Source organism: Enterobacter sp. T1-1, assembly GCF_000710795.1.
GTDB classification, from domain to species: domain Bacteria; phylum Pseudomonadota; class Gammaproteobacteria; order Enterobacterales; family Enterobacteriaceae; genus Enterobacter; species Enterobacter cloacae.
Genome location: NZ_JALW01000063.1, coordinates 1 through 56,637, shown reverse-complemented (window position 1 = coordinate 56,637; position 56,637 = coordinate 1). Strand labels below are relative to the sequence as shown.

General features: G+C 53.1%; 59 protein-coding genes, 1 pseudogene and 1 other annotated feature (1 of these 61 only partly in view). Of the genes and pseudogenes, 25 read left to right on the top strand and 35 right to left on the bottom strand.

What is annotated here, in order from left to right; translation table 11 throughout:
- From AK59_RS0119565 to AK59_RS1000000124630, 4 genes are all read left to right on the top strand, one after another.
- Positions 1-803: part of a phage tail tape measure protein coding region (locus AK59_RS0119565; protein WP_032618686.1), annotated on the top strand (this coding region is incomplete at its 5' end). Its footprint begins 1,391 nt before the window's first position; the window shows 803 of its 2,194 annotated nt.
- A 10-nt stretch (positions 804-813) separates the two neighbouring features.
- Entirely contained in the window at positions 814-1,278 is a 465-nt protein-coding gene (locus AK59_RS0119560) for a phage tail protein (protein WP_029883582.1), read from the top strand.
- Positions 1,275-2,444, top strand: coding sequence for a phage late control D family protein (locus AK59_RS0119555; RefSeq protein WP_029883581.1), 1,170 nt, complete (start codon positions 1,275-1,277; stop codon positions 2,442-2,444). Before AK59_RS0119560 ends, AK59_RS0119555 begins: the two co-directional genes overlap by 4 nt.
- Before the next feature lie 76 nt (positions 2,445-2,520).
- Positions 2,521-2,742, top strand: a complete 222-nt coding sequence (locus tag AK59_RS1000000124630; protein ID WP_023323577.1) for a DNA-binding transcriptional regulator — start codon at positions 2,521-2,523, stop codon at positions 2,740-2,742.
- Between the two features lie 104 nt (positions 2,743-2,846).
- On the opposite strand, the gene AK59_RS0119550 is transcribed toward AK59_RS1000000124630, so the two are convergent.
- Complete coding sequence (locus AK59_RS0119550) at positions 2,847-3,635, bottom strand: hypothetical protein (protein ID WP_029883580.1); 789 nt, start codon at positions 3,633-3,635, stop codon at positions 2,847-2,849.
- Between the two features lie 305 nt (positions 3,636-3,940).
- On the opposite strand from AK59_RS0119550, the pseudogene AK59_RS1000000124625 reads away from it, so the two are divergent.
- Positions 3,941-4,151: pseudogene (locus AK59_RS1000000124625) on the top strand (ogr/Delta-like zinc finger family protein).
- 45 nt (positions 4,152-4,196) lie between these two features.
- On the opposite strand, the gene AK59_RS0119545 reads toward AK59_RS1000000124625, so the two are convergent.
- Positions 4,197-4,637, bottom strand: a complete 441-nt coding sequence (locus AK59_RS0119545; RefSeq protein ID WP_029883579.1) for a hypothetical protein — start codon at positions 4,635-4,637, stop codon at positions 4,197-4,199.
- Positions 4,638-5,196: 559 nt separating this feature from the next.
- Entirely contained in the window at positions 5,197-5,493 is a 297-nt protein-coding gene (locus tag AK59_RS0119535) for a YciI family protein (protein ID WP_008502794.1), read from the bottom strand.
- Positions 5,494-5,713: 220 nt separating this feature from the next.
- Between AK59_RS0119535 and tonB the strand changes: the two genes are divergently transcribed.
- Entirely contained in the window at positions 5,714-6,439 is a 726-nt protein-coding gene (tonB, locus tag AK59_RS0119530) for a TonB system transport protein TonB (protein WP_013096280.1), read from the top strand.
- Between the two features lie 38 nt (positions 6,440-6,477).
- On the opposite strand, the gene yciA is transcribed toward tonB, so the two are convergent.
- The 4 genes from yciA to AK59_RS0119510 form a co-directional block, all read right to left on the bottom strand.
- Entirely contained in the window at positions 6,478-6,873 is a 396-nt protein-coding gene (gene yciA, locus AK59_RS0119525; RefSeq protein ID WP_013096281.1) for an acyl-CoA thioester hydrolase YciA, read from the bottom strand.
- A gap of 105 nt (positions 6,874-6,978) precedes the next feature.
- Positions 6,979-7,518: a septation protein A gene (locus AK59_RS0119520; protein WP_013096282.1), complete on the bottom strand. Its 540-nt coding sequence runs from the start codon at positions 7,516-7,518 to the stop codon at positions 6,979-6,981.
- A 56-nt stretch (positions 7,519-7,574) separates the two neighbouring features.
- On the bottom strand, positions 7,575-8,318 hold the full coding sequence (locus tag AK59_RS0119515) for a YciC family protein (RefSeq protein ID WP_013096283.1): 744 nt from the start codon (positions 8,316-8,318) through the stop codon (positions 7,575-7,577).
- Between the two features lie 25 nt (positions 8,319-8,343).
- The gene (locus tag AK59_RS0119510) at positions 8,344-8,748 is read right to left on the bottom strand and encodes a YkgJ family cysteine cluster protein (RefSeq protein ID WP_013096284.1); all 405 of its coding nucleotides are present in this window, start codon (positions 8,746-8,748) and stop codon (positions 8,344-8,346) included.
- A gap of 281 nt (positions 8,749-9,029) precedes the next feature.
- Between AK59_RS0119510 and ompW the strand changes: the two genes are divergently transcribed.
- Positions 9,030-9,662, top strand: a complete 633-nt coding sequence (ompW, locus tag AK59_RS0119505; protein ID WP_013096285.1) for an outer membrane protein OmpW — start codon at positions 9,030-9,032, stop codon at positions 9,660-9,662.
- 53 nt (positions 9,663-9,715) lie between these two features.
- Here ompW and AK59_RS0119500 read toward each other — a convergent pair whose 3' ends face one another.
- The 10 genes from AK59_RS0119500 to trpL form a co-directional block, all read right to left on the bottom strand.
- A complete protein-coding gene (locus AK59_RS0119500) occupies positions 9,716-10,120 on the bottom strand; it encodes a cell envelope integrity TolA C-terminal domain-containing protein (protein WP_029883577.1) in 405 nt (134 codons plus the stop codon).
- Between the two features lie 88 nt (positions 10,121-10,208).
- A complete protein-coding gene (gene uspF / locus AK59_RS0119495) occupies positions 10,209-10,643 on the bottom strand; it encodes a universal stress protein UspF (protein ID WP_013096287.1) in 435 nt (144 codons plus the stop codon).
- 131 nt (positions 10,644-10,774) lie between these two features.
- Entirely contained in the window at positions 10,775-11,008 is a 234-nt protein-coding gene (yedF, locus tag AK59_RS0119490) for a sulfurtransferase-like selenium metabolism protein YedF (RefSeq protein ID WP_013096288.1), read from the bottom strand.
- Positions 11,005-12,216 carry a selenium metabolism membrane protein YedE/FdhT gene (gene yedE, locus AK59_RS0119485; RefSeq protein WP_029883576.1) on the bottom strand — a complete coding sequence of 404 codons (1,212 nt, stop codon included), beginning with the start codon at positions 12,214-12,216 and terminating at the stop codon, positions 11,005-11,007. Before yedE ends, yedF begins: the two co-directional genes overlap by 4 nt.
- A gap of 182 nt (positions 12,217-12,398) precedes the next feature.
- Entirely contained in the window at positions 12,399-13,208 is an 810-nt protein-coding gene (trpA, locus tag AK59_RS0119480; protein ID WP_020690931.1) for a tryptophan synthase subunit alpha, read from the bottom strand.
- On the bottom strand, positions 13,208-14,401 hold the full coding sequence (gene trpB, locus AK59_RS0119475) for a tryptophan synthase subunit beta (protein ID WP_013096356.1): 1,194 nt from the start codon (positions 14,399-14,401) through the stop codon (positions 13,208-13,210). Before trpB ends, trpA begins: the two co-directional genes overlap by 1 nt.
- A 10-nt stretch (positions 14,402-14,411) precedes the next feature.
- Positions 14,412-15,770, bottom strand: coding sequence for a bifunctional indole-3-glycerol-phosphate synthase TrpC/phosphoribosylanthranilate isomerase TrpF (gene trpCF / locus AK59_RS0119470; protein WP_029883575.1), 1,359 nt, complete (start codon positions 15,768-15,770; stop codon positions 14,412-14,414).
- 3 nt (positions 15,771-15,773) lie between these two features.
- Complete coding sequence (gene trpD / locus AK59_RS0119465; RefSeq protein ID WP_020690934.1) at positions 15,774-17,369, bottom strand: bifunctional anthranilate synthase glutamate amidotransferase component TrpG/anthranilate phosphoribosyltransferase TrpD; 1,596 nt, start codon at positions 17,367-17,369, stop codon at positions 15,774-15,776.
- Entirely contained in the window at positions 17,369-18,931 is a 1,563-nt protein-coding gene (locus AK59_RS0119460) for an anthranilate synthase component 1 (RefSeq protein ID WP_029883574.1), read from the bottom strand. The genes trpD and AK59_RS0119460 overlap by 1 nt, the downstream gene beginning before the upstream one ends.
- Before the next feature lie 25 nt (positions 18,932-18,956).
- Positions 18,957-19,050, bottom strand: a sequence feature (Trp leader region).
- The gene (trpL, locus tag AK59_RS1000000125505) at positions 19,027-19,071 is read right to left on the bottom strand and encodes a trp operon leader peptide (RefSeq protein ID WP_106993556.1); all 45 of its coding nucleotides are present in this window, start codon (positions 19,069-19,071) and stop codon (positions 19,027-19,029) included. It overlaps the preceding feature by 24 nt.
- 139 nt (positions 19,072-19,210) lie before the next feature.
- Between trpL and rnm the strand changes: the two genes are divergently transcribed.
- From rnm to rluB, 3 genes are all read left to right on the top strand, one after another.
- Positions 19,211-20,092: an RNase RNM gene (rnm, locus tag AK59_RS0119450; RefSeq protein ID WP_013096361.1), complete on the top strand. Its 882-nt coding sequence runs from the start codon at positions 19,211-19,213 to the stop codon at positions 20,090-20,092.
- Positions 20,089-20,709, top strand: a complete 621-nt coding sequence (locus AK59_RS0119445; RefSeq protein ID WP_013096362.1) for an L-threonylcarbamoyladenylate synthase — start codon at positions 20,089-20,091, stop codon at positions 20,707-20,709. The genes rnm and AK59_RS0119445 overlap by 4 nt, the downstream gene beginning before the upstream one ends.
- 96 nt (positions 20,710-20,805) lie before the next feature.
- Complete coding sequence (gene rluB, locus AK59_RS0119440) at positions 20,806-21,681, top strand: 23S rRNA pseudouridine(2605) synthase RluB (protein WP_013096363.1); 876 nt, start codon at positions 20,806-20,808, stop codon at positions 21,679-21,681.
- Between the two features lie 36 nt (positions 21,682-21,717).
- Here rluB and cobO read toward each other — a convergent pair whose 3' ends face one another.
- Both cobO and AK59_RS0119430 read right to left on the bottom strand, forming a co-directional pair.
- Positions 21,718-22,308 (bottom strand): cob(I)yrinic acid a,c-diamide adenosyltransferase, encoded by a 591-nt coding sequence (cobO, locus tag AK59_RS0119435; protein WP_013096364.1) that lies wholly within the window; start codon positions 22,306-22,308, stop codon positions 21,718-21,720.
- Complete coding sequence (locus tag AK59_RS0119430; protein ID WP_023620279.1) at positions 22,305-23,066, bottom strand: YciK family oxidoreductase; 762 nt, start codon at positions 23,064-23,066, stop codon at positions 22,305-22,307. The genes cobO and AK59_RS0119430 overlap by 4 nt, the downstream gene beginning before the upstream one ends.
- Before the next feature lie 251 nt (positions 23,067-23,317).
- On the opposite strand from AK59_RS0119430, the gene sohB reads away from it, so the two are divergent.
- The gene (gene sohB / locus AK59_RS0119425) at positions 23,318-24,364 is read left to right on the top strand and encodes a protease SohB (RefSeq protein ID WP_029883573.1); all 1,047 of its coding nucleotides are present in this window, start codon (positions 23,318-23,320) and stop codon (positions 24,362-24,364) included.
- A 34-nt stretch (positions 24,365-24,398) separates the two neighbouring features.
- Here sohB and AK59_RS0119420 read toward each other — a convergent pair whose 3' ends face one another.
- The gene (locus AK59_RS0119420; RefSeq protein ID WP_003856804.1) at positions 24,399-24,650 is read right to left on the bottom strand and encodes a YciN family protein; all 252 of its coding nucleotides are present in this window, start codon (positions 24,648-24,650) and stop codon (positions 24,399-24,401) included.
- 399 nt (positions 24,651-25,049) lie between these two features.
- On the opposite strand from AK59_RS0119420, the gene topA reads away from it, so the two are divergent.
- From topA to acnA, 6 genes are all read left to right on the top strand, one after another.
- Complete coding sequence (topA, locus tag AK59_RS0119415; protein WP_029883572.1) at positions 25,050-27,647, top strand: type I DNA topoisomerase; 2,598 nt, start codon at positions 25,050-25,052, stop codon at positions 27,645-27,647.
- A 187-nt stretch (positions 27,648-27,834) separates the two neighbouring features.
- The gene (cysB, locus tag AK59_RS0119410; RefSeq protein ID WP_006175683.1) at positions 27,835-28,809 is read left to right on the top strand and encodes an HTH-type transcriptional regulator CysB; all 975 of its coding nucleotides are present in this window, start codon (positions 27,835-27,837) and stop codon (positions 28,807-28,809) included.
- A gap of 337 nt (positions 28,810-29,146) precedes the next feature.
- Positions 29,147-29,287: a YmiA family putative membrane protein gene (locus AK59_RS01000000123880; RefSeq protein ID WP_213382645.1), complete on the top strand. Its 141-nt coding sequence runs from the start codon at positions 29,147-29,149 to the stop codon at positions 29,285-29,287.
- 2 nt (positions 29,288-29,289) lie between these two features.
- The gene (locus tag AK59_RS1000000125150) at positions 29,290-29,460 is read left to right on the top strand and encodes a hypothetical protein (RefSeq protein WP_023620287.1); all 171 of its coding nucleotides are present in this window, start codon (positions 29,290-29,292) and stop codon (positions 29,458-29,460) included.
- Between the two features lie 138 nt (positions 29,461-29,598).
- Complete coding sequence (gene ymiC, locus AK59_RS1000000125325) at positions 29,599-29,697, top strand: small membrane protein YmiC (RefSeq protein WP_044159376.1); 99 nt, start codon at positions 29,599-29,601, stop codon at positions 29,695-29,697.
- A 165-nt stretch (positions 29,698-29,862) separates the two neighbouring features.
- Complete coding sequence (gene acnA / locus AK59_RS0119395) at positions 29,863-32,538, top strand: aconitate hydratase AcnA (RefSeq protein WP_029883571.1); 2,676 nt, start codon at positions 29,863-29,865, stop codon at positions 32,536-32,538.
- 44 nt (positions 32,539-32,582) lie between these two features.
- Here acnA and ribA read toward each other — a convergent pair whose 3' ends face one another.
- The gene (gene ribA, locus AK59_RS0119390; protein WP_013096372.1) at positions 32,583-33,173 is read right to left on the bottom strand and encodes a GTP cyclohydrolase II; all 591 of its coding nucleotides are present in this window, start codon (positions 33,171-33,173) and stop codon (positions 32,583-32,585) included.
- A gap of 198 nt (positions 33,174-33,371) precedes the next feature.
- On the opposite strand from ribA, the gene pgpB reads away from it, so the two are divergent.
- The 5 genes from pgpB (at position 33,372) to yciH (ending at position 37,021) form a co-directional block, all read left to right on the top strand.
- Positions 33,372-34,139, top strand: coding sequence for a phosphatidylglycerophosphatase B (gene pgpB / locus AK59_RS0119385; protein WP_028027956.1), 768 nt, complete (start codon positions 33,372-33,374; stop codon positions 34,137-34,139).
- A 148-nt stretch (positions 34,140-34,287) separates the two neighbouring features.
- The gene (locus tag AK59_RS0119380; RefSeq protein WP_013096374.1) at positions 34,288-34,596 is read left to right on the top strand and encodes a LapA family protein; all 309 of its coding nucleotides are present in this window, start codon (positions 34,288-34,290) and stop codon (positions 34,594-34,596) included.
- A 6-nt stretch (positions 34,597-34,602) separates the two neighbouring features.
- Entirely contained in the window at positions 34,603-35,772 is a 1,170-nt protein-coding gene (lapB, locus tag AK59_RS0119375; protein ID WP_013096375.1) for a lipopolysaccharide assembly protein LapB, read from the top strand.
- A 185-nt stretch (positions 35,773-35,957) separates the two neighbouring features.
- Positions 35,958-36,695: an orotidine-5'-phosphate decarboxylase gene (pyrF, locus tag AK59_RS0119370; protein ID WP_029883570.1), complete on the top strand. Its 738-nt coding sequence runs from the start codon at positions 35,958-35,960 to the stop codon at positions 36,693-36,695.
- The gene (gene yciH / locus AK59_RS0119365) at positions 36,695-37,021 is read left to right on the top strand and encodes a stress response translation initiation inhibitor YciH (RefSeq protein WP_013096377.1); all 327 of its coding nucleotides are present in this window, start codon (positions 36,695-36,697) and stop codon (positions 37,019-37,021) included. Before pyrF ends, yciH begins: the two co-directional genes overlap by 1 nt.
- A gap of 102 nt (positions 37,022-37,123) precedes the next feature.
- Here yciH and osmB read toward each other — a convergent pair whose 3' ends face one another.
- The 3 genes from osmB to AK59_RS0119350 form a co-directional block, all read right to left on the bottom strand.
- Positions 37,124-37,342, bottom strand: coding sequence for an osmotically-inducible lipoprotein OsmB (gene osmB, locus AK59_RS0119360; RefSeq protein WP_008501216.1), 219 nt, complete (start codon positions 37,340-37,342; stop codon positions 37,124-37,126).
- A gap of 261 nt (positions 37,343-37,603) precedes the next feature.
- Complete coding sequence (gene yciT, locus AK59_RS0119355; protein ID WP_029883569.1) at positions 37,604-38,356, bottom strand: DNA-binding transcriptional regulator YciT; 753 nt, start codon at positions 38,354-38,356, stop codon at positions 37,604-37,606.
- Positions 38,357-38,399: 43 nt separating this feature from the next.
- Complete coding sequence (locus tag AK59_RS0119350; protein ID WP_020690946.1) at positions 38,400-38,582, bottom strand: YciZ family protein; 183 nt, start codon at positions 38,580-38,582, stop codon at positions 38,400-38,402.
- Positions 38,583-38,775: 193 nt separating this feature from the next.
- Here AK59_RS0119350 and AK59_RS0119345 point away from each other — a divergent pair, with 193 nt between their 5' ends.
- Positions 38,776-39,645, top strand: a complete 870-nt coding sequence (locus AK59_RS0119345) for a crotonase/enoyl-CoA hydratase family protein (RefSeq protein WP_013096380.1) — start codon at positions 38,776-38,778, stop codon at positions 39,643-39,645.
- On the opposite strand, the gene pdeR is transcribed toward AK59_RS0119345, so the two are convergent.
- From pdeR to crrC, 7 genes are all read right to left on the bottom strand, one after another.
- Positions 39,642-41,633 carry a cyclic di-GMP phosphodiesterase gene (pdeR, locus tag AK59_RS0119340; RefSeq protein ID WP_029883568.1) on the bottom strand — a complete coding sequence of 664 codons (1,992 nt, stop codon included), beginning with the start codon at positions 41,631-41,633 and terminating at the stop codon, positions 39,642-39,644. The genes AK59_RS0119345 and pdeR overlap by 4 nt on opposite strands.
- A gap of 325 nt (positions 41,634-41,958) precedes the next feature.
- Positions 41,959-43,893: an exoribonuclease II gene (locus tag AK59_RS0119335; protein WP_029883567.1), complete on the bottom strand. Its 1,935-nt coding sequence runs from the start codon at positions 43,891-43,893 to the stop codon at positions 41,959-41,961.
- An 88-nt stretch (positions 43,894-43,981) separates the two neighbouring features.
- Positions 43,982-44,968: a CMD domain-containing protein gene (locus AK59_RS0119330; RefSeq protein WP_029883566.1), complete on the bottom strand. Its 987-nt coding sequence runs from the start codon at positions 44,966-44,968 to the stop codon at positions 43,982-43,984.
- Positions 44,969-45,122: 154 nt separating this feature from the next.
- On the bottom strand, positions 45,123-45,911 hold the full coding sequence (fabI, locus tag AK59_RS0119325) for an enoyl-ACP reductase FabI (protein WP_013096384.1): 789 nt from the start codon (positions 45,909-45,911) through the stop codon (positions 45,123-45,125).
- Between the two features lie 271 nt (positions 45,912-46,182).
- Positions 46,183-49,278, bottom strand: a complete 3,096-nt coding sequence (locus AK59_RS0119320) for a multidrug efflux RND transporter permease subunit (protein ID WP_029883565.1) — start codon at positions 49,276-49,278, stop codon at positions 46,183-46,185.
- Positions 49,279-49,313: 35 nt separating this feature from the next.
- The gene (locus AK59_RS0119315; protein WP_029883564.1) at positions 49,314-50,216 is read right to left on the bottom strand and encodes an ABC transporter six-transmembrane domain-containing protein; all 903 of its coding nucleotides are present in this window, start codon (positions 50,214-50,216) and stop codon (positions 49,314-49,316) included.
- A gap of 127 nt (positions 50,217-50,343) precedes the next feature.
- Positions 50,344-50,730 (bottom strand): colistin resistant protein CrrC, encoded by a 387-nt coding sequence (gene crrC / locus AK59_RS0119310; protein WP_028027998.1) that lies wholly within the window; start codon positions 50,728-50,730, stop codon positions 50,344-50,346.
- Positions 50,731-51,045: 315 nt separating this feature from the next.
- On the opposite strand from crrC, the gene AK59_RS0119305 reads away from it, so the two are divergent.
- On the top strand, positions 51,046-51,750 hold the full coding sequence (locus AK59_RS0119305) for a response regulator (protein ID WP_020690953.1): 705 nt from the start codon (positions 51,046-51,048) through the stop codon (positions 51,748-51,750).
- Positions 51,747-52,814: an ATP-binding protein gene (locus tag AK59_RS0119300; RefSeq protein ID WP_029883563.1), complete on the top strand. Its 1,068-nt coding sequence runs from the start codon at positions 51,747-51,749 to the stop codon at positions 52,812-52,814. Before AK59_RS0119305 ends, AK59_RS0119300 begins: the two co-directional genes overlap by 4 nt.
- Before the next feature lie 12 nt (positions 52,815-52,826).
- Here AK59_RS0119300 and AK59_RS0119295 read toward each other — a convergent pair whose 3' ends face one another.
- The 4 genes from AK59_RS0119295 to sapC form a co-directional block, all read right to left on the bottom strand.
- Positions 52,827-53,741 (bottom strand): ATP-grasp fold amidoligase family protein, encoded by a 915-nt coding sequence (locus tag AK59_RS0119295; RefSeq protein ID WP_029883562.1) that lies wholly within the window; start codon positions 53,739-53,741, stop codon positions 52,827-52,829.
- Positions 53,742-53,937: 196 nt separating this feature from the next.
- Positions 53,938-54,744, bottom strand: coding sequence for a putrescine export ABC transporter ATP-binding protein SapF (gene sapF / locus AK59_RS0119290; RefSeq protein WP_013096393.1), 807 nt, complete (start codon positions 54,742-54,744; stop codon positions 53,938-53,940).
- A gap of 1 nt (position 54,745) precedes the next feature.
- Positions 54,746-55,738: a peptide ABC transporter ATP-binding protein SapD gene (gene sapD / locus AK59_RS0119285; protein ID WP_013096394.1), complete on the bottom strand. Its 993-nt coding sequence runs from the start codon at positions 55,736-55,738 to the stop codon at positions 54,746-54,748.
- Positions 55,738-56,628, bottom strand: a complete 891-nt coding sequence (gene sapC / locus AK59_RS0119280; protein WP_020690956.1) for a putrescine export ABC transporter permease SapC — start codon at positions 56,626-56,628, stop codon at positions 55,738-55,740. Before sapC ends, sapD begins: the two co-directional genes overlap by 1 nt.
- Between the last annotated feature and the right edge of the window lie 9 nt (positions 56,629-56,637).

The following is a 56,637-nucleotide window of genomic DNA, read 5'->3' as shown; positions in this document are numbered from 1 at the left end:
GGGTGCTCGGCGGGATTGGTCTGATTGCATGGCCTGTCATCGCAGGAATAAACGCGATTATCGCTGCTGCTGGCATGCTGAGCGTCGTTTTCACTACTGCCGGAAGTGCCATTGTCGCAGCATTAGGGGCAATCAGTCTGCCGGTGGTCGCGGTGGTCGCTGCCGTGGTGGCCGGTGCGCTGCTCATCCGTAAATACTGGGAGCCCATCAGCGCTTTCTTTTCGGGTGTGGTGGAGGGGCTTAAAGCGGCCTTCGCGCCGGTGGCGGAAATCTTTGCCCCTCTCGCGCCGGTGTTTGATTCATTTATGGATAAATTGCGCGGGGTCTGGCAGTGGTTCACTGACCTGATAGCGCCGGTGAAGGCAACGCAGGAGACGCTCGATAGCTGTAAAAATGCGGGGGTGTTATTCGGTAAGGCACTGGCCGACGCGCTGATGTTACCGCTCAATAGTTTCAACAAACTGCGCGGCGGCGTTAACTGGCTGCTGGAAAAACTCGGGGTTATCAATAAAGAGTCGAGCGACCTTGACCAGAAAGCCGCAAAAGCCAATGCCGCAACGGGTTCAGGTAAAGAGTCCAGTATCAGACCAACCCCGTTGTTTGGCGATTCTCAGTGGTATCACCCGGTGCCGGTTCCTGCCGGGAAGACCTTCGTAGACCAGAGCAAGCCAGAATATAACATCACCCTACATGGTGGCATCGCACCGGGTACAGACCTTGACCGGCAGCTCCGCGAAGCCGTCGAAAGACTCGACCAGCAAAACCGTGCGCGTCAGCGCTCAAGTATGCGTCACGATGGATGAGGGCTAAAGCATGTTAATGGTTTTAGGTTTATTTGTGTTTGAGCGCCGCACGCTGCCGCATCAGTCGATGCAGTATTCGAAGGACTACCGCTGGGCGTCTAACGACCGCATCGGCAAACCACCGGCCTATCAGTTTCTCGGGGAGGGGGAAACCTCGCGCACGCTCTCGGGCGTGCTCTACCCCGAAATCACCGGCGGTCGCCTCTCACTGACCGCCATCGAGCTGATGGCCGACGAAGGCAGGGCGTGGCCGCTGATTGACGGAACGGGCATGATCCACGGCATGTATGTCATCGATAAAGTGAGCCATACGCACACAGAATTGTTCAGCGACGGCGCGGCCAGAAAAATCGAGTTTAGCCTGTCGCTGAAACGCGTCGATGAGTCGCTCGCGGCGATTTACGGCGACCTGAAAACGCAGGCCGACAATCTGGTGACGTCTGCCGGTAACTGGCTGGGAGGGCTGGCGGGATGATTACGGGTATGAATATTCAGGCCGGGGCGCAGATTGCCCCAGCGTTTATGCTGACGCTCGATGGCGATGATATCACGCAGAATTTCAGCGACCGGCTAATCAGCCTGACCATGACGGACAACCGCGGATTCGAAGCCGACCAGCTCGACATCGAGCTTGATGACAGCGACGGGCTTGTCGAGTTGCCGCCGCGCGGTGCAAAGCTGACGTTGTGGTTAGGCTGGCAGGGATCCGCCTTGCTGAATAAAGGGAGTTTCACGGTCGATGAAATCGAGCACCGGGGCGCGCCTGATACGCTCACCATCCGGGGGCGCAGCGCTGATTTTCGCGGGTCGCTTAATTCACGCCGGGAACAGTCATGGCATGACACCACGCTCGGGGTCATTGTGGAGACCATCGCTGCACGCAACAAGCTGACGGTCAGCGTGGCGGATACGCTGAAAGTGATCCCCGTGCCTCACATTGACCAGACGCAGGAATCTGACGCGGCATTTCTGGCGAGGCTGGCGGAGCGCAACGGCGCATCTGTCGCGGTGAAGTTTGGGAAACTGTTATTCCTGAAAGCCGGTAGCGCACAGACGGCCAGTGGCAAGCCTATCCCGCAAATGACCGTCGAGCGCGGCGACGGCGACCGGCATCAGTTCGCCATCGCTGACCGGGAAGCCTACACCGGCGTAACGGCAAAATGGCTGCACACCAAAGACCCAAAGCCGCAAAAGCAAAAGGTGAAGCTCAAACGCAAACCAAAGGTACAGCACCTGCGCGCGCTGCAGCATCCGCAAGCAACCAAAACCACGGCAAAGGCAAAAGCCAAAAAAGAGCAGGAAGCGCGCGAGGGTGAGTATATGGCCGGTGAGTATGACAATGTGCTGGAGCTGACGACCATCTACGCCACGAAGTCGCAGGCCATGCGCGCTGCTCAGGCAAAGTGGGACAAACTGCAGCGCGGCGTCGCGGAGTTTTCAATCTCGCTGGCGTTTGGCCGTGCGGATTTATTTCCTGAAACGCCGGTGGCGGTCAAGGGCTTTAAGCGCGTCATAGACGAACAGGCGTGGATAATCAGCAGGGTGGTGCATAGCCTTAACGGGAACGGCTACACAACGAGCTTAGAGCTTGAGGTTAAGGTTTCTGATGTGGAGTATGAAAGCGAAGATGTGACACAATAAAGTTTATTTATGTGTTTGATATATAAGGGTTTAATGGTTAAAATTGATGCATCAAAAACGCTCTGAGGTGCTCGCCATGTTTCACTGTCCAAAATGCCATTACGCCGCCCACGCTCGCACAAGTCGCTATTTTTCCGACACGACAAAAGAGCGTTATCACCAGTGCACAAACATCAACTGCAGTTGCACGTTCGTCACCACTGAGACGGTCGAGCGTTTCATTGTATCGCCGGGTGAAGTCGTGCCAGCGCCTCCGCACCCGACCCAATCAGGCCAGCAACAAATCCACTGGATGTGACCAAAAGAAAGCCCCGCAAATGCGGGGCTTTTTGTTCGATATGTCGGTGCGACCATACAAAACATCTTATTTCAACGCGTCATTAGTTGATTACAACTTTGAGCTTATTTTAAAGCTGTTATGGAGCTATACATGTTCATTGGATAGTCAATCGGTTTACCATTCAACTCATCGGCTATCTGAATCTTGTCTGCAAACCAATCAGCAAAGACTTCTAAACGGTCGTTTAGAAGTGGATGGTTATCGCAGGATGCAGCGAGCAGGTATGCAACTGCCTGACCGACCTCTGTACACACAAGAAGCGCATAATTTACATGCCAGCTATTTTCCCCGTATACGCTTGTAAGTTCAAAACCGTGAAAGTTCGAATCCACTTCGCCGATATCTGATAAGTGATTGAGTATAGCTTTTTGGTTTGGATGGGCTCCGTAATCTATAGAAGCATCATAATGAGCCATTACATATTCAGCCATTTCAGGGCTGAAAGAAGAAAGTTTTTCACAAGCCCTCTTAACAGTAAGCTTTTTGCGACACCTCTGTAATGCACTCTCTGAATTATGTCTGTTTATCCAAACGACTCCTAACTCTTCATTTTTCGCTATTAAGAATGCGTAACAGGCTGACTCAAGGGCGGTTCTTAGTACAGGAAAAATTGCTACAGTGTGCCCTGATATGGCCTGTCCCACACCATTCAGTAGCAATGAGTACGAGTTCATTGCTAAGAGCTGAGCATAAGGATTTGACACAAGGTCATCCGCAAAGATCTCTTCATGGAAGACCTGATCCATTCTTAAAACCATACCCATAAGGTCAGGATGTGTTTCATAATGAAAAGAAGCATTTTCAGTAGTTGCTTTTAAATAGTCTTGGAGATTGCCTGCCTTCACGCGCATATTCTTGTCTCGACATTTAGGTTTTCTTTTTGCGATATGATACTGCAATTCAATTGCTACATTGATGAAGTAGTAGAAGGGGATAAACGTAGCAGATTGTATAGATTTCCTTCGAATACGGGTTTGAACGTAAATAACCCTCAAAATTAAAGCCCCGTAAACGAGGCTTTGTATAACGATGTAGTGAAAGTGTGGGTGTGATTTTAAATAAATCCTTTTATTTCAATGTGTTAAATATAAATAAGCCCGTGTAAGGGTTCAAGTGAGTAAAATTAGCGCGTCGAAAATTCAATGAGGTGCTCTCCGTGTTTCACTGTCCAAAATGCCATTTTGCCGCTCACGCCCGCACAAGTCGCTATTGTACAGAAGCGCTATCACCGGTGCACAAACATCAACTGTAGTGCCACGTTTATGACAGCTAAGACGGTCGAGCGCTTTATCGTATCACCGGGTGAAGTAGTGCCAGCATCACCACATCCGACAGCGTCAGGACAGCAACAAACTAACTGGATGTGAGTAACAATGCCCTCACCAACAAAAGCGGGTGAGGGCTCTGTACTGTTAATAACCAATCGTTATGGTGAGCATAAATTGTGTTAACTTCCAAAACCCAATAAAAGAAAAAATTATTTTACCGTAAAAAAATAATAATGCAGGAGCATTGATCCAATCGGAAGGTTCTTTGTTAATATGAGTTTCTTTATCTAAATTATGCTTGTTGAGGCGTTTTTCTGTGATGTGACCATATATACCCCATATAATTGTTGCGGAAAGATATTGCAAAAAATCTGAAATCAACGACAGAATAAGAAAAAAAAGCGACCAATATAAACCATTTGGAAAAATTAAAATTAACTCAGTTGAGTTTTTTAATGGGCTCTCACTGATGCTTCCTTTGAATAACCATATCAAAGCAATTCCACCGAGACATGATTGTCTGGTAATGCTTGATAAAGCACCACTTGAGTCGTAGTAAGATTGTCGTATTTTTTGTAATAGCATTACAGCACCTTCTTAATATTACGTTTGGGCCCTGTGCTGGTAGTCATCTTAGGAGCGTTGTCGGGTATGTCAATGTTTTTACCCGAGACTACGGCCCACTTTCCTTTTGATATTTGCCTTAAGTTTAATGATGCGCGACCATTTTCAACAGTAATGAACTTTGAATTTGCAGACACAACTTTTATTATTTCTGTGTTGTTTTTTTTTGATAGCTTGAGGTGGATTGTGGAAAATTTGGGATTGGAGGAAAATAACTTCCCACGATTTCTAAAAGATTTCTTCATGATTCACTCGTATCGCTATTTATAAAAAGAATAGTTAATTTACATTTATTAACATAAATTAATCAACTACTTTTTTTCGGTAGGAGTAACCACTGTTCTCCACCATAAGGCGATCTTAGGATAGAAGTGTTTACCGTTTCTTAAAAGTCAAAGCCCCGCATATGCGGAGCTTATCGTAACGATGTGGTCAATATGTGGACGTTACCTTGAACAAATCCTTTTATTTCAATTTTTTAAGCTGTTTCAAGAAGCTCCTGAGGGAGCCTTTTTTAGTATCAGAACACTTTTTTGTACGGTCGAACCGTCACTTTCGCATAAACACCCGCAGCAACGTACGGATCGGCATCGGCCCAGGCCTGAGCGGCCTCCTGGGATTCAAACTCGGCAATCACCGTGGAGCCAGAAAAACCGGCAGCACCCGGATCGTTGCTGTCGACGGCTGGCATAGGGCCCGCAGTCAGTAAACGCCCTTCATCCTGTAGCAACTGTAAGCGTGCGAGGTGAGCAGGGCGTACAGACTGGCGTTTTTCCAGGGAATCAGCGACATCTTCAGAGTAAATCACGTAAAACACGGTGAAGCTCCTTAACCATTAAAAGTGTCAGTTACGTTATGTGAAAGGACAACTGACTGCAATGTAAAATAAAAACAATGTTAATACCCTGATCTGAATGCCTCTTTTTTGGCCTCTCCCGCGCCTAAATTGCGCCAGAACAAAGTGTCTTATTGAATATGATTGCTATTTGCATTTAAAATCAGGATTCGGTTTTTTAACGTTGATGATTATGACTTCGATGACCCTTGATTTACCTCGCCGCTTTCCCTGGCCGACGCTGCTTTCTGTCGTGATTCACGGTGCTGTCGTGGCGGGTTTGCTCTATACCTCGGTTCATCAGGTTATTGAAATGCCAGCGCCTTCGCAGCCCATTTCAGTGACGATGGTCTCGCCTGCGGATCTTGAGCCGCCGCAGGTTGCACCACCGCCGCAGCCGGTTGCTGAGCCAGAACCAGAACCAGAACCTGAGCCGGTTCCGGAGCCACCAAAGGAAGCGCCGGTGGTGATCCATAAGCCAGAACCCAAACCGAAGCCTAAGCCGAAACCAAAACCGGTGAAAAAGGTGGAGGAGCGCCCTAAACGGGAAGAACGTCCGGTTGAACCACGCGCTACGCAGAGGGTAGAAAACACAGCGCCTTCGCGTCCGTTGATGAATAACACGCCCGCGACCGCAAAACCGACGCCAACCGCGCCCGCTGGCCCGCGCGCCGTGAGCCGCAACCAGCCGCAATATCCTCCTCGTGCTCAGGCGTTGCGCATTGAAGGTCGCGTGCGGGTCAAATTTGACGTCACCCCGGACGGGCGTGTTGATAACGTGGAAATCTTGTCTGCTCAGCCTTCAAATATGTTTGAGCGTGAGGTGAAATCGGCGATGCGCAGATGGCGTTATGAGCCAGGCAAACCAGGCAGTGGGTTGATCGTTAATATTGTTTTCCGCCTGAACGGCGGGGCGCAGATGGAATAAGAAAAGCCTCCGCAAGGAGGCTTTTTTATGCCTGAAGATCAGGCCTGAGGCAACTGCCGGGGTTTGCCCTCGCTATCGACTGCCACATAAATAAACAGCGCTTCTGTTGCTTTATAACGCTGTCCAATCGGTTCAGATGAGACCTTCTTCACCCAGACTTCAATGTTAATGGAAATGGAAGTATTACCGCGCTTGACGCAGCGTGCATAGCAGCAGACCACATCACCCACCGCGACCGGGCGCAGGAAGGTCATCCCATCCACCCGGACGGTCACAACGCGACCATGCGCGATCTCTTTTGCCAGAATTGCGCCGCCCATATCCATTTGCGACATCAGCCAGCCGCCAAAAATATCGCCATTGGCATTCGTGTCCGCAGGCATTGCCAGTGTGCGTAAAACCAGTTCGCCCTGAGGGGCGTCATTTGTTGTCATTGTTTTAAACTCGTAACTGAAGACTTCAGGCGGGATGCTACTATGATTTTTGGCAGGAGAGAATAGACCAGAACGCCTGTTGTGCACGTTCTGGTCGGGGATTCATCAGTGTTTATCATCCTGCGGCATGTGCCGGTAGATATAGACACCGCTTAACAGAGTGAAGATGAGCGTCAGCGCCGTCAGGCCAAAGACCTTGAAGTTGACCCAGATATTCTGCGGCAGCCAGAAGGCGATGTAGATATTCGCCAGGCCGCAAAGAATAAAGAACAGCGCCCAGGCGATATTCAGACGGGACCATACTTCCTGTGGCAGCGTCAGCTCTTTACCCAGCATGCGCTGGATCAGTGGCTTTTTCATTACCCACTGGCTGATCAGCAATGCACCGGCAAACAGCGCGTAAATCACGGTGACTTTCCATTTAATGAATTCATCGTTGTGAAAGAACAGCGTAAGCCCACCGAACACGGCCACCAGTGCGAACGTAATCAGAGCCATTTTTTCGACTTTACGATAGCGAACCCAGCTGTAGATCAGCACGATAGCGGTAGCAACGATCAGCGCCATCGTGGCTGCATAAATGTCATACAGCTTATAAAACGCGAAAAACACGACCAGCGGTAAAAAATCAAGAAACTGCTTCATTCTGTGATTCCATCTTCTGTGTGTGGCCGGGTGCTGCGATGCACCCGGCCACAGGATTACTGACGAATTAACATATACAGGCGGAACAGATAAACCAGCAGTATCGCTGAAATCAGATTACTCAGCGTGTTGGCTACCACCGCACCGACGTTCGGCGTTAAGACTGCAAAGTTTGGGGCAAACAGCAGCAGGAGCGTTTTGGCCAGCAGCCAGCTAATTACGGCCGGTGCCACCAGGCGCATATTGGCCCATGCCAGTTTGATGCTGCTGCGCATGGCGGTAAAGATCCCCATTTTGTCCTGCACCACCATCACCGGAGCGAACGCGAGGACGATAGCCAGCAGCACGCCTGGAACCACAACGAGCATGATCCCCATCTGCACCAGCAGGGTGGTTAAAAAGATGAGGATAAACAGCTTAGGCAATACCGGCGCGCTGGCACCGATCGCCCGTAAGGCGCTGACGCGGTGGCCTGCAGAAACCAGCTGGATCATCAGCAGAACACCGCCCGCGAGAATGGCATTGCCGATCAGTCCAGAGAAAGTCGATGCCGCAGAGGCCCGCAGCAGGATTTGCTGCTGCTCTGGCGTCATGTTTTGCACCAGCTCAAACAACCCCACGCTACCTGCAAGATGGTCGCCCTGGCTCAGGCTGGCGATCTGTTCGTCACTCGGAGAGAACGCGTGACCCAGCACCACCGTAATAAAGGCGCATAACAACGCGATCAGTAAAAAGGTTACGAACTGATTGCGGAAAAAGTTTCCCGTGTCACGGTAGACAGACTTCGCCGTGATAGACATGCACTCTCCTTGAGTATTGCAGGTGTTAATTAGCCGGCAATTGTACACCGGATAACGCGGTCGTGGCAGCATCAAGGCTTGTATGGAAAAGCATATCTTTGTAAAGCGGAGGTAATCCGAAGCGCGCGCGGGCGCGATTACAGGCTTCGTTGACCTGACCCTCTTCGCCAGACATCGTAAAGTCCCGACACGGGCTGGGGCGATCCTCATAGATGGAACAGCGGGTCGACACGCCTGGCTCGCCTTGTAACGCCACACAGCGGGCCTGCTTTTGATTCGTACCGCTCATGCAGCGCAGAAAAGGGGATAACGGTTCAGTGAGATGAACCGGAACGGTGCCGCCGCCATCGCTGGCTTCGGCCCAGTAGAAAGAGACTCGAAAATACGCACAACAGGCTCCGCACGTCATGCACGGGTTCATATCACTCATGGCACACCTGCAAAAAAGAACGCATCAAATCACATTGTGAGAGCGCTAAATTATCCAGCCGCCATTCGAAGAGCAAGAGGGGGGAAACAGAAAATTTTGTAACCGGGAAATGCCAAAAATTGACGTAAGAACAACTTTTGGCCTTACGGTGTGTCACCAAAAATTAACCCAGATCAATGAATGTTAAGTTACTGGTTTTAATGTGATCTGTGACAGATCACTTATTACTCATTTGTGAGTATATTCTCATCCGCAGCTAAAACCACAACGATGGAGCGGATATGAAAAAATTAGCGGTGGCAGCCCTTATCTTAAGCAGTCTCTCTGGCGGCGCGTATGCGCATGAAGCAGGTGAATTCTTTATTCGTGCCGGTTCGGCAACGGTACGTCCAACTGAAGGTTCTGATAACGTGCTGGGGATGGGTGGCTTTAACGTCAGCAACAATACCCAGTTAGGTTTAACATTCACGTATATGGCGACGGATAACATTGGCGTTGAGCTTCTGGCAGCGACGCCATTCCGTCATCGCGTTGGTTTAGGCCCAACCGGTGATATCGCCACGGTGCACCATCTGCCGCCAACGCTGATGGCGCAGTGGTACTTTGGTGACTCAAGCAGCAAACTGCGTCCCTATATTGGCGCAGGCGTGAACTACACCACCTTCTTTGATGAGAAATTCAACGATACCGGTAAAGAGGCCGGGCTGACCGATCTCAGCCTGAAAGATTCATGGGGCGTGGCAGGACAGGTGGGGATGGACTATCTCATTAACCGCGACTGGTTAATTAACGCCTCGGTCTGGTATATGGATATTGATACCGATGTCCGCTTCAAGGCAGGCGGACAGCAACAAAGCATCAGTACCCGTCTGGATCCATGGGTATTTATGTTCTCTGCGGGTTATCGTTTCTGATTCTACTTTCCGGGACTGGCCAGAACATGGCCAGTCTTTCTACCGACTTACCTCTACGGTTGCCCCTCCATGTTCCAGCGGGCAGAACCCATATCCTGAAATACACGCTCGTCTGTGAAGGGCGGGAAGGTGACCCGTGTTGCCGCGTCGGCTAAAGCCTGGCAATACGCTTTGTCTCCGCCTTTTATCTCCAGGTTCTGCAGTAGTCCGTCGACGGTAAAGTCGAGATGCATGTTGCATTGCTTACCATTCCAGGCGTGTGGATCGGCCAGCGCCGAGTCCAGCGCTTTCTTTATCGCGGCAGCCTGTTGACCATAGATATCCTTATCGGAGACTTTACCGGACTGCTTATAGGAGCACGAGTCGAGAGCGGTTTTCTTCTGACAACCTTCAGGCGCGAGAGGGGCACAGCCCGTTATTGCTGTGGCAAGGCATACCAGCATCACTACTTTTTTCATTGTTAAGTCCGTTTATCGAAATTATTTTATTGTACAACGATTTAAATAAGCCCCGGGATTCCGGGGCTTAAGTTTCTCACCAGCCTCGCTAGCGTACAACCAGCACCGGGCATTTTGCATGGCGTACCACAACCGCCGCGTTTGAACCTAAAAGGTAGGTTGTGATATCCGGTCGATGGGACGCAATGATAATGAGGTCAGCGTTGATACTGTCAGCCAGCTTCAGGATCTGATCTTTAGGCGCACCTGAAATGGCGTGTGTCTCCACACGATCGGCAGGTAAATTAAACTGCTTAACCATCTCTTTGAGCTTTGTAAGGGCTTCCTCCTGAATCTCCGCCAGCTTTGGCATTTCAACCGAATACGCCAGCCCAAGCGATGAATAGTAAGGGAAAGAAGGCACTACCGTCAGAAAATGGATTTTACCGTTACCGATTGCTGCGTTTGCCTGAACATAGGGAATCACCTGTTCGGTCAGACGACTTTCAGAGATATCGACAGGGACTAAAATTGAATTAAACATACCTCACCTCCTGTTTGTTTTTTATCCACTTTAAGTGTAGTGCTACCATTTTCAGTGGCGCTGTATTCGCCATCAAAATGGGAGGTGAGGCAGCTTTTTTGACGGGGGGACGCCCCCCGTCACCTGGCGGTTCACTTCTGGATAAGATAGCGAATGGTTGGGCCATCCTGCTGAATATCCAGTACGGTGTAACCGTGGTTTTTGGCATCCAGAGGAATGTTGTTGATGGACTGCGGGCAGTCGCTCACCACTTCCAGAATTTCCCCTTTTTGAAGCTGCGGGAGCGCTTCAAGCGTAGCGACAGCCGGGTAAGGACACGGTTCACCGACCATATCAAGGCGGTAGTCAGGCACAATCTCTTTCATGCTGCATTCTCCTGGGGTTCAGGTTTAACCGTGGCACGGCGGAAGAAACGTTTCTCTTGCGCGACAACCAGTAAAAAAGCGACCAGCAGCAGGGCGTAGGTCACCAGCAGCCCGCCGAGCGGGCCAAACGTGCTGAGCAGATTCACCTTGTCCCAGTTCGTGGCCAGCACCGGAGACAAATCGTCCCAGTACCAGGCCAGCAGGGTGGAGCCGATGACGTTCCCCAGACCTACCCACCAGTAATGCACCTGACCTTCAACCGCGCGGTACATCCAGCCGGTTTCACACCCGCCAGCCAGTACAATTCCGAAGCCAAACAGCAGACCGCCAATCACCGCGTTCGGACCAGCCCACATGATTTTCGGCTCAACACCCAGTTGCACATAGCTGAAGATGCCAATGGCGCTTACCGCCATACCCGCAATAATCGCTTTGGCCATCATTGTACGGCCGGTGATCCACATATCGCGAAACGCCGAGGTGAAGCAAATCTGCGCACGTTCTATCAGCAGGCCGAAACCGACACCGAACAGCATGGCCAGGCCCAGCTTAGGCTGGTTGAGCGCCGTACAGAGCGCCCAGGCGACCATGGCGAAAAAGACCAGCATGCCGAGACGAAAACGACGACGCGCCTGAGAAGGCTTTTGCGTCAGCGGCGAGGCAGCGCTGACCTTCACCATTTTGACCGGAATGCGGAACAGCGGCAGGAGGGTAAACTTCGCGCCAAAGTAAGAGCCAATCGCCGTGGCGACAGCAAAAAACCAGGCGTGCAGCGAAAACTGTGGAATGCCGGTAAAGAAAGCGGCCAGGTTACACCCCATCGCCAGACGGGCGCCGAATCCGGCAATCATGCCGCCGACAATCGCCTGCATAACGCGTATCCGGCTTTTAGGCATTCGCAACTTAACGTTGTTAGCCCACAGCGCGGCGGCAAAACAGCCCCCGAACATGCCGATAATCATCATACCGTCGATGCGGGTCAGCGGCGTGCCGTCCAGATGAATAAGCTTAAAGTAACCCCACTCCTCGGTATGTACGCCAGCGAGCTGCAGCAGTTGCCCACCCCAGCGGGTGAATTCGCCGGTCACGGCCCAGAAGGTGCCGGTAATGCCGAAATAGTAGGTGGAAAGGATCCCCGCCGCGATGACGGCCGGTACTGGTGACCAGAACTTAACCAGGTAAGTCTGTTTGAAGTATTGCCATGACATGAGTAAGCCTCTGAACTCAGAAGGTTTAAAGCCGAAAAGAGACCAAATCATACGCTTACGGCAAGGTTTGAAAAGCCATTCACGCCGAAAATATCGATGGGATCAATTTTGGCGTAACGCTTAAGTGATAGCGGGAATATAAGAGGAAGACCGTCTGGCTGAGTCGCCAGACGGTGGAAGGATCAGGCTTTACGCGTTGCGGCTTTCATCGCCGTAACAAATGCTTTGAGTTCAGCCAGCATCTGCTCGGGCTTGTCCACGTTCTTCTCAATGATTTTGACGATAGCAGAGCCGGAGATCGCGCCTGCCGCTTTTGCGTCAATTGCCGCCGTAACCTGATCCGGGGATGAAATCCCGAATCCCTGCAGCGGAGGTGCTGCGTGGTATTCAGCCAGTTTTTCTACCAGATGATGCAGCGGCAGCGCGGCTTTGTTTTCAGCACCCGTCACGCCCGCGCGGGAGAGCAGGTAGGTGTAACCACGGCCGTAAGAGGCAATCTGGCGCAGCAGTTCGTCATCGGCGTTTGGCGGGCAGATGAAAATCGGCGCCACGTTATGACGCATAGCCGCCTGGCGGAACGGTGCAGATTCTTCAACCGGGACGTCGGCCACCAGCACGGAGTCAACGCCGACCCGCGCGCACTCGGCATAAAATTCGTCGATTCCGCGGTTAAACACCAGGTTGGCATACATCAGCAGGCCAATCGGAATGGTCGGGTGCTTCTGACGGATCGCGGCCAGCATCTCAAAACACTGCGTTGGGGTGACGCCCGCGGCAAAGGCACGCAGAGTGGCGTTCTGAATGGTCGGGCCATCCGCCAGCGGGTCAGAGAACGGGATCCCCAGCTCCAGCGCATCGGCACCGGCTTCAATCAGGGCGTCGATAATTTTTAGCGACTGTTCCGGGCCCGGATCGCCCAGGGTTACGAAGGGAACGAACGCGCCTTCCTGGCGGGATTTCAGTTGTGCAAATGCGTTATCGTAGCGTTCCATCAGATTTCCCCTCGTGCTTTCAGAATATCGTGAACGGTGAAGATATCTTTATCACCGCGACCGGAAAGGTTAACGACCAGCAGTTGCTCTTTTTCCGGGTTTTCTTTCATCATTTTCAGCGCATGCGCCAGAGCATGCGAGGACTCCAGTGCCGGGATGATCCCTTCGCTGCGGCACAGCGTCTTAAACGCTTCCAGCGCTTCGTCATCGGTGATGGAGACGTAGTCCGCGCGTCCGGTGCTGTTCAGGAACGCATGCTGTGGCCCGACGGAAGGGAAATCCAGACCGGCAGAGATGGAGTACGACTCTTCAATCTGACCTTCATCGGTCTGCATCATCGGCGCTTTCATGCCGAAGTAGATCCCCACGCGGCCATGTTTCAGCGGAGCGCCGTGCTCACCGGTTTCAATCCCGTGACCCGCTGGCTCCACCCCGATCAGGCCAACACGGGTTTCGTCGATAAAATCAGCGAACATCCCGATGGCGTTTGATCCCCCGCCCACACAGGCAATCACCGCGTCCGGCAGACGGCCTTCTTTTTCAAGGATCTGCGCTTTGGTCTCTTCGCCAATCATGCGCTGGAATTCACGCACGATAGTCGGGAACGGGTGCGGGCCAGCGGCTGTGCCGAGCATGTAGTGCGCGGTTTCATAGCTACCAGACCAGTCGCGCAGCGCTTCGTTACAGGCATCTTTCAGCGTGGCAGAACCACTGTGAACCGGGATCACTTCTGCGCCCATCAGACGCATACGGAATACGTTCGGAGACTGACGCTCAACGTCTTTCGCCCCCATATAGATACGGCATTTCAGGCCAAGCAGGGCGCTGGCCAGTGCTGATGCCACGCCGTGCTGACCCGCGCCGGTTTCGGCGATGATCTCGGTTTTGCCCATCCGTTTTGCCAGCAGCGCCTGTCCTAACACCTGGTTGGTTTTATGCGCGCCGCCGTGCAGCAGGTCTTCACGCTTGAGGTACAGCGTGGTTTTGGTGCCGGCAGTCAGGTTACGGCATTTGGTCAGCGCTGTTGGACGGCCCGCGTAGTTTTTCAGCAGGTCGGTAAATTCAGCCTGAAACGCTGGATCTTTCTGTGCGCTCACAAACGCTTCTTCCAGCTGGCGCAGTGCGGGCATCAGGATCTGCGGAACGTACATCCCGCCGAACTCACCAAAATACGGGTTAAGTAATGTCGTCATTTTTTCTTCCTTAATATGCACGCAGAGTTTTAAATACCGAGGCCAGCTTACTGGCATCTTTGATGCCCGGTTGCGACTCTACGCCTGAATTGAAATCGAGGCCCGCGCAGCCGGTTTTGGCTGCTTCCACACAGTTATCCGGGCTAAGTCCACCCGCCAGCAGGACATTGTCCAGCGCTTCGCCGTTCAGCAGTGACCAGTCAAAACGCTGGCCTGTACCGCCCTGGCCGTTATCGAGCACGTATTTATCAACATGATTCAGGTTACGTGCTGGCAGGGTGCTGCCCACGCTCTGCGCTTTCCAGATCTGAACCTGAGGAGCCAGCCCGGCACGCAGGGCATCGATGTATGCCTGATCTTCATCACCGTGCAGTTGTACTGCACTAAGGGATAACGCTTCGGCTTTTGCCGTAACGTCCGCAATATCAGCGTTACGGAAGACGCCCACATAGCTGAGTGGGGCTGCCGCTATCACCTTGCGTGCCTGTTCATCGCTCACCGCACGCGGTGAGGAGCCCACAAAGATCAACCCGCCGTAAATAGCCCCCGCCTCATAGGCGGCCTGGGCATCCTGTTCGCGGGTTAAGCCGCACACTTTGTTTTCACCCAACAGCACCCGACGCACTGCGGCATTGAGATCGTCATGTGCCATCATCGCGGAGCCAATCAGGAAACCGTTGGCAAAGTGACTCAGCTCACGCACCTGGGCGTAGCTGTTGATCCCGGATTCACTGATAACAGTCACGCCAGAGCCCAGACGCGGTGCCAGCTGACGCGTACGATTCAGGTCAATTGACAGATCGCGCAGATCGCGGTTGTTAATCCCGACCACTTTCGCCTGCAGTGCAATGGCTCGCTCCAGCTCTTCTTCGTTGCTCACCTCGGTCAGCACGCCCATGTTGAGGCTGTGTGCCACCGCAGCCAGCTGGCGATACTGCTCGTCGTCGAGCACCGAGAGCATCAGCAGGCAGGCGTCAGCCTGGTAAAAACGCGCCAGCCAGATCTGATACGGGTCGATAATAAAGTCTTTGCACAGAATCGGTTGCGGCGCGATGCTGCTGACAACAGGCAGAAAAACGAAGCTGCCCTGGAAATATTTCTCATCCGTGAGCACGGAGATCGCCGACGCATGATGCTTATAAATACCGGCAATACGCGCCGGATCGAAATCCTCACGGATAACGCCTTTCGACGGGGAGGCTTTTTTGCACTCAAGAATAAATGCGGTGCGCGCGCCCTGCAGGGCATCATAGAAACGACGGCTGCTTGGGACGACGTCGTTCTGAAAACTGGCAAGCGGCTGCTGCGCTTTGCGGGCTTCCACCCAGATGGCCTTATCGGCAACGATTTTCGCTAAAACGGTCTGCATTCTTTACCCTCTTGCCGCAAGTGCGGTAACGCGATCGTAAGCTGCACCAGAGCGCAGTACGTCCAGAACTTTTTGTGCGTTGGCTTTGAGATCTTCTTCGCCGTGCAATCGCATCAGCATGGCGACGTTGGCTGCCACGGCTGCCTCATGGGCGACCTCTCCCTTACCTTGTAATAAGCGCGTGAGAATGTCACGGTTTTCTTCCGGCGTGCCGCCTGCCAGCGCCTCCTGATGATACGGCGTTAAACCAAAGTCGGCGGCTTCCAGCTGGTAGCTCAGGATTTCGCCATTGCGCAGTTCCGCGACGAGAGTTGGCGCGTGAAGGGACACTTCATCCATTCCCCCGCTGTGAACTACTGCCGCGCGCTGATAACCGAGCACGCGCAGGGTTTCGGCAATTGGCAGAACCAGTTCCGGGCTGTAAACACCAATCAGCGCCAGCGGCGGGTGCGCCGGGTTGATCAGCGGCCCCAGTACGTTAAACAGCGTGCGTGTTTTGAGCTGCTGACGAACCGGCATCGCATGGCGGAAACCGGTGTGATACTTCGGCGCAAACAGGAAGCAGACGCCCAGATCGTCCAGCGCTTCACGGGAGCGTTCGGCGTTCATATCCAGGTTAATGCCGAAGGCAGCCAGCAAATCGGACGAGCCCGAGCGGCTGGAGACGCTGCGGTTACCGTGTTTCGCCACCTTCAGGCCACACGCCGCGGCCACGAAGGCACTGGCGGTGGAGATATTGATGCTATTGCTGCCATCACCCCCGGTGCCGACGATATCCGCAAACTGATAATCCGGGCGCGGGAAGGGGGCGGCATTTTCCAGCAGGGCCGTGGCGGCACCGGCGATTTCTTGCGGGCTTTCGCCGCGCACTTTCATGCTTACCAGTGCGGCCGCCAGCTGTTCAGGTTTCAGCTCACCGCGAACCACGGCAGAAAAGAGCTGGTGGCTCTCCTGCTGGCTCAGGGTCTGCGCCTGATACAGCTTTTCCAGAATCGGTTGCAGCGTGTTGGTCTGCTCCAGTTTCTGCAACGCCCAGTCCAGCGTCTGCTCCAGCAGTCGCGCGCCATGGGTCGTGAGAATCGACTCCGGATGGAACTGCATGCCGCAGACGCGATCCGCATCGTGGCGCACGGCCATCACCATCCCTTCAAACGAGGCGTTAATGGTCAGCCCGGCCGGGATGTTGCTGCCCACCAGGGAGTGATAGCGCGCAACCGGCAGCGGATTTGGCAGGCCGGCAAACATCGCCTGGCCGTCATGTTCAATGCTGGAGGCTTTGCCATGCAGGATTTCACCTGCCTGACCCACGTAGCCGCCATAGGCTTCCACAATCGCCTGGTGACCCAGACAGATACCGATAATCGGCAGTTTACCGCGCATACGGGTCAGCAGCTCCGGCATACAGCCCGCTTCACTGGGGGCTCCTGGGCCAGGAGAGAGCATCAGCACCGGGTTTTGCATGGTTGCCAGACGGTCTATCAGCGTCTGTGCCGGAACATGGTTACGATAGATAACGACGTTGTGACCATTCGCACGCAGCTGATCTGCCAGGTTATAGGTAAAAGAGTCGATGTTATCGAGCAGCAGAATGTCAGCCATCAGAAAATCTCCTGTGCGTGATGTGCGGTAGCAATGGCGCGCAATACCGCGCGGGCTTTACTGCGGGTTTCGTCAGCTTCAGACTGCGGAACAGAATCCAGAACAATCCCTGCGCCTGCCTGCACGGTAGCGATACCGTCCTCAACGTAGGCGGAGCGGATCACAATGCAGGTATCCAGATCGCCATGGGCGGTGAAGTAGCCCACTGCACCACCGTAACTGCCGCGACGGCGCCCTTCAGCCGCCGCGATCAGCTGCATGGCGCGAACTTTCGGCGCGCCGCTCAGCGTGCCCATGTTCATACAGGCGCGGTAGGCGTGAAGCACGTCGAGGTCGCTACGCAGTTCGCCCACCACGCGGGATACCAGATGCATAACAAACGAGTAGCGGTCGACCTTGGTTAAGTCCGCCACGTAGCGGCTGCCAGGGGTACAAATGCGCGCCAGGTCGTTACGGGCCAGATCAACCAGCATCAGATGCTCGGAGAGCTCTTTATGGTCGGTACGCATTTCCAGCTCAATACGGCTGTCGAGATCGCGATCCAGCGAGCCATCGGCTCGACGGCCGCGTGGCCGGGTTCCGGCAATCGGGTAGATCTCAATCTGGCGGCTGGTGGCGTCATATTTCAGTGAACTTTCAGGGGATGCGCCAAACAGGGTGAAATCATTGTCCTGCATAAAGAACATGTACGGGCTTGGGTTGCTCTTTTTCAGCACGTCATAGGCCGCGAGCGGCGACGGGCAGGGCAGAGAGAAACGACGGGAAGGAACAACCTGGAAAATTTCTCCGGCGCGAATCGCTTTTTGCATCTGGCGAACCACGGCACCGTACTGATCGTCGCTCTGATTAACCTCACAGGTCATTTTCTCGACACGATGTACAGGGAGCGCAGGCGGCGCTTCGGTCATTTGTTGCTGCAACTGCTCAATACGCTGCTCAAGGCGTTTTTTCTCTGTCGCGGATGGCGTGAAGAGGCTTGCCTGAATACGGGTGTTTTTTTTCTGGTGGTCGATCACCAGTAAGGTTTCGGCCAGGTAGAAGCAGTAGTCGGGGCAGCGGTTACCCTGTTCAATGTCCGGTAAATCTTCGAACCCGGCCACCAGGTCGTAAGCAAACAGCCCGCCAAAGAACATTGCTTCGCGTTCATCTTCCGGCACGGTGACCAGATTTTGCAGCAGACGGAAGGCATCAAAAACGGAAAGAGAGCACAGGCGTGCGTCTTCGTCCAGCAGCTGGCTCACCGGCGGGAAGTGCAGAACGCGCATTTCAGGATGGTGTTCATTTTCGATACCAGCAGGCAGGCTCGCATCCAGTAACGGCAGCAGAGCCGCACCGTTATCCGATAACGCTTTGATAGTGACAGTGTCACCTAGCGCCGTAATGCGCAGCGCGCTGTCCACCAACAGCAGGCTCTTGAGATCGTCTTTGCTGTCAATATCGGCGGATTCCAGTAACAACGTGGCTGGACGCGCACCGCAGACCTGATGAAACAGCGCGGTTGGGTTGTGGCGATAGGCCGCCTCGCTGGTCAACAATTCGAGGTGTGGTTTGGCTGTTTGCATTATGTTGTTCTCATTTATTCTGTTCAAAAAAAAGCCCGCTGATGAGCGGGCGGGTATCTGTTTGCTGTACGCAGACGTGTGACACTGCCCGGAAATCAGGAAGTGCGCCACCAACCGTGCAGAGTGAAATGTGCAGTCATTTTCAGATACCTTTCTCGTGTGAACTTGCGTACTAGTTAACTAGTTCGATGGCGTATTGTCAACCCTTGATTTCAGAATTTCGTGGCAAGTCGGTATCATGGGCTTTTAAGATGTCTCTAACCTGTGACGGGAAGTGCTTTGAGCGATACCACCTACGCCGTAATTTATGATTTACACAGCCATACCCAGGCCTCCGATGGTCTGCTGACGCCCGAAGCGTTGGTGCATCGTGCCGTTGAAATGCGGGTTGGCACGCTGGCCATAACCGATCACGATACAACCGATGCCATTCCAGCCGCGCGCGCCGAGATTGCCCGCAGTGGTCTGGCACTCAAACTGGTTCCTGGCGTCGAGATATCGACCGTCTGGGAGAATCACGAAATCCATATTGTTGGCCTGAACATTGATATAGACCATCCGGTAATGTGTGCGTTTTTGCAAGAACAAAAAACGCGCCGCAACCAGCGCGCAGAAATGATCGCTGAACGTCTGGAAAAGGCGCATATTCCGGGCGCACTGGAGGGGGCACAAAGGCTGGCAAATGGGGGCGCGGTAACGCGCGGTCATTTTGCCCGTTTTCTGGTTGAGGCGGGCAAGGCCACAACGATAGCGGATGTCTTTAAACGCTATCTGGCTCGCGGGAAAACCGGATATGTTCCGCCACAGTGGTGTACAATAAAACAAGCTATTGATGTGATTCATCATTCTGGCGGTAAGGCCGTGCTGGCCCATCCGGGGCGGTATAATCTTTCTGCTAAATGGCTGAAAAGACTGCTGGCGCATTTTGCCGAATGCGGTGGCGAGGCGATGGAAGTCGCCCAGTGTCAGCAGGCGCCCAACGAGCGTTCGCAGCTTGCGACCTACGCCCGCCAGTTTGGTTTGCTGGCGTCGCAAGGCTCAGATTTTCATCAGCCCTGTGCGTGGATAGAACTGGGACGCAAGCTTTGGTTACCCGCAGGCGTTGAGCCTGTCTGGCAGCTCTGGGAACAGCCACAGCAACTTGAAGAGAGGGAAGTATGAGTCAGTTTTTCTATATTCATCCGGATAATCCGCAGCCGCGCCTGATCAATCAGGCCGTGGAGATCGTGCGTAAAGGGGGCGTTATCGTCTACCCGACGGATTCGGGTTATGCGCTGGGCTGTAAGATTGAAGATAAAGCGGCGATGGAGCGTATTTGCCGTATTCGCCAGTTGCCGGACGGTCACAACTTTACCCTGATGTGCCGGGATCTCTCTGAGCTATCGACCTATGCTTATGTCGATAACGTGGCATTTCGTCTGATTAAAAATAACACGCCGGGCAACTACACCTTCATCCTGAAAGGGACGAAAGAAGTTCCGCGCCGTCTGTTACAGGAAAAGCGCAAAACCATCGGGATGCGTGTGCCGTCTAACCCGATTGCCCAGGCCTTGCTGGAAACGCTGGGTGAGCCGATGCTCTCAACCTCGCTGATGCTGCCCGGCAGTGAATTCACCGAGTCCGATCCTGAAGAGATCAAAGACCGTCTGGAAAAGGTGGTTGAGCTGATTATTCATGGCGGTTACCTCGGTCAGCAGCCGACCACGGTTGTCGATTTAACGGAAGATGCACCGGAAGTGATTCGCGAAGGCGTGGGTGATGTTAAGCCTTTCTTGTAAAGGTGTAAGCAGCTATACTACGCGGCCATCAAATCAGGGCATAGCCCTGGTTTGACCTGATTCGACGCCTGTGAAGGCGACACCTGAGGAAGCTCAATGAGCGAGAAGTTACAGAAAGTGCTGGCGCGTGCCGGCCACGGCTCACGCCGTGAAATCGAAGCCATTATTGAAGCCGGACGCGTGAGTGTGGACGGTAAAATCGCCACGCTCGGTGACCGCGTAGAAATCGTGCCGGGGCTTAAAATCCGTATCGACGGTCATCTTATCTCGGTTAAAGAATCTGCTGAGCAGATCTGCCGCGTGCTGGCGTACTACAAGCCGGAAGGTGAACTGTGTACGCGCAACGACCCGGAAGGTCGCCCGACGGTATTTGACCGTCTGCCTAAACTGCGTGGCGCACGCTGGATTGCCGTGGGGCGTCTGGATGTGAACACCTGCGGTCTGCTGCTGTTCACAACGGATGGTGAGCTGGCAAACCGTCTGATGCACCCAAGTCGTGAAGTGGAACGCGAATACGCCGTACGCGTGTTCGGCCAGGTTGATGAGAACAAACTGCGCGATCTGTCGCGTGGCGTTCAGCTGGAAGACGGTCCTGCAGCGTTCAAAACCATCAAATTTACCGGTGGTGAAGGGATCAACCAGTGGTACAACGTTACCCTGACCGAAGGTCGTAACCGTGAGGTTCGTCGTCTGTGGGAAGCGGTGGGCGTGCAGGTTAGCCGTCTGATCCGTGTTCGTTACGGCGATATTCTGCTGCCAAAAGGTCTGCCACGTGGTGGCTATACCGAACTGGACCTGACGCAGACCAACTACCTGCGTGAACTGGTGGGACTGGCGCCAGAAACCACTTCCAAAGTGGCGGTGGAGAAAGATCGTCGTCGCATGAAGGCGAACCAGATCCGTCGTGCGGTGAAACGCCACAGCCAGGTGAACAATAATCGCCGCGCTGGCAGCCGTAATAACAACGGTTAAAAATAAAAGCCCGGTTAATATCACCGGGCTTTTTTATCAGTAATCAATGCCGATTTGCGCTTTGATACCGGCATCAAAAGCATGTTTAACCGGACGCAATTCGCTGACGGTATCCGCTAATTCCAGAATATCCCGATGACAGCCGCGGCCTGTGACGATCACCGTCTGATGTGCCGGGCGATTCCTGAGTGCCTCCAGTACGGCGTCCAGTGGCAGATAGTCGTAGGCGACCATGTAGGTGATCTCATCCAGTAACACCATGTTCAGGGCCGGGTCTGCCAGCATTCGTTTTGCATGCTCCCAGACCGCGAGGCAGGCCGCGGTGTCGGTTTCCCGGTTTTGGGTATCCCACGTAAAGCCTGTCGCCATCACCTGGAATTCAACCCCATGCGGCTCAAGTAAGTTACGTTCACCGTTGGGCCATTCCCCTTTAATAAACTGAATGACCCCCACTTTCTGCCCATGACCAACGGCGCGCGTGGCGGTACCAAAGGCAGCGGTGGTTTTGCCTTTGCCGTTGCCGGTAAACACGATGATGATCCCGCGTTCATCCTGCGCAGCGGCGACACGGGCATCAACCTGTTCTTTCAGGCGCTGCTGACGTTGCTGGTGACGTTCTTCACTCATTGCGAAATCCCGGGTTTACGGCCTGGCTGGGCATCAAAGGTCATCCCTGTTTTACGGCGGCTGTCATCGCCCATCAGCCAGAGATAGAGCGGCATAATATCTGCCGGGGTTTTAAGCTTCTGTGGATCTTCCGTCGGGAAGGCGCTGGCGCGCATTTTGGTGCGCGTTCCGCCTGGGTTAATGCAGTTCACGCGCAGATGACGGCTCTGATACTCCTCCGCCAGCACCTGCATCATCCCTTCGGTCGCGAATTTTGAGACCGCATACGCTCCCCAGTTTGCGCGGCCTTCGCGCCCTACGCTGGAGGAGGTGAACACCAGCGAACCGGAATCAGATTTGAGTAATAAAGGAAGCAGTGCCTGGGTCAGGAAAAAGGTGCCGTTGATATTGACCTGCATGACCTGCTGCCAGATCTCAGGATCCTGTTCATCCATCGGGCGAACCTCCCCAAGCAAGCCGGCATTGTGCAGTACGCCATCCAGCCGTGGGTAGTGGGTGCTGATGCGGTGGGCAAGCTCCTGGCACGTTTCAGGGGTACAGGTGAGCAGATCCAGCGTGTACCAGCGGGCAGGAATGCCACCGGCGGCGTCAATCTCCTGAGCCACTCCTTTGAGTTTTTCTTCGTTACGGCCAATGAGAATTACGCTCGCGCCATAGTCAGCGTAGGTCAGTGCCGCTTCGCGGCCAATGCCATCGCTGGCACCAGTGACCAGAATGATGCGGTTCTGCAGCAGATTTTTTTGCGGTTGATAATGCACGGTGACTCCTCGGCGCACAGTGATGCAAAGACGCCTTATTGTGTGACTTTTCGGCTTTATGCCCGAATTAGCATGAGAATTCAATCAGTCTACAGGACGCATCGCTGTAAAATTAACAATTTGCAAATATTTAAACCAGAATCGGGGGATTCCTGAAGACGGCTCGCAGAGGTAATGTCACGAGCGAGACGCATGGGCAGGGCTGTTGTACACTGCCGTGAAAGATTCGTGGTTAAATCAAGGTGGAACGCGTGGAATTACTTTCTCAATATGGGTTGTTTTTGGCAAAGATCGCGACGGTGGTGATTGCCATTGCGGTAGTGGCCGTTCTGATTGTTAACCTGACGCAGCGCAAACGTCAGCGTGGTGAGTTACGCATTACCCGCCTGAGCGAGCAGTATAAAGAGATGCAGGAAGAGATGTCGCTGGCCCTGCTTGACAGCCATCAACAGAAACTGTGGCACAAAGCGCAGAAGAAAAAGCATAAGCAGGACGCCAAAGCGGCAAAAGCCAAAGCGAAGCTTAACGCGCCGGAGGAAACGTCAACCCCGCGTGTCTATGTGCTCGATTTTAAAGGCAGCATGGATGCCCATGAAGTCTCTTCCCTGCGTGAAGAAGTCACCGCCGTGCTTGCCGTGGCTAAACCGCAGGATCAGGTGGTTGTCCGTCTTGAGAGTCCGGGTGGGGTCGTTCATGGTTATGGGCTGGCGGCTTCGCAGCTACAGCGTCTGCGTGAAAAACAGATCCCGCTGACGGTTGCCGTGGATAAAGTCGCGGCGAGCGGTGGCTATATGATGGCCTGCGTGGCGGATAAAATTGTTGCGGCGCCGTTTTCTATTATTGGCTCCATCGGGGTGGTTGCGCAAATCCCGAACTTTAACCGCTTCCTGAAAAGCAAAGAGATCGACATTGAATTGCACACGGCGGGTCAGTACAAACGTACCCTGACGCTGCTGGGGGAGAACACGGAAGAAGGACGTCAGAAATTCCGTGAAGATCTCAATGAAACCCATCACCTCTTTAAAGACTTTGTGCACCGTATGCGCCCGGCGCTTGATATTGATCAGGTGGCAACAGGGGAGCACTGGTACGGTACGCAGGCGCTGGAAAAAGGGCTGGTGGATGAAGTGGGCACCAGTGACGACCTGCTGTTGAATCTGATGGAAGGGCGCGAACTGGTTGGCGTGCGCTTTACTCAGCGTAAGCGACTGCTTGACCGCTTTACGAACAGCGCGGCCGAAAGCGCGGATCGCCTGCTACTCCGCTGGTTGCAACGCGGACAAAAACCGCTGCTGTAAACAAAAACGCGAGGCCAGTGCCTCGCGTTTTGCGTTAATCGACCAGGTGATATTTCTCTGAAAGCGTGTGCGCCAGGTATTTAAACATATTGAACACGGCGGTGCTTTTCGGGGTGGGTAACCCTTGTTCGTCAAGGAAGTATTCGCCGCTGAATACCAGCACGCCGTTACGTTGTTCCACGCCGGTCGCTTCAATGCCGGCCAGGGTGTCTTCATGGTCACGAATCAGCTTATTTGCTTCGATAAGCAGAGAGGCTCGATCAATGGGTTGGGTTGTATTCTGCATAATCCACTCCTTAAACAGTGACAATAGTCTACGCCGGGGGCGCTTTGGGGGCAAATTTTCCCTGTAATGTGAGGGGGTAAGGTGCCGTGACCTGGCTGGCAGGATTTGCTTTTGCATGCTAATAAAGTTGCGTAACGAATTTTATCAGGTAGAGTGTGCGCTTTCGTCATTCTGGCAACAGAATTGCTTGACATTCGACCGGGAATTCGTCACGAATTACATCCGATGTGAGAAAAATACCCGATAACTCAATCACCTGGGCGTTAACGCTTTGACGTTCAGTAAGACAAAGGGGTTGATATCCCCTGACGCAGTCGCAATATCAATGGCTCGTCGTCAGTGGAAGGGAAATCAACATGCGGCGTATTCCTGGAAGAATTAAATTAGGTAAAGGTGAATATGGGTAAAGCTCTCGTCATCGTTGAGTCCCCGGCAAAAGCCAAAACGATCAATAAGTATCTGGGTAATGACTACGTGGTTAAGTCCAGCGTCGGTCACATCCGCGATTTGCCGACCAGTGGCTCAGCCAGCAAAAAGAGCGCAGACTCTACCTCCACCAAAGGGGCTAAAAAGCCTAAAAAGGATGAACGTAGCGCGCTTGTCAACCGTATGGGTGTTAACCCATGGCATAACTGGGATGCACACTATGAAGTGCTGCCCGGCAAAGAAAAAGTCGTTAACGAGCTGAAACAGCTTGCTGAAAAAGCAGACCACATTTATCTCGCAACCGACCTTGACCGCGAAGGGGAAGCCATTGCCTGGCACCTGCGGGAAGTGATCGGGGGTGACGACAAACGCTACAGCCGTGTAGTGTTTAACGAAATTACGAAGAATGCGATTCGCCAGGCGTTTGAGAAGCCGGGTGAACTGAACATCGACCGCGTAAACGCGCAGCAGGCACGCCGTTTTATGGACCGTGTCGTGGGTTACATGGTCTCTCCACTGCTGTGGAAAAAGATTGCCCGCGGTCTGTCCGCAGGGCGTGTGCAGTCCGTTGCTGTGCGTCTGGTTGTTGAACGTGAGCGTGAGATCAAAGCCTTCGTCCCGGAAGAGTTCTGGGAAGTGGATGCCAATGTCACCACGCCGGGTGGAGATGCGCTGCCGCTGCAGGTGAGTCATCAGAATGACAAACCGTTCCGTCCTGAAAATCGTGAACAGACCATGGCTGCCGTGGCGCTGCTGGAAAAAGCGCGCTACCAGGTTCTGGAGCGTGAAGACAAACCGACCAGCAGCAAACCTGGCGCACCGTTTATTACGTCTACGCTGCAACAGGCTGCGAGCACGCGCCTGGGTTATGGCGTGAAGAAAACCATGATGATGGCCCAGCGTCTGTATGAAGCGGGTTATATCACCTATATGCGTACTGACTCGACAAACCTGAGCCAGGATGCCGTCAACATGGTGCGCGGTTACATCAGTGACAACTTCGGTAAGAAATACCTGCCAGCGAGTGAAAACCAGTACGCCAGCAAGGAGAACTCACAGGAAGCGCACGAAGCCATTCGTCCTTCTGACGTCTCCGTATTAGCCGAATCGCTGAAAGATATGGAAGCCGATGCCCAGAAGCTGTATCAGCTTATCTGGCGTCAGTTCGTGGCGTGTCAGATGACACCAGCACAGTATGACTCCACCACGCTGACCGTTGGCGCGGGTGATTTCCGCCTGAAAGCGCGTGGCCGTATCCTGCGCTTCGATGGCTGGACTAAAGTGATGCCTGCGCTGCGTAAGGGTGATGAAGACAGAACCCTGCCTGCGGTAAACAAAGGGGATGTGCTCTCTCTGGTTGATCTCGTGCCTGCCCAACACTTCACCAAGCCGCCAGCGCGTTTCAGCGAAGCGTCTCTGGTTAAAGAGCTGGAAAAACGCGGTATTGGCCGTCCATCCACCTATGCGTCGATTATTTCGACCATTCAGGACCGCGGTTACGTGCGTGTTGAAAACCGTCGTTTCTATGCGGAAAAAATGGGTGAGATCGTCACTGACCGCCTGGAAGCCAACTTCCGCGAACTGATGAACTACGACTTCACCGCGCAAATGGAAGACAGCCTCGATCAGGTTGCCAGCCATCAGGCCGAGTGGAAAAAGGTTCTCGATAGCTTCTTCAGCGACTTTACCAACCAGCTTGAAAAAGCGGAAAAAGATCCTGAAGAGGGCGGCATGCTGCCGAATCAGATGGTCCTGACCAGCATCGACTGCCCAACCTGCGGCCGTAAAATGGGGATCCGTACTGCCACCACCGGCGTTTTCCTCGGCTGTTCTGGCTACGCGCTGCCGCCGAAAGAACGCTGCAAAACCACCATTAACCTGGTACCTGAGAACGAAGTGCTCAACGTGCTGGAAGGTGATGATGCGGAAACCAACGCCCTGCGTGCAAAACGTCGCTGTAAGAAATGCGGCACCGCGATGGACAGCTACCTCATCGATCCAAAACGTAAATTGCACGTCTGCGGTAATAACCCGACCTGCGATGGATATGAGATCGAAGAGGGTGAGTTCCGCATTAAAGGTTACGACGGTCCTATCGTTGAGTGTGAGAAGTGTGGTTCTGAGATGCACCTGAAAATGGGGCGCTTCGGTAAATACATGGCATGCACCAACGACGAGTGTAAGAACACGCGTAAAATCCTGCGTAACGGTGAAGTCGCGCCGCCGAAGGAAGATCCGGTTCCGCTGCCAGAGTTGCCGTGCGAGAAGTCCGACGCTTACTTCGTGCTGCGTGATGGTGCTGCCGGCGTGTTCCTTGCGGCAAACACCTTCCCTAAATCGCGCGAAACCCGCGCGCCACTGGTGGAAGAGTTGTATCGTTTCCGCGACCGCCTGCCTGAGAAACTGCGCTACCTGGCCGATGCGCCACAGCAGGATCCGGAAGGCAATAAAACCGTTGTGCGTTTTAGCCGTAAAACGAAGCAGCAGTATGTTGCGGCAGAGAAAGACGGCAAGGCGACCGGCTGGTCAGCATTTTTTGTTGATGGCAAATGGGTTGAAGGCAAGAAATAATCTTTCCTTACCGTAACTTACCTGTAAAAGGGCCGGACTTCCGGCCCTTTTTTATTACCTTGTTATTATTTTTTGTTCCGTACTATACAGTCAGGCTATAAATGATATAGTGGTTATAGTTAACCCTTTTCTTATTATCAAATCGTCTTAAGCGATTGACCGCATGCGCTAAATCGGATGGTCTGGCATGAAATTACAGCAGCTTCGTTATATTGTTGAGGTGGTAAACCACAACCTTAACGTCTCTTCTACCGCTGAGGGGCTATATACCTCTCAGCCGGGTATCAGCAAGCAGGTCCGCATGCTGGAAGATGAGTTAGGTATTCAGATTTTTGCTCGTAGCGGTAAACACCTCACCCAGGTGACGCCAGCAGGGCAGGAGATTATCCGCATCGCGCGGGAGGTCCTCTCTAAAGTCGACGCCATTAAATCGGTGGCGGGTGAGCATACCTGGCCGGATAAAGGGTCGCTGTATATTGCCACCACCCATACCCAGGCACGCTATGCGCTGCCGGGCGTTATTAAGGGCTTTATTGAGCGCTATCCACGTGTTTCTCTCCATATGCATCAGGGCTCGCCGACGCAAATCGCTGAGGCGGTTTCGAAGGGTAATGCGGACTTTGCTATCGCAACCGAAGCGCTGCATCTGTATGACGATCTGGTTATGCTGCCGTGTTATCACTGGAACCGTTCTATTGTCGTCACGCCCGATCACCCGTTAGCCGGTAAAGGGTCGGTCACTATTGAAGAGCTGGCGCAATATCCCTTAGTGACGTATACCTTCGGCTTCACCGGGCGCTCCGAGCTTGATACTGCATTCAATCGTGCAGGATTAACGCCGCGTATCGTCTTCACCGCAACCGATGCTGACGTGATTAAGACCTACGTGCGGCTTGGACTGGGGGTGGGCGTGATTGCCAGCATGGCGGTTGATCCCGTATCTGACCCTGACCTCGTGCGTCTTGATGCGCATGATATTTTCAGCCATAGCACCACTAAGATTGGTTTCCGTCGCAGTACCTTCCTGCGTAGCTATATGTATGATTTCATTCAGCGCTTTGCCCCACATTTAACGCGCGACGTGGTCGATACGGCCGTAGCATTACGTTCAAATGAAGATATCGAAGAGATGTTTAAAGACATCAAACTTCCGGCAAAATAATCACTCCCGGTATCTTTCCGCCCAGGAAAGATACCGAAATAACCTCTCAAAGCTAAATTAGAATTATCATCATCTGCACTTAACTGCCGTATAATGTCATTAACCATTTATTTAGCGTGGTTATAATGTCGTGAATTGGCGACAAAAGTAGAACTAATTTTTGCCTTCGCAAATATTTCCTTTCAAATATTTATTTCTGGTCAAAAGAATGAATATTTCCCATCAATAGATACGTAAATTCACTGGCTTTTCGGCTAAAGTTTCTTTAGGATTTATCTCAACAGATGATTAATTGTACCAATTGTTTGGTCTCTAAATGATAAGCGATATCGATTGTATGAGGTTAGCAATGCCTTCAGGAAGTGAAGAACCGCAAAGGGATCCTGCGCTCAAGCGTAAAGCCTGGCTGGCGGTCTTTCTCGTCTCCGCCTTGTTTTGGGTGGTGGTTGCTTTCCTGGCCTGGAACTATTGGGGTTGAATATGGCAGTGACGGTACGTACAGAAACAGTTAAACAGATGTGTCAGCTTCGTGACAGGGGCCACAAAGTGCGCAAAGCACCTGCCACTGCCGTTCCCGCGTCCTGGAAACTGACGCCGCAACAGCAAGCGTTTATTGATGTGTTCGCAGAAGACGAACCCAAAAAACAATAATTTACTTAATTGCGTAATGATGCAAATAGTCTGAATAAAGGCTCAATGCATTTGTACTCTTTAATAAATACACATCAGCAATATTGAACTGAGGGCAGACCTCGGAACCTTTAATAAATAATGCCTGGTGTCCCTATGATGAATAACATGATGTCTATGAAATACTGGTCATGGCTCGGCGTTTTTTCCGCGTCGATTCTGTTCTGGTCACAGCTTATCTGGCTGGCCCTCCACTAAATCGTAAAACCTCGCTACGGCGGGGTTTTTTGTTTTCTCCCCCGCACTGGAACATTCCTGGATTTATCATTTCGGGTTGTTATCAAAACGTTACGACATCTTTGTGTTATCTTTAATTACAGCCCTGATGATTGTCAGGACATCTCTGTAATTAAGGAGGAGCTTATGTCGGTAACCCTACGCGAAGCCAGTAAGGACACATTACAGGCAGAAAATAAAACCTGGCACTACTACAGCCTGCCGCTGGCAGCCAGGACGCTTGGGGACATTTCGCGTTTACCCAAGTCCTTGAAAGTTTTACTGGAAAACCTCTTACGCTGGCAGGATGGTGATTCCGTCACCCTTGAAGATATCCAGGCGCTGGCAGGGTGGCTTAAGCATGCCCATGCTGACAGAGAAATTGCCTATCGACCGGCAAGGGTCCTGATGCAGGACTTTACCGGGGTACCTGCTGTGGTTGACCTTGCGGCAATGCGCGAAGCGGTGAAGCGCCTTGGCGGCGATACCGCTAAAGTAAATCCGCTCTCTCCCGTTGATCTCGTTATCGACCACTCTGTCACCGTGGACCACTTTGGTGACGACGATGCCTTTGGCGAAAACGTACGTCTGGAAATGGAGCGTAACCACGAACGTTACGTCTTTCTGAAGTGGGGGCAGCAGGCCTTTAGCCGCTTTAGCGTCGTTCCGCCCGGTACGGGTATCTGCCACCAGGTGAATCTTGAATACCTGGGCAAAGCGGTCTGGAGTGAATTGCAGGATAAAGAGTGGGTGGCCTATCCGGATACTCTGGTGGGCACCGATTCGCACACCACCATGATTAACGGCCTGGGCGTTCTGGGCTGGGGCGTTGGCGGGATCGAAGCAGAAGCGGCCATGCTTGGCCAGCCGGTATCGATGCTGATCCCTGATGTGGTGGGCTTTAAGCTTACCGGCAAACTGTCGGAAGGCATTACCGCCACCGACCTGGTACTTACCGTCACGCAGATGCTACGTAAGCATGGTGTGGTGGGTAAATTTGTCGAATTCTACGGTGACGGGCTGGATTCATTACCGCTTGCCGACCGTGCCACCATCGCCAACATGGCGCCGGAGTATGGCGCAACCTGCGGCTTTTTCCCCATCGATACTGTCACGCTGGAATATATGCGCCTGAGTGGCCGCAGCGAAGAGCAGGTGGCGCTGGTTGAAGCGTATACCAAAGCGCAGGGGATGTGGCGTAACCCGGGCGATGAACCGGTATTTACCAGCACACTTGAACTGGATATGGGAACCGTCGAGGCGAGCCTGGCGGGGCCAAAACGCCCGCAGGATCGGGTGGCGTTGAGTGACGTACCGAAAGCCTTTGCCGCCAGTAATGAACTGGAAGTTAACACGGCGAAAAAAGACCACCGCCCAATCGACTATGTCCTGAACGGACATCATTATCAGCTTCCGGATGGTGCGGTTGTCATTGCAGCCATAACCTCCTGTACAAATACGTCGAACCCCAGCGTGCTGATGGCAGCCGGTCTGCTGGCGAAGAAAGCGGTAGAGCTGGGGCTTAAGCCCCAGCCGTGGGTAAAAGCCTCTCTGGCACCGGGCTCCAAAGTGGTTTCAGATTACCTTGCACAGGCCAGATTAACGCCGTATCTGGATGAGCTGGGCTTTAACCTGGTGGGGTATGGTTGCACCACCTGTATCGGGAACTCGGGTCCGTTACCTGAACCGATTGAGATGGCGATCAAGCAGGGCGATCTCACCGTCGGGGCCGTTCTCTCCGGTAACCGAAACTTTGAAGGCCGTATTCATCCGCTGGTCAAGACCAACTGGCTGGCGTCTCCACCGCTGGTTGTGGCATACGCTCTGGCCGGGAATATGAATATCAACCTGGTCACCGATCCGATTGGCCACGATCGCAAGAATGATCCGGTCTATCTGAAGGATATCTGGCCATCTGCCCGGGAAATTGCATTGGCCGTAGAGAAAGTTTCTACCGAAATGTTCCGCAAAGAGTATGCGGAGGTGTTTGAAGGTACGCCGGAATGGAAGGCCATCGACGTCGTGGGTTCAGATACCTATGACTGGCAGGATGATTCGACCTATATCCGCCTGTCGCCGTTCTTCGATGAGATGCTGGCTGAACCTGCACCGCTTCAGGATATCCACGGCGCGCGCATTCTGGCGATGCTGGGAGACTCCGTCACCACGGACCACATTTCGCCGGCGGGAAGCATCAAAGCCGACAGTCCAGCAGGCCGTTACCTGCAGAGTCGGGGTGTGGAGCGCCGGGATTTCAACTCCTACGGCTCGCGTCGTGGTAACCATGAAGTGATGATGCGCGGCACGTTTGCCAATATCCGTATCCGCAACGAAATGGTGCCGGGCGTGGAAGGGGGCATGACGCGACATTTGCCGGGGAGCGACGTGATCTCAATTTATGACGCCGCCGTCAAATACCAGCAGGAAGGCACGCCGCTGGCGGTTATCGCCGGGAAAGAGTACGGCTCTGGCTCCAGCCGTGACTGGGCGGCCAAAGGCCCGCGTCTGCTTGGGGTTCGGGTGGTGATTGCCGAATCGTTTGAACGTATCCACCGTTCAAACCTGATAGGGATGGGGATCCTGCCACTCGAATTCCCGCAGGGCGTCACCCGTAAAACGCTGGGACTCACCGGGGAAGAGCTGATTGACATCAGCGGCCTGCAAAATCTGCAGCCGGGTAAAACGGTGCCGGTGAAATTAACGCGCGCAGACGGTAAAACAGAGGTGCTCGACTGCCGGTGTCGTATCGATACGGCAACAGAACTCACCTATTACCAGAACGACGGCATTCTACATTACGTGATTCGTAAGATGCTGGACTGATGGAGCCAGCCCGGCACGCGAGGGCGTTGCCGGGCACTTTGCGATCACTCGCTCAGCAGATGCCCCATTTTGGCGGCTTTGGTGTCGAGGTAGTGCGCGTTTTTTGGGTTACGTCCCACAATGAGCGGTACGCGCTCAACGATATTGATCCCCGCTTCGGTCAGAATTTCGACTTTTTTCGGGTTGTTAGTCAGCAGGCGTACTTCATCCACGCCCAGCAGCTTAAACATATCCGCACACAGCGTGAAATCGCGCTCATCGGCAGCGAAGCCGAGCTGGTGGTTTGCTTCTACCGTGTCGTACCCCTGGTCCTGCAGCGCGTAGGCGCGGATTTTATTCAGCAGGCCAATATTGCGCCCTTCCTGGCGGTGATAAAGCAGTACACCGCGACCCTCTTCGGCAATATGAGAGAGCGCTGCCTCCAGCTGGAAACCGCAATCACAGCGCAGGCTGAACAACGCATCGCCGGTCAGACACTCCGAATGAACGCGAGAAAGTACCGGGGTTTGTCCTGAAATGTCGCCGTACACCAGCGCGACGTGATCCTGTCCGGTCGCCAGTTCTTCAAATCCCACCATCAGGAAATCGCCCCATGGGGTTGGCAGTTTGGCTTCTGCCACACGTTTAAGCTGCATGTGATTCTCCAGAGTAGGCTGACACGTTTCGTGTCTTCCGCCTGTTTTTGCTTTCTGTATCCGTTCATTTTGCCACAAGCTCAGCAGGTTCGCCTAATGGCTGCCATGCTATACGAACGTTAAACGCACGATCCGACATATCCACCCGTCGGATGAATTTCAGTTATGATTGTGACGCTTAGCGAAAAAGGAGAAGACATGCTTTCAATCGCCAGACGAACGGCAGCAGGTGCAGCCATATTGTTGATTATGCCATTAGCCGTTTGGGTATCAGGCTGGATGTGGCAGCCCGGGCACAATACCCTGTGGCTGAAAACGTTATACTGGATAACAGAGACGGTCACCCAGCCATGGGGCATCATTACTCATGTAGTGCTTTGCGCCTGGTTTTTGTGGTGCCTGCGCTTTCGTCTCCGCGCAGCGCTGGTGCTCTTTGCTATCCTCGGTGGGGCGATTCTTGTTGGCCAGGGGGTAAAATCCTGGGTGAAAGGCCATGTGCAGGAGCCGCGGCCATTTGTGGTCTGGCTGGAAAAAACGCATCATGTTCCGGTGAATGAGTTCTACAATTTAAAACGTAAAGATCGCGGTGCGCTGGTAAAAGAACAGCTTGCGGAACAGCAGGATATCCCGACGTTTTTACGTAAACACTGGCAAAAAGAGACCGGCTTTGCGTTTCCATCCGGGCACACCATGTTTGCCGCCAGTTGGGCACTTCTTGCCGTCGGCCTTTTATGGCCGCGGCGTCGTACTGTCACTATCGCCATTTTACTGGTCTGGGCGACGGGGGTGATGGGGAGCCGTCTACTGCTGGGCATGCACTGGCCACGCGATTTAGTGGTGGCGACGCTCATTTCATGGCTGCTTGTTACCCTTGCCACCTGGCTGGCTGAACGGCTCTGCGGTCCGTTAACGCCGCCGCCGGAAGAGAAAGAAGAGATCGCCGAAAGGGAGCACAGTGGCGTCTGAAGGTTGATTTTGCGCATTTAGCCCATAAATCCATGACGGGCGCGTCACTTTTTCCGTTTCGCGCCCGTCGCTAAAATGGTAGTTTATAAGGCTGATTGCGGTAAGTTGAACACACTTTATTCGCTTGAACCACATAACGGGAAGTAATGTGAAATATTTACTCATTTTCTTACTGGTATTGGCGATTTTTGTCATTTCAGTCACATTGGGTGCACAAAACGATCAACAGGTGACGTTTAACTATCTGCTGGCGCAGGGCGAGTATCGGGTTTCGAGCCTGCTGGCGGTCTTGTTCGCAGCGGGTTTCGCCATCGGCTGGCTGGTTTGCGGTCTGTTCTGGTTAAAAGTACGTGTTTCGCTTGCGCGCGCTGAACGTAAAATTAAACGCCTCGAACATCAAATTGCGCCTGCGTCCGACATCCCGGAAAGCTCTGGTGTGCCGGTCGTCAAGGAATAATCGAATATGCTGGAGTTGTTGTTTCTGCTTTTGCCTGTAGCCGCTGCCTATGGCTGGTATATGGGCCGCAGAAGTGCGCAACAAACAAAACAGGATGAGGCGAACCGACTCTCCCGCGACTACGTTGCAGGGGTGAACTTCCTCCTGAGCAATCAACAGGATAAAGCGGTCGACCTGTTCCTCGACATGTTAAAAGAGGACACAGGAACCGTTGAAGCACACCTGACCCTAGGCAACCTGTTCCGCTCGCGCGGCGAGGTTGACCGTGCCATTCGTATTCACCAGACCCTCATGGAAAGCGCCTCGTTAACTTACGATCAGCGCCTGCTGGCAGTACAACAGCTGGGCCGCGATTACATGGCGGCGGGGTTGTATGACCGTGCGGAAGACATGTTCTCGCAACTGGTGGATGAAACAGATTTCCGCATAGGTGCGCTGCAGCAGCTGCTGCAGATTTACCAGGCCACCAGCGACTGGCAGAAAGCCATTGATACCGCTGAACGTCTGGTTAAGTTGGGTAAAGACAAACAGCGCGTCGAGATAGCCCATTTTTACTGCGAACTGGCCCTGCAGCAGATGGGGAACGACGACATGGACAAAGCCATGGCGTTGCTGAAAAAAGGGGCCGCCGCAGACCGCAATAGTGCGCGTATTTCCATCATGATGGGGCGCGTGTTTATGGCGAGTGGCGACTATGCCAAAGCCGTTGAAAGCCTGCTGCGCGTCATTGATCAGGACAAAGAGCTGGTCAGTGAAACCCTTGAAATGCTGCAGACCTGTTATCAACAGCTGGGTAAACAGGATGAGTGGGTAGCGTTCCTGCGCCGCTGCGTGGAAGAGAACACCGGAGCCACTGCGGAGCTGATGCTTTCCGACGTAGTGGAGCAGCATGAGGGCAGCGACACGGCGCAGGTTTATATTACGCGTCAGCTGCAGCGTCATCCTACCATGCGGGTTTTCCATAAGCTGATGGATTACCACCTGAACGACGCAGAAGAAGGGCGTGCTAAAGAAAGCCTGATGGTGCTGCGTGACATGGTGGGCGAACAGGTGCGTAGCAAGCCGCGCTACCGCTGTCAGAAGTGTGGTTTTACCGCGTATACGCTGTACTGGCACTGTCCTTCGTGCCGGGCCTGGTCAACCATCAAGCCCATTCGCGGTCTCGATGGACAGTAATTTTTTAAAACACCTCACTTTAGTTACAACATACTTATCACTTTTATAATCCCGTTCAGCATCGTGCGGTTTGCCAGCCTGGCAGGGAATAAAACGATCCTGTCAATTTGTGGCGCTGGCAGGTAGAATGCACGCCGTTTATCTGTTCCGCGCCGCTGCGCGCCCATAGACGAAAAGGGCTGGTCATGACGTCTGTTACTTCCTCCACATCCCGCGTAGTTACTGATTCTCCTGTTGTTGTTGCTCTTGATTATAATAAACGTGACGCTGCTCTGGCTTTTGTCGACGGTATTGACCCTCGCGACTGTCGCCTTAAAGTGGGCAAAGAGATGTTTACGTTATTTGGACCGCAAATCGTACGCGATCTGCAACAGCGCGGTTTTGACGTTTTCCTCGACCTCAAATTCCATGATATTCCAAACACCACGGCGCATGCCGTTGCCGCGGCTGCCGAGTTGGGTGTATGGATGGTTAACGTGCATGCATCGGGTGGGGCGAGAATGATGACAGCCGCGCGTGAAGCGATTCTGCCGTTTGGCAGCGACGCCCCCTTGTTGATTGCGGTAACGGTGCTGACCAGCATGGACGAAAATGACCTGCGTGACCTCGGTGTGACGTTGTCACCGGCTGAACATGCAGAGCGTCTTGCGCGGCTGACGCAGAATTGCGGCCTGGACGGTGTAGTCTGTTCCGCGCAGGAAGCGGTGCGTTTCAAAACGGAGCTGGGCCAGAATTTCAAACTGGTCACGCCGGGTATCCGCCCAGCGGGTAGCGAGGCTGGCGATCAGCGCCGTATTATGACCCCTGAGCAGGCGCTGGCGGCAGGCGTGGATTACATGGTCATCGGCCGTCCGGTGACACAATCTGCTAATCCGGCAGAGACGCTTAAGGCTATCAACGCATCACTGAAAAAGGGGGCGTAATGACCGATTCAAACAGCCGTTTGGTCTATTCAACCGAAACCGGGCGCATTGATGAACCGAAAGCGAAAGCAGAGCGCCCGAAAGGCGACGGTATTGTCCGTATCCAGCGCCAGACCAGCGGGCGTAAAGGTAAGGGTGTTTGCCTTATCACGGGTATCGATCTGGATGATGCAGAACTGGCGAAACTGGCGGCTGAACTGAAAAAGAAATGTGGCTGCGGCGGTGCCGTCAAAGACGGGATAATCGAAATCCAGGGTGATAAACGCGATGTCATTAAATCGCATCTCGAAGCCAAAGGGATGAAAGTAAAACTGGCGGGCGGCTAAAATAAATGAGCCACGGTATTTACCGTGGCTCTTGTTTTATACGTGCGTAAGTCAGACCTGAAATGCGATAAATATCGCGATGCCCATCAGGGCGTATAATAATTATTTGCCGACCTGGTGACCGATAATACCACCAACAGCAGCACCACCTAATGTACCCAGCGTACTACCGTCTGTTAATACTGCACCACCCAGTGCACCAGCACCGGCACCAATGGCGGTGTTACGGTCACGTTTAGACCAGTTAGAGCATGCGCTCAGGGACATTGCTACAGTGATTGCCAGAACAGCGGCGGCTAATTTTTTGCTGGTTAAGGTCATAATACTTTCTCCTGAATTATCGATTCACGGAAAGATGCACGCTTTAAGTATAGACTAAACGAATACTTAAATTCTGTTCTCCGTGAAAGCTGGTCGCGCAGGTGTTACGTCATCACGCAGGTGATAGTCACTTCCTGTTATATCGCTAACATTAATTTTACGTCTTCAGGGTCAGTTAAACAGGTAAAAACTCTTAAAGGGGGGTTAGGATTCCTCTCAGAGAGAGGTTAAGAGGCGCCTGAAATTCAGGCGCTCGCGGTATCAGGCGGGTTTTTTAATAATGTCGACGATAAGTCCGTCTTCCTGGAGTTTATTCCGATGCGCTTCGCTCAGACTGTCATCGGTAATTACGCGGCTGAACCGGGATATTGGCCCCATCATATAGGGATGGACCGCGCCAAATTTTGAGCTATCGGTCAGCACGATTGCCTCACACTCTTTTTCCAGTACCGCGTTCACAACGTCTGAACGCATCATATCCCGGCCGGTAAAGCCGGTTTCTGGCTGCCAGCCGTCAATACCGATGAAGGCCTTGCTGAAATGCACCTGCTGCACGTACTGACGCGTCAGCGGGCCGACCATGCTCTCACTTTTTTTCTGATAGATACCGCCCAGCAGGATGACCTCGCAGCGTGTCTCCTTCAACAAGTGAGCGATATAGCTACTGACGGTAATGATGGTGATGTCTTTTTGCTCGGCCAGGGTGCGGGCCAGCAGGGCGTTGCTACTGCCGTTCTCAATAAAGACCGTTTCGCCATTGTTCACTAAGGACGCGGCAAACTCAGCCAGCTCACGTTTGAGGGCATAGTTATTCATCATGCGGGTTTCTACGTCCTCGCTGTCCAGCGGGACCGCATACCCATGCGCACGACGCAGGTAGCTCTGTTTTTCGAGTAGATTCAGATCCTGACGGATGGTGACTTCGGAAACGCCTGTCGTTTTAGCGAGATCGACGACGCTCACGCGCCCCTGATCGATGACCATCTGCAAAATGATTTGTTGTCGGGAATTCATAGCATCCATTTAATAAAGCGAAACGAGGGCGGATAGGGCGTGGTTAAACTTCCCACGGGGCTTTTGGCTGTCTGTTTTCTGACGCGGTTTCGGCGCCATTCTGAGCCAGAAGTTCAGACTTCAGGATCTCAAGGTTACGGATCGCAGAGTGATAATCGCCCGCCACCAGTATATCCAGCACGGTATCAATTCGTTGGGCTACGGCCTGCGCATCAATGTTAGACATAATCTCATCCCGGGTACGAAAAGTTAATATTTTCAATGATGCAGAAAATGGATTCAAAAGAGAAGGGAAAAAATGCAATAACTAAATTACATAAATGAAAGTAATAAATTTATTCCCCCGCATGCAGCGTGATGAATGAGTGGATTAGTCTAAAACTGCGCGCAAGGCGCTTTTTTATATGAGGAATTAGACTATGACAGTTATCAATCAGGCTACCTGCACACTGTTTACCGATACTGAACGTTTCACTCAGTTGTCCGGGTATTATGAGGAGGAGCGCCGCACAGTCTGGATGATGTTGCGGGCGCAGCCACGACCTTGCTTCAACCATGCGTTAATCGAAGAGATCATGAACCTCTCCTGGCTTGTTCGCCAGTCCGGGTTTGCGGTCGATTTTTGGGTTACCGGTTCGCTGGTGCCCGAGATGTACAATGCGGGAGGTGATTTACAGTTCTTTGTCGAATGTATCCAAAACGGACGCCGCGAAGCGTTAAGAGCCTATGCCCGTGCCTGCGTGGACTGCGTTCATGCGGCGTCACGGGGGTTTGATACGGGGGCTATTACCCTGGCGATGGTCGAAGGCAGTGCGTTAGGGGGCGGATTCGAAGCCGCGCTGGCGCACCACTTTGTGCTGTCCCAGCGCGATGCCCGCTTAGGCTTCCCTGAGATCGCCTTCAACCTTTTCCCCGGCATGGGGGGGTACTCGCTGGTTGCTCGCCGCTCAGGCATGAAGCTGGCGGAGGAGCTCATCTACAAAGGGGAGTCTCATACGGCAGAATGGTATGAACAGCATGGGTTAGTGGATGTCCTGTTCGAACCCGGGCAAAGTTATGTCTCCGTCAGAACGTTCATTGACACGCTGCGGCCGAAGATGAACGGCGTAAAGGCGATGTTACGCGCCCGTACCCGCGTGTTGCAGCTGCCTCGCAGTGAGCTGATGGATATCACGGAAGATTGGGTTGACGCCGCGTTCTGCCTTGAACCAAAAGATATCGCTTATATGGAGCGTCTGGTCATGCTGCAAAACCGCCACCAGGCGGCGGGTTTGCGCAAAGCCAGTTAGTGCTGTTTACGCGCCTGATATCGCTTTAGCCATCGCTCGAATGCGGCAGCGGGCATGGGCTTAGCAAAGAGAAAACCCTGCCGTTCGTTGACGCCGTTCTTAGTCAGAAAGGCGTCTTCTTTTGCGTTCTCCACACCTTCGGCAATGACCTGCAAATTCAGTGCCTGTGCCACCGCGACGATGGCCCGCACCAGCGACTGGGAAATAGACTGTTTATGAATGTCCCGGACAAATGACTGATCGAGTTTTATCGCATCGATGGGGAAGCGTGCCAGCTGCGACAAAGACGAGTAGCCGGTACCAAAATCGTCCAGATGGATTTGCGCACCAAGCTGGCTGAACTGCTGGATCACCGACAGCGCCAGCTCTTCGTTTTCAATGAGGCAGCTTTCCGTTAACTCAACGTCGATAGGGCAGTATTCAAAATCCAGATCCTTCAGGGCCTGTTTCAAGTCGCTGAAAATGGTTTGATCTGCCAGCTGACGGGCAGAGACGTTCACCGCCACGCGCAGGTTAATGCCTTTGTCGCGCCATTTCGCCACCTGGCGAACCACATCAAGCATGACCCAGCGGCCAAGCGGCACAATCAGCCCTGACTCCTCAGCATACGAGATAAACTCCAGCGGAGGAATTAACCCGCGTTCTGGTGATTGCCAGCGCACCAGCGCTTCAAGGCTTCTGACTTCACCGCGCCAGGTGACTTTGGGCTGGTAGTGGATCAGCAGCTGATCGTTATCCAGCGCTTTGCGCAGGTTGGTATCCAGCCAGAGATACTCAAACACGCGCTGGTTCATTTCCGGCGAGAAGACGCAGAACTTACCCCGGCCGTTCTCTTTTGCGGTGTACATTGCGGTATCGGCATTGCGGATGACGCTTTCCCGATCGTTACCGTGCTGCGGGGCGAGGGCGATACCTAACGAGCAACCGGTATAAATTTCAATCAAACCAATTCTGAACGGCTGGCGCAGACGGGTCAGAATGCGTGATGCCATCGCTTCCAGAGAACCCTGAGAGGTATTGGTGGCCATGACAATAAATTCATCGCCGCCGAGTCGCGCCAGCACCTGGCCTTCTTCCAGACAGCTCAGAATGGCCAGCGCGACCGCCTGTAATAACTGATCGCCAAACATGTGCCCGTAGGCGTCGTTCACCTTTTTGAAGTTATCGAGATCGAGATACACCACGCCAACCTGCGTCTCACCGCGGCTGTCGATGGCGTCTGAAATCAGTTCGTGGATCGCGTTGCGGTTCGGCAACCCGGTGATGGTGTCGGTATTGGCCAGCACCCGCAGGCGCTCCTGGGCGCGGCGCTCCTCCGTAATATCTGTGCCGGAACAGATAAGAAAAATTTCATTTTTACCGCTACCGCTGTGGACAAATTTGTTTCTGAACAGAAACAATCGTTGTCCTTTTCGCGTTTTGATCCAGCGCTCGACTTCGTAAGAGCTGCCGTTGCGAAAGAAGCCGGTGATGTTGCGCTTAGAGGCTGCCGCTTCACTGCGGCTCATAAACAGCTTAAACACGTTCTGGCCGATAACTTCTTGTTCTTTCAGGCCGGTGTACTCCTCGCTCAGGCGGTTAAACCGCTGAATATTGCCGTTCTGATCGAGGATTACGATAACGGAGTTGGCTTCCGAAACCACTTGTTCCGCAAAGGACAGCCCCTGAGCCAGGTCCCGGGCTACGGAAGGCGTATCGTTCCACGCAGAGGCAGTTCCGGCCCACTCATTACGGGTTATTTTGCGTCCGACAAGGTGAACAGGAACATCTTCACCGTACAACGAGAGCGTCATAGAGATACTGGACGTAATGACGGTTAACTGGCGAATAAGTTCGGCCTGTTCATCGTCCAGCGCCACCACCTGAGTGACATCGGCATTTTCACTGGTGGAAAGGTGCAGAGCATTGCTGTCTGCTGTCAGTCGCCACCAGGGGCTGTGAGTTCCCATGTAACGAAACAGCAAATTCTGCTCCCGATCGTCCATCATGTTTTCTCCTGCAGCTGCCTGTTAGCGCACAATTTATTCCGTTGCAATCGGCTTTTTCGAGGTGAGACCACGGCCAGACCGATGTGAACTTATTGTTTTTTCCCGGGTTTCTTATAATAAAACGAGTCAGGTAAAAAAGGATACTTAGCAAATAAAAATTCACGTAACCGAATATAACGGCACTCTTTTACTGTAGATAATTCTGGCGAATTTGGGCGAGGGAAGTCTGAAAATAGTAAGAAAAAATGAAGAATTTGCAGCGTGGCGTAAAAGAAAAAATTGTCGGCCCGTCCGGCAAGGAAAGGGCCGACAATTGAACAGCTTATCAGGCGGCAGGGCGCGCGATGATGCTGCGGGTTTCCATGCGGACTTCGGCGATAGTTACGTCAATCACGTCGGTGACCTTGTAAACCGTTTCACCTTTGATTTGCACAGTCCCGTTTTCCTGGCTACAGACCAGTTCATCGCGAACGGTATGCAGGAACGGCGCAGGGATAAAGGCCACCGCCCCATTATCCACCAGACGTACGCGCATCCCCCCACGGCTGATATCAATGATTTCTGCAGCGAAGCGAGTGTCTGTGCCGGCTTTGTCCTGCAGGAAGCGGGCGTACAGCCAGTCACCTACGTCACGTTCCGCCATGCGGTTCAGGCGCCGACGATCTGCCATCTGCAGGGTCGTGTCATCCTGAGGACGCGCAATTGATTCGCCCTTAATGATCGCTTTCAGCAGGCGATGGTTAACCATATCGCCATACTTACGAATTGGAGATGTCCAGGTGGCGTAGGCTTCAAGACCGAGGCCGAAGTGTGGGCCAGGCTCAGTGCTGATCTCGGCAAAGGACTGGAAGCGACGAATACGGCTGTCGAGGAAACCAGAAGGCTGTGCGTCCAGCTCGCGGCGCAGCTTGCAGAAGCCCTGCAAGGTTAGCACTTCTTCCGGGTCAACATGCACATCATGGTTCTTCAGTAAGGCGGCCAGCGCTTCGGTGTTCGCCGGATCAAACCCGGTATGAACGTTATAAATGCCGAAGCCAAGCTTGTCGCGCAGCACACGTGCGGCACAAATATTGGCGGAAATCATCGCTTCTTCGACGATGCGGTTCGCAATGCGTCGTGGTTCGGCCACGATATCCAGCACTTCACCTTTTTCGCCCAGAACGAAGCGATAGTCCGGACGATCCTTGAACACCAGCGCATGGGTTTGACGCCACTCGCTGCGGCTCAGACAGATGCGGTGCAGCAGACGAATCTGTGCGGCAACGGCCTCAGAGGCCGGTTCCCAGCTGCCCGTGTTCTCCAGCCAGTCAGAGACGTCGTCGTAAGCCAGCTTGGCTTTAGATTCAATGGTGGCCGCGAAGAATTCGATATCGTCTTCAATTGTGCCGTCCGCAGCAATGGTCATGCGGCAGGCGAGCACCGGACGCACTTCGTTCGGCCGCAGCGAACAGAGATCGTCGGAGAGTTCACGAGGCAGCATCGGGATGTTAAAGCCCGGCAGATAGTTGGTGAACGCACGGATTTTCGCGATATCGTCCAGCTTGCTGCCTTCAGCAATCCAGGCGGTAGGATCGGCAATGGCAACGGTTAACAGCAGTTTGCCGTCAGCAATTTCTTCAGCATACAAGGCGTCATCCATATCTTGCGTACTGGCGCTGTCGATAGTAACAAACTCCAGGGCAGTCAGATCGCGACGCTCAATACCTTCGTCCTGCATCTCGGTGGCGACGCCGTTCGGGGCTTCTTTCTCAAGGTTATGGCGCGCAAGCGTAACCCACCACGGTACAAAATGGTCATCACCGAACGTGATGAACTGGGTCAGTTCCGCATAGAAACCGCGATCGCCTTTCAGTGGATGACGGCGCATTTCCGCAACGGCCCAGTCACCTTCTTTAAAATCATGCTCAACGCCGCGAGCGGCACGGCAGGGGATGGCGTCTTTCAGCAGAGGATGATCCGGCACGATGGAGAGACGATCGTCTTTTCTCTGCACCTTGCCCACAAAACGGGTCAGGAACGGCTCGATCAGTTCTTCCGGCTCGGCAGATTCACGCTCTTTTTCGGTATGAATAACCGCCATGACGCGGTCGCCGTGCATCACTTTCTTCATCTGCGGTGGCGGAATGAAGTAGCTTTTCTGCGCGTCGACTTCAAGGAAACCAAAGCCTTTTTCCGTGGCTTTTACGACCCCTTCTGCACGCGGCGTCTGGGAATGCAGTTGCTGTTTAAGCTGCGCTAGCAGCGGGTTGTCCTGAAACATAATGTTCTATTTTCGTAGCCATTGAGCGGCTGACAGTTTTACGCGATTCTCACTGCCACAGCAAGCGCTCTTTGGGTAAATAGTATGGTTATTCCGCTTTGCCAAGCGCCACTTTCAGGCGCTCCAGCCAGCCGTCTAACGCGCTTCGCGTAAGCACTGCAATCGCCCGGCCAGCGGGAAGACCTTCCTCCGTAAGCGGGTTAAACTGTGCTGCACTGAAACGGTCCGGTGAACGTGTCAACAACTCCACGGCCGCTAAGAGCGCTGGCGACGCGGCCCGGTCTTCTACGCGGCAATGGTTCAGGATTTCTCCCGTCAGATCGAGCAACGTGGGTTCGTGGCAGAGCACAGGCGTCAGCGCCTGAAGGGCGGGATCGGCTTGCCAGCGTGAAAGCGACTCAAGTTGATGCGCACTGGCACAGCGCAGTTCCACGACAGGCAGTAGAGCGATCCAGGCGCCGGGCCTGGCGGGCAGCGTGTGCGGTTGAATATGGTGTCCCGGCAACCAGCGTACGGGGTGGCCCAGCAGCGCCTGAAATACTGCTACCACGCGGGCCTGAAAACCGATGAAGCCAATAATCTGGCTGATGAGCACGATGTCATACGTTGTCAGACCCACCTCATCAAGCTGGTGCTGCGCTTTATCATCAATGACATCCGGTGAACTGGCAAGCTGGCGGGCATACTGCGTGATCTGGGCCAGACGGCGGTTACTTTCGCGAGAGGAGTCCGGGCCGGGAAGGGGGGCGAGAAGGGCGGCGTAGTGGTTACAGAGCCTTTGAACCCCGCAGGCCTGCGCCACCGTCAGCGCGGTGCTTAGCCTGTCGTAGGCACTCAGCGTATGCAGACGGTTGACGGCGATATCGAGTGGAAACAGCCGGTGACATAACGCCCGGGCAGGAGTAAGCCAGCCAGCACAGGCAGTAACAATCTCATCCGGTAAGGCTAAATCGAGCAAAAAACGATCGTCGACGTTAGCGGCTTCGGGCACCAGAGGCAGGACATCCGTCTGCGCGTGGTTTGACTGGGTTTCGTGGTACCAGTGGCCTTTGCCGGAAAAACGGCGTTGTTCCATGGGCGTTCCTTGATCTCAAAATGGCGATCAATATCCTGGCGTAAGGCGGATGAGGGGAAAAATATTGTTAGGTGATAACAAATAGCAGAACGGAATAACGAGAGAGGGCGGGCCGGGAAAAACTCTCTTCCCGGGCGGGAAGAGAGTCACAAACTTATTTTATTTCCAGCTCGTTCATTGCAGCGATGTTGAAGCCGCCGTCAACGTGAACCACTTCGCCGGAGATACCCGCGGAAAGGTCAGAGCACAGGAATGCTGCAGAGTTACCCACATCTTCAATGGTAACGGTACGACGAATCGGGGTAACCGCTTCGCAGTGTGCCAGCATTTTACGGAAATCTTTGATACCGGAAGCCGCCAGGGTGCGGATTGGACCTGCAGAGATGGCGTTAACGCGCACACCTTCAGGGCCCATTGCGTTCGCCATGTAGCGGACGTTTGCTTCCAGAGACGCTTTAGCCAGACCCATCACGTTGTAGTTAGGGATTGCGCGCTCTGCGCCCAGGTAGGACAGGGTCAGCAGGGCGGAGCCCGGGTTCAGCATGGCACGGCAAGATTTCGCCATCGCAACAAAGCTGTAAGAGCTGATGTCGTGAGCGATTTTAAAGCCATCGCGGGTTACCGCGTTCACGTAGTCACCGTCCAGCTGGTCGCCAGGTGCGAAGCCGATGGAGTGAACGAAACCGTCGAATTTGTCCCACGATTTTGCCAGTTCAGCAAACATGCCATCGATGCTTTCATCTTGTGCAACGTCACATTCCAGAACAATGCTGGAACCCAGCTGCGCGGCAAATTCTTCAACACGGCCTTTCAGCTTGTCGTTCTGGTAGGTGAACGCCAGCTCAGCGCCTTCGCGATGCATTGCCTGTGCGATGCCGTATGCGATGGACAGTTTGCTGGCAACGCCGGTTACCAGAATGCGCTTACCGGAAAGAAAACCCATAGCTTTAATCCTTATATTCATTGCTTATTTTGCCTTGTAATTCATAGCGTTACAGGCAGTATTTCAAAATTATTCGAAATCAGCTCGAAATTATAGCCCACTCACTGCCCCTTGTGTCACGCTATTTCTCGCGAATCTCCCGGGAATGAACGCGCGTAAGGGGCTGATATGGGAAACGCGGCTGTGAAAATTTCGGCATTCGTCCAGTATATCACCCGGCGTCAGGTTCACCTCATCCAACCAGCGTCGAAGCGTGATCCCGTAAAGCGTTTCACCTTTTCCTGGCGTGCTCGATGAAACGCGCGACGACAATAAAGAAAACCGGGACGAAGAAAATGGCGAGAAATGTACCGCTAATCATACCGCCGAAAACCCCGGTACCAATGGCATGCTGCGTGCTGTCACTTGCGCCACGGGCCAACATTAACGGGACAACCCCTAGCGTAAAGGCCAGTGAGGTCATCAGAACAGGGCGCAAGCGTTGCCGGGCAGCCTGTAGCGTTGCTGCCACGATTGTTTCCCCCTCCCGCTGCAGCTGCCTGGCAAACTCGACAATCAGAATGGCGTTTTTTGCAGACAGCCCGATCAGGGTGATCATCCCCACCTTGAAGAAAACATCATTTGTCATGCCGGCAATGTGTACGGCCGCTACCGCGCCAATAAGACCCAATGGCACGACCAGCATAACCGCGAAGGGTATAGACCAGCTCTCATAGAGCGCGGCAAGAACCATAAACACAACGAGGATCGACAGCACAATAAGGCCGGGAAGCTGTGACTCAGACGCTTTCTCCTGCAATGAACTCCCGGCCCATTCCCCTGCGATACCCGCAGGCATCTCTCTTGCCAGCGCTTCCATGATTTTCATTGCCGCACCGCTGGATTCACCCGAGGCGGCACTCCCCGTAATACGTATCGCAGGATAACCCTGATAGCGGTTCAACTGCTGGGGCGCAACGTTCCATGAAAGGGTGGCAAACGTAGAGACCGGCACCATTTGTCCCGTCCGATTTTTTACCGATAAGGCTAACAATTGTTCGGGCTGCATGCGGTAGGGCGCATCGGCCTGAACAATCACCTGTTGAACGCGGCCGTTATTGGTATAGTCATTAACGTAACTGGAGCCCGTGGTCACAGACAGGGTTTGATTAATTTCGTCAAACGAGACGCCCATGGACTCGGCTTTTTCCCGGTCGATCTGAATCGCCAGGCTGGTGCCATCCGGCAGGCCATCTATGTAGACATCATTCAGTTCAGGCCGTTGATTTGCCTGCTGAACAAGGTCATCCGCAGCCTTTTTTAGAGCCTGATATCCCAGTCCTGCTCGGTCCTGCAGATAGTAAGTAAATCCGGATGAGGTCCCCATATCCGAAATCGCCGGAGGAAGGAGGCTCATCGTCACGGCATCAGAAACGCTCTCCATGCGCGACTGGATAGCGTTTGCTTCATCCTGGGCGGTGATCCCTTGTCGGTTTTTCCAGTCCTTAAGCGTGGTAAAGGCCATGGCCGAGTTGGGGCCAGAACCTGAAAAGCCAAAGCCCAGGATCATAATGTTGCTCTCAATCGCCGGTCGCGATGCAATTTCCTCTTCAAATTTTTCAACCACTTTAAGGGTACGCTGCATGGTCGCATCAGACGGCAGTTGCAGGGATGACATAAAGTAGCCCTGATCTTCATCCGGCAGAAACGAGGAGGGCAAAGACGACAGGCCAGCAAACAGGGCAGCGCAAAGGGCAACATACAGCAGCAGCATGCGGCCCGTTCGTTTTAATACGGCGCCCAGGCTGGAGGCATATACCGCCGTGAGGGCGTGAAAATGCGCGTTAAACCAGGTCGCAAATTTCCCGGCCCCTCTCTTGTTCACCTCATGGGGCTTGAGTAACGTGGCACAAAGCGCGGGTGTCAGCGTCAGCGCCAGAAAGGCCGATAACAAAATGGAAATGGCCATTGAAATACAGAATTGTCGATAGATGATCCCCACCGATCCCTCAGCAAAGCCCATCGGGATAAACACCGCCGTGAGCACAAGCGTGATACCCGCGATGGCAGGGGTGATTTCTTGCATGGCCTGCCGCGTGGCTTCGCGCGGTGAAAGCGCTTTTTCTTCCATCAGTCTTTCGACGTTTTCAACCACGACGATGGCATCATCAACGATAATACCGATTGCCAGCACCATGCCGAACATGGTCAGGATATTGATGGAATAACCGCTGAGCAGCATGATCGTAAAGGTGCCCAGGAGCGCCACGGGGGCGACAATCGCCGGAATAAGCGTGCAGCGTATCTTGTGCAGAAAAAGCAGCATGACCAGGAACACCAGCACCATCGCTTCAACAAACGTCTGTACCACCTTCATAATTGAAAGCTTTACGAAGGGTGCCGTATCAAAAGGGACGGTGAAGGTCATTCCCTCCGGAAGCACGTGAGAGAGCTCATCAATGCGCGCCCGCACGCCTGAGGCGGTACTGATGGCATTCGCTCCCGGCGACAGCTGGATTGCGGCTGCCGTCGCCGGGACGCCGTTTTCGCGAATACCGTACGCATAGCTTTGCAGGCCGGATTCAATGCGGGCAACGTCCGACAACTGCAGGCGGGCCCCTGTGGTATCGGATTTAAGGGTAATATGGCGAAATGCCTCGACCGAAGAAAGTTGTCCTTTGACCGTAATCGGATAAGTCACTCCCTGGCCTTCTGTTGCCGGTTCATCGCCCGTTCTGCCGGGGGAAACAATGGTGTTCTGCTGGCTGACTGCCGTAAGTACATCGCTCACCGACAGCCCATAGCTGTGAAGCTTCATCGGATCGAGCCAGATACGTAGCGCTTTCTCACCACCAAAAAGCTGGACTTTGCCAACCCCCGGCACGCGGCGAAGCTCATCGCTAATATTTCTGGCAAAATAATCGCTCAAATCCGCTTCCTGAAATTTCCCGGAGGTGGATTTTAACCCCACCATCATCAGAAAACCGGCGTTCGCCGCCTCGACGTTAATGCCGTTTTGCCGGACCGACTGAGGTAGACGCGGTTCGACAATTTTTATCTGATTCTGGAGATCCATCTGCGCCAGTTTAATATCTGTGCCTGGCTTAAACGTCACCGTAATTGAGGCTGAACCGGTGGTGTCACTCGAGGATTCAAAATAGAGCAAATTATCCACGCCGGATATTTCACGTTCGATAAGAGAGACGACCGATGTATTCATCACATCAGGGCTGGCACCGGGATACGAGACAGTAATGATAATACCCGGCGGTGCAACGGCCGGATATTGCGCAACCGGCAGCCGGGGGATAGACAACACGCCCGTCAAAACAATAAAAAGTGCGACGACCCAGGCGAAAACAGGACGATCAATAAAAAATTGCGGCATGAGGATTACTTCCAGTCAACTAACAGTGAAACGCATTACGGGTGCAGTGCCTCGTCATCGGTCGATATCCGTTTACCGATGTCTCTGAGCTGTGAAAATTTCTCAAGGAGTTGCGGGGCGTCATCCAGGCTTGTCGCAAACATCCACATATAGGTCATCACGGAGTAGATATGACCCGCCGTAATACCCGTCGAGTGGGTCATCAGGATAATGGTCAGCGTAAAAAGCAGGGCAATCAGCGAACCAATCAGTAAATATCCCCACGCTTCGCGGTCAGAGAGCGCAATTCGCAAGTGTGCAAGCGTAGAATAATGACGTTTAAGGGTCGCAGAGCCCGCTTTATGTACATAATCCACCTCTTTCTCGAGGCGGTTATTGAGGCGTCGGAACAGCAATTCATTCTTATGGGTGAAACCGGAAACAAATCCCATCAGGATTAAGACGATGATGGCGCAGACGATGCCAGCCCAGAATTCAATGATCAGCAGCATAATGGCTGCACCAAAAAGCGAACTCATTGAGGTAATGAGCATGGGCAGATGCATTTCAAAGAAATCCACGAACTCACGCGACAAGGTAACTCTTGCCGCGATTGTCGAATGATTAAGCTGGTATTTTCGCTGAGCCAGCACCACAGAGACCGCAAGCCCGGCGTAAATCCGTGCGAAAGTGCGCGTGTCCACGCTGCGCCTGGCGGCACCAATGCACCAGATAAACAGGACCATTAGCCCATACAGTGCAGCGCTCACGGTATCCCCGGCGAGAATGGCATTTATCGCGATCCCCGCAAGTACGGGATAGAGTAAAAAGGTCACATTTTCGGCAATAACCAGAAAGAAGGTAATAAACAGCTTCTTGCGGTGCCGCACGGCAAGTGCCTTGAGCGAGCCAACAACCCCGGAAACGACCGGAGGACGATGAGTATTTTTAAGGATCATATTTTTCGAGTTATTAATGCCAGAGAGCAGGGGAATTCCGTCAGGAATTTATCCATTAACCGTTACTTTATACAGCGCATGTTTAGTACTGATGTGCGATTTGTGGAGGTTATATGGAGACAGTAAATTAAATCATCCTTAACATGAGATAAATGGGTGAGCCAACAAAGAATATAATGAGAAAACATTCGCAGTAAAACACCAGATCGGCGATATCAGGTGCGATATTTAACAAAATACTAAAAATGATGATCAGGTAGATAAAAATCAATGCCAGGCACAGGGCCATGACAAGGAGTTCCGTCAATCCGCCTCCTTTATGTTGAATCGCAAGAAAAAACGATGTCGCTGCGATACAACCATAAATAACAGGTGAGGAGATAATGGTTGCCGCCACTTTTTCATCGACTTCATGTATCAGGATCATCCAAAGATGCAATAATCCCCACGATACAATAAGAAACAAACATGACGTGCCAACGTTAGCAGGTGAGACATATCTATTAATATTCATGGTGAGTGTCTTCGGGTATTAATGAAAGCAATTGATAGACCGGGGTGCGTGTGAGAAGTTCAACGGTTTATTCTCTTTGGTCGTTTTTTTTCTGAATAAAAAAGATTACGTCTGTATATGGAGTATTTATTTCCGAAATGTGGAGGAAGTGTGGAGACAATAACCTAAGGGAGTTCGGTTGTGGCAGAAATGTTTATAAAAAATCGTCGCGCAACGGCACTTTTTTGTCGTGCGTGGGTCTTAGACTTTTATAAAATGACGTATAGCGTATTTTCTCAACATAATAGAGACGCTTTCAGTTCCTGTGGAGATAAAATGTACAAAAATAATCTAATCCTTGTCGCCGAAGATGAAGATGAAATCGCCGATATACTGATGAGCTACCTGCAGCGGGCTGGGATGAAAACGTTAAGGGCAACTGATGGTGAGCAGGCGATAAACCTGACGCGTCTGCATAAACCGGATCTCATTTTGCTGGATATCCAGTTGCCGGTATTTGATGGCTGGAGCGTTCTTACCACGCTGCGCCGGGAGAGTACGGTGCCTGTTATTATGGTCACCGCCCTCGATCAGGATGTTGATAAACTGATGGGATTGCGCCTGGGCGCTGACGACTACGTGATCAAGCCTTTCAATCCCTCTGAAGTTGTCGCGCGAGTCGAAGCCGTACTGCGCAGGACGAAGGCTCACGTTCAACAGGTGGCTGCAATGCCGCTCAGGACGCCCTTCATCACGGTCTACCCGGATGATTTCTATATAGAAGTTACGGTGGGGGAAGAGGTGGTTTGCCCGGTATTGACCACCACAGAATTTAAATTGCTGACTTACCTGGTCAGGAACCCAAGAAAGGTCTGCTCCCGTGAGGAATTACTTAACGCCTGCCTGCCGGAAGGCGATACCTTAGACAGAACGGTCGACAGCCACATGAGCAAGCTGCGTAAAAAACTGGAGCTTGCAGGTCTTCATGGCGTGCCAGAAAGCATTAGAGGAATGGGCTACCGGCTGGGAGAAAAGAAATGAGCAGAGAGTCTGTTCTGAGCCGCCAGATTCTGACCTACATGTTAACGCTGGCATTGATGATTATCGCCATCGCTATTCTGGGGTCCTGGCTGTTTTACAGCTTCGTACTCGATTACCTTCCGGGCGGCGTAGCGGCCGGTAACGATGAAAATATGACGATGTGGGACTGGGTGTGGATCGTGACGGTCTCTGCAATCAGTGTGATGATTTCCCTCTTTTTAACCGTAAAGCTGTCATCGCGCATCCTCACGCCATTAAACGCGGTAGCCACAAGCCTGAAACGCATCTCGCAGGGCGAGCTGGATGCCAGGGCCTGGTGCGCCAGCTCCCGGCTTGGCGAGATAAATCATCTCGTCAACGACTTCAACGAAATGGCTGAAAAATTACAGACGCTGGACAGTCAACGTAAATCCTGGAATGCGGCGATTGCGCATGAACTGAGAACACCCGTCACGATTTTACGCGGGCGGCTTCAGGGGCTCGTCGACGGTGTTTTTACGCCGGAACCCGTTCTGTTTAATAACCTGCTTAAACAAACCGAAGGGTTGGCGCGGCTAATAGAAGATCTCCGGGTTGTCAGCTCAGACGGCGGTGCCGGTTATACGTTATACAAGAGTGAAATCGATCTGAAGGAAACCCTCGAAACGGCGCTGGAAACCTTCAGACCCGAGTTTGAGCGTAAGCAATTTACTCTTCGTACCGAACTTAAAGCCCAGCGGTGTCTCTGCGATCCGCTACGTATTAATCAGTGCTTAACCGTGCTGTTCGACAATGCGCTGCATTATTCGACATCACGTAAACTCATCGTAAAAAATGGCGTGTTTGGCAGAGAAAATTACATTCTGATTCAGGACGAAGGGCCGGGCATTCCCCGCGAATTTCATGATTTTCTCTTCCAGCCCTTTCAGCGGGATAAAGGGGCCAGACAATTGAATCCTGAAGGGTGTGGTTTAGGGCTGTCGGTGGTCAAAGCCATCATGTCTGCGCACGGTGGCGATGTCACCTATGTGTTGACGAAGCAAAACCACTCCCTCTTCAAATTAACCTGGCCGAACGCGTCGTAACTGCGTACAGGCTCAAATGAGCCTGTTTGCGACGGGCGTCATTTGCCACATTTCACCTAACCTGGCATCCCATTCCGGCGGCGTGATAGTCAGTTTGCCCCGTTTCGGACTTAACGTTATCTCACTGAAGTAGATCTCGTCCCGGGTGAGCATGAGATCGACACGGCAATAGTCAATCCCCAGGGCCAGTTCTTGTGCCGCCAGCAGCGCTTCCTGATAAGAGGCGGGCTTGGGTATGTCCTGCGGAGAGTTGGGATATTCCATCTGGAAAGGCTGCAACTGCCAGTGGCGATCGTAAACGTTGATAAAACCATTGCCGCTTTCATCGGTGAAATCAGCTTCCACAAACTGCGCAACACCGTGGAAACAATGAATCCTCAACATTTCGGGTGTTGTGTTTTTGTCCGCGTCATTAAAGAGATCGATATACTTCTCGCACAGAATAACAGGAGGGATGTTTTTATATTGCCATTCCCGTGTGGTGTAATATAAATTTCTCTTTAATGCCAGCCGGAGTTTGTTTTTCGATTTTTTAAGGTCAAATTCAGCTTTGTTTGTGCATATGATCGCGCTTCCACTGTCATGGTTGCACTTTAACACAAATTTATGCGGCAGTTTCGTCATGTCGATGTGCTCAACACGACGGTATACGCCAATCAATGGAACGATTTTTAGACGTTGCGTTCTCGACAGGACATATTCCCGCACAGCCAGTTTATCCGCCAGCATCGTATAGTGCGCATTATGGTCATAGACCAGACGATGACAAATTTTTTCGTTCAGGGTAGCAGGTGATTTTATATCAAATGTGTCACCGTGAATTTCTTTGAGACGGGACAGATGAAAGTTAATGTCGGATATTAAATAAGACCGACACTTCCTGAGTAGATACTCAAGATGTTTTAAATAATATGTGGTTTTGTTCATTCTTTCCTCCGAAATATCTGCATATTCTGAAGGAGAAGGATTGATTCTTATTGCCTGGAATATGGAGGAAAAATGGAGAGCCGCTTATAAAGCGGATGGCGATGTGCAACGCAAAATAAAAGGATTAAACGTCTGTTTAATCCTTTGAAGTTCTGAGTCGAAATATTCGCTGTCGCGGGGGACGCCTGACGGGCGGTTACCGATCCTTTCTCCATGCATCAGCAGTTAGCGCTTCACCAAAATGTCCGGCAATCAGGCGTTTTGTTAAATCGTGGAGTGGGGAGGCCAGCACATCCGCCGTGCTGCCGCGCTCGACAACTTCACCCTGATGCATGACCATCACCTGGTCGCTGATGTGTTTCATCATGCCAAGATGTTGGGTGACGTAGATATAAGAGATCCCCTGTTTTTCCTGCAGTTCCAGCATCAGGTTAATTAACTGCGAACGCATCGACATATCCAGTGAGGCGAGGGCTTCGTCAGCAATAATCACCTTCGGGCGCAAAATCAGGGCGCGCGCCAGCCCCAGACGCTGCTTCTGTCCCGGAGCCAGCATATGCGGATAGTAACTTTCGTGATCGGGCAGCAGCCCGACCATACGCAGGGTTTCAAAGATACGTTTACGGCGAGCGTCAGGCTCCAGATCGGTATTCAGCCGCAGCGGGAAATCCAGGATCTGCGAAATACGCTGGCGCGGATTGAGCGAGGTGGAGGGATCCTGGAAGATCATACGGATACGCTGGCTGCGGAAGGAGTAATCGCCGAATGCCAGCGGATGATCGTCAATCAGCACTTCACCGCCGCTTGGCTCAACCATGCCCGCCAGCATCTTAGCCAGCGTGGATTTGCCGGAACCATTCTCGCCAATAATCGCCAGCGTCTGCTTTTCGCGCAGCGTAAAGCTCAGCGGTTTCACCGCTTCCACGGTCTGGCGATGGAACAGCCCGGTGCGGTAGCGAAAGGTCTTACTCAGGTTGCGTACTTCCAGTAAGGTTTCGACCATTTCACTCTCTCTCCATGTTCAGCGGGAAATGACAGGCGTAAAGATGGTTTTTCGCCCCCGTCAGACGCGGCGTTTCAATACACTTACGCTGAGCATACGGGCAACGTGGCCCAAGACGACAGCCTATCGGCAAAGATTCCAGAAGCGGGATCGCACCCGGCAGCGTGTTCAGACGGCTCTTGTGCGGCATGGCGCTGCCAAAATCCGGGATCGCACGAATCAGCGCCTGGGTGTAGGGGTGATGCGGCGTGGTGATCAGATCTTCACTGGGGGCGGTTTCCACCGTTTGCCCACAGTACATCACATCAATTTTATCCGCCCATTTGCTGAGCATTTGCAGGTCGTGACTGATTAGCAAAATGGTGGTGTTGTTATTCTGATTCAGCCGCGTCAGCAGACGAAATATCTGCGCCTGCGTGGTCGGCTCCATCGCGTTCGTTGGTTCATCCGCAATCAACAGACGCGGCTGATTGGCCAGCGCGATGGCGATCATCACTTTCTGGCATTCACCGTCGGTGAGTTCGTAGGGGAAACTGCGCATTGCGTCTTTATGATCTTTGATCCCGACGCGGTGCAGCAGCTCAATGGCGCGGCGTTTGCGCCAGCCGAAACGCTGCCACCAGCGGCCTTTATAGGTCCAGCCGGGGATATTCTGCATCAGCTGCTTACCTACGCGCTCGGACGGGTCAAGGCAGGATTGTGGCTCCTGGAAAATCATCGAGACGTTATGGCCCACCAGCTTGCGACGCTCGCGCGGAGAAAGGCGCAGCAGGTCGATATCATCAAACCGCATGCGGTCGGCGGTGACGCGCCAGTTGTCCTTCGCTACACCACAAATGGCTTTGGCGATGAGGCTTTTCCCGGAGCCGGATTCGCCCACCAGCCCGCGAATTTCACCTTCAGCAAGGGTAATGCTGATTCGATCGACAGCCTTAACCCAGCCCTCACCGGTTTTAAACTCGATGGTGAGGTTGCGGATATCAAGAAGCGGCATTATTGCACCCCCGCATTAATTGCGCGGCGAATACCGTCGCCCAGCAGGTTAATCAGCAACACGCTGACCATAATGGCCGCACCCGGTAACATAACTGTCCACGGGGCGACGTAGATAAGCTCCAGCGCATCGCCCAGCATCGCACCCCATTCCGGTGACGGCAGTTGGGCACCCAAATCGAGGAAACCCAGCGCAGCGATATCCAGTATCGCCATCGACAGGGCGCGGGTGATCTCGGTGACCAGCCCGGCTGCGATATTCGGCAGGACGGCAAACCAGAGAATATTCAGCGTGGTGGCACCGTCCAGACGGGCAGCAACAACATACTCTTTCTCCAGTTCGTCATGCACCATGCTGTACACAGAGCGAACGATACGGGGCAGGATTGCCAGCCACACGGCAAACATGGCATGCGTCAGGTGCGGCCCGGCAAAGGCCACCACAATGATCGCCAGCAGCAGCGATGGGATAGAGAGCAGGGTGTCCAGAATATGATTCAGCACCGCCGAGCGCAGACCGTGGGTGGAGCCAGCAAAAATGCCCAGCGCCAGACCGCAAACTGTGGCGGCAAGCGTCACCACAAACGCACCACCCACCGTTGGGGCGGCACCGCTCAGCAGGCGGCTCAGCACATCACGGCCCAGATCGTCGGTGCCCAGGAAGAAGGAAACCTCCCCATAGCGCGACCACGACGGGGGCAACAGTTGATAGCCGAGGAACTGCTGGTCGATACCGTACGGCGCAAACCACGATCCAAATACGCACAGCAAGACCAGACCGGCACAGCCGTACAGGCCGATCATTGCCGTGGTGTCACCATAGAATTTACGCCACACGGTACGTAGCGCACCGGGCGTGCGCTTTTCACTGTATACGCTATCGTAGGGCATATGAATCCG

Coding starts and splice junctions, on each gene's coding strand:
- AK59_RS0119545 (WP_029883579.1), bottom strand. CDS start 4,637: ATGCTATTACAAAAAATACGACAATCTTACTACGACTCAAGTGGTGCT.
- AK59_RS01000000123880 (WP_213382645.1), top strand. CDS start 29,147: ATGAGGTTAGCAATGCCTTCAGGAAGTGAAGAACCGCAAAGGGATCCT.
- AK59_RS1000000124630 (WP_023323577.1), top strand. CDS start 2,521: ATGTTTCACTGTCCAAAATGCCATTACGCCGCCCACGCTCGCACAAGT.
- sapF (WP_013096393.1), bottom strand. CDS start 54,744: ATGGTCGAAACCTTACTGGAAGTACGCAACCTGAGTAAGACCTTTCGC.
- AK59_RS0119515 (WP_013096283.1), bottom strand. CDS start 8,318: ATGTCTATCACGGCGAAGTCTGTCTACCGTGACACGGGAAACTTTTTC.
- pgpB (WP_028027956.1), top strand. CDS start 33,372: ATGCTTTCAATCGCCAGACGAACGGCAGCAGGTGCAGCCATATTGTTG.
- yciA (WP_013096281.1), bottom strand. CDS start 6,873: ATGACAACAAATGACGCCCCTCAGGGCGAACTGGTTTTACGCACACTG.
- rluB (WP_013096363.1), top strand. CDS start 20,806: ATGAGCGAGAAGTTACAGAAAGTGCTGGCGCGTGCCGGCCACGGCTCA.
- ymiC (WP_044159376.1), top strand. CDS start 29,599: ATGAATAACATGATGTCTATGAAATACTGGTCATGGCTCGGCGTTTTT.
- AK59_RS0119350 (WP_020690946.1), bottom strand. CDS start 38,582: ATGTCTAACATTGATGCGCAGGCCGTAGCCCAACGAATTGATACCGTG.
- AK59_RS0119320 (WP_029883565.1), bottom strand. CDS start 49,278: ATGCCGCAATTTTTTATTGATCGTCCTGTTTTCGCCTGGGTCGTCGCA.
- AK59_RS0119560 (WP_029883582.1), top strand. CDS start 814: ATGTTAATGGTTTTAGGTTTATTTGTGTTTGAGCGCCGCACGCTGCCG.
- AK59_RS0119315 (WP_029883564.1), bottom strand. CDS start 50,216: ATGATCCTTAAAAATACTCATCGTCCTCCGGTCGTTTCCGGGGTTGTT.
- AK59_RS0119305 (WP_020690953.1), top strand. CDS start 51,046: ATGTACAAAAATAATCTAATCCTTGTCGCCGAAGATGAAGATGAAATC.
- AK59_RS0119555 (WP_029883581.1), top strand. CDS start 1,275: ATGATTACGGGTATGAATATTCAGGCCGGGGCGCAGATTGCCCCAGCG.
- AK59_RS0119550 (WP_029883580.1), bottom strand. CDS start 3,635: ATGCGCGTGAAGGCAGGCAATCTCCAAGACTATTTAAAAGCAACTACT.
- lapB (WP_013096375.1), top strand. CDS start 34,603: ATGCTGGAGTTGTTGTTTCTGCTTTTGCCTGTAGCCGCTGCCTATGGC.
- ompW (WP_013096285.1), top strand. CDS start 9,030: ATGAAAAAATTAGCGGTGGCAGCCCTTATCTTAAGCAGTCTCTCTGGC.
- sapC (WP_020690956.1), bottom strand. CDS start 56,628: ATGCCCTACGATAGCGTATACAGTGAAAAGCGCACGCCCGGTGCGCTA.
- AK59_RS0119460 (WP_029883574.1), bottom strand. CDS start 18,931: ATGCAAACAGCCAAACCACACCTCGAATTGTTGACCAGCGAGGCGGCC.
- pyrF (WP_029883570.1), top strand. CDS start 35,958: ATGACGTCTGTTACTTCCTCCACATCCCGCGTAGTTACTGATTCTCCT.
- trpD (WP_020690934.1), bottom strand. CDS start 17,369: ATGGCTGACATTCTGCTGCTCGATAACATCGACTCTTTTACCTATAAC.
- yedE (WP_029883576.1), bottom strand. CDS start 12,216: ATGTCATGGCAATACTTCAAACAGACTTACCTGGTTAAGTTCTGGTCA.
- cysB (WP_006175683.1), top strand. CDS start 27,835: ATGAAATTACAGCAGCTTCGTTATATTGTTGAGGTGGTAAACCACAAC.
- pdeR (WP_029883568.1), bottom strand. CDS start 41,633: ATGATGGACGATCGGGAGCAGAATTTGCTGTTTCGTTACATGGGAACT.
- AK59_RS0119345 (WP_013096380.1), top strand. CDS start 38,776: ATGACAGTTATCAATCAGGCTACCTGCACACTGTTTACCGATACTGAA.
- sapD (WP_013096394.1), bottom strand. CDS start 55,738: ATGCCGCTTCTTGATATCCGCAACCTCACCATCGAGTTTAAAACCGGT.
- AK59_RS1000000125150 (WP_023620287.1), top strand. CDS start 29,290: ATGGCAGTGACGGTACGTACAGAAACAGTTAAACAGATGTGTCAGCTT.
- AK59_RS0119295 (WP_029883562.1), bottom strand. CDS start 53,741: ATGAACAAAACCACATATTATTTAAAACATCTTGAGTATCTACTCAGG.
- acnA (WP_029883571.1), top strand. CDS start 29,863: ATGTCGGTAACCCTACGCGAAGCCAGTAAGGACACATTACAGGCAGAA.
- AK59_RS0119445 (WP_013096362.1), top strand. CDS start 20,089: ATGAGTCAGTTTTTCTATATTCATCCGGATAATCCGCAGCCGCGCCTG.
- yciT (WP_029883569.1), bottom strand. CDS start 38,356: ATGAATTCCCGACAACAAATCATTTTGCAGATGGTCATCGATCAGGGG.
- uspF (WP_013096287.1), bottom strand. CDS start 10,643: ATGTTTAATTCAATTTTAGTCCCTGTCGATATCTCTGAAAGTCGTCTG.
- topA (WP_029883572.1), top strand. CDS start 25,050: ATGGGTAAAGCTCTCGTCATCGTTGAGTCCCCGGCAAAAGCCAAAACG.
- AK59_RS0119335 (WP_029883567.1), bottom strand. CDS start 43,893: ATGTTTCAGGACAACCCGCTGCTAGCGCAGCTTAAACAGCAACTGCAT.
- fabI (WP_013096384.1), bottom strand. CDS start 45,911: ATGGGTTTTCTTTCCGGTAAGCGCATTCTGGTAACCGGCGTTGCCAGC.
- AK59_RS0119510 (WP_013096284.1), bottom strand. CDS start 8,748: ATGAGTGATATGAACCCGTGCATGACGTGCGGAGCCTGTTGTGCGTAT.
- AK59_RS0119300 (WP_029883563.1), top strand. CDS start 51,747: ATGAGCAGAGAGTCTGTTCTGAGCCGCCAGATTCTGACCTACATGTTA.
- osmB (WP_008501216.1), bottom strand. CDS start 37,342: ATGACCTTAACCAGCAAAAAATTAGCCGCCGCTGTTCTGGCAATCACT.
- AK59_RS0119420 (WP_003856804.1), bottom strand. CDS start 24,650: ATGCAGAATACAACCCAACCCATTGATCGAGCCTCTCTGCTTATCGAA.
- tonB (WP_013096280.1), top strand. CDS start 5,714: ATGACCCTTGATTTACCTCGCCGCTTTCCCTGGCCGACGCTGCTTTCT.
- trpCF (WP_029883575.1), bottom strand. CDS start 15,770: ATGCAGACCGTTTTAGCGAAAATCGTTGCCGATAAGGCCATCTGGGTG.
- yedF (WP_013096288.1), bottom strand. CDS start 11,008: ATGAAAGAGATTGTGCCTGACTACCGCCTTGATATGGTCGGTGAACCG.
- trpB (WP_013096356.1), bottom strand. CDS start 14,401: ATGACGACATTACTTAACCCGTATTTTGGTGAGTTCGGCGGGATGTAC.
- AK59_RS0119500 (WP_029883577.1), bottom strand. CDS start 10,120: ATGAAAAAAGTAGTGATGCTGGTATGCCTTGCCACAGCAATAACGGGC.
- AK59_RS0119520 (WP_013096282.1), bottom strand. CDS start 7,518: ATGAAGCAGTTTCTTGATTTTTTACCGCTGGTCGTGTTTTTCGCGTTT.
- AK59_RS0119330 (WP_029883566.1), bottom strand. CDS start 44,968: ATGGAACAACGCCGTTTTTCCGGCAAAGGCCACTGGTACCACGAAACC.
- cobO (WP_013096364.1), bottom strand. CDS start 22,308: ATGAGTGAAGAACGTCACCAGCAACGTCAGCAGCGCCTGAAAGAACAG.
- ribA (WP_013096372.1), bottom strand. CDS start 33,173: ATGCAGCTTAAACGTGTGGCAGAAGCCAAACTGCCAACCCCATGGGGC.
- crrC (WP_028027998.1), bottom strand. CDS start 50,730: ATGAATATTAATAGATATGTCTCACCTGCTAACGTTGGCACGTCATGT.
- trpA (WP_020690931.1), bottom strand. CDS start 13,208: ATGGAACGCTACGATAACGCATTTGCACAACTGAAATCCCGCCAGGAA.
- yciH (WP_013096377.1), top strand. CDS start 36,695: ATGACCGATTCAAACAGCCGTTTGGTCTATTCAACCGAAACCGGGCGC.